The sequence below is a fragment of the Flavobacterium sp. 102 genome (genome assembly GCF_003634615.1).
Taxonomy (GTDB): domain Bacteria; phylum Bacteroidota; class Bacteroidia; order Flavobacteriales; family Flavobacteriaceae; genus Flavobacterium.
Genome location: NZ_RBKX01000001.1, coordinates 1,787,816 through 1,845,486, shown reverse-complemented (window position 1 = coordinate 1,845,486; position 57,671 = coordinate 1,787,816). Strand labels below are relative to the sequence as shown.

Here is a 57,671-nt window from a genome sequence, read left to right as displayed (position 1 = left end):
AATCGTTAAACTTTTTACCGTAAAGCGATTTTGCCACTTTAGGTGACATTGTTTTTTGAATAGTATCCAAATATTTCAAATTGATATCGTAAATGTTTGCCAAAGCCACATAAGGCGCAACTTCATAATCGGAATGATTTACAGCGAAATTTGTGGTGTACAGATATTTTCTTTTTAAAATACTCTTTTGCTCTTCTTCCATTTTGCTTACTTCATCAAGTTTTCCGTCTTTAAAGGCCTTGAATTTTTTTTCAATCAAATCCATATCTTGATTGACATACCTGGCCATTACTTTTCTATAGTCATCATATAACTCCTGATTTTTTGAACCGGTAATTTTAGCATCCGCAGTAAAAAAATCAAGCGTAGTTTCAATATTCATGGTGCCTTTTTCAGCAAAAAAAGAAATATTGTTGTCTAAAGAATTGGTCACACCTCTATCTAAAAACAAGTATAACATCTCTGGAGATTGTAAATCAAATTCACTTACAAAATGGGAATCACCGTCAATTTTAATAGTATCGATTGGCACTAAAAGGGTATCTTTTATTCTTTGAATGTATAGCGTTCCGCTTTTTAAGCCTTTGATATTTCCATTTAGCACAAAATTCTTCTCCGATTTTTTTTCTGAACAAGACTCGAGCGTAAGCGAACCGGCAAAGCAAACTAAAATTAATACTGATAATGAGGTGAGAAATGATTTTTGCATGTTTGATATTAAGAGGAGAATGTCCGACGAACATTCGGTTTATACTGAGTGATACTCTGATATTTTAAATCTGTTACAAATTTTAACTACATTCAATTCGACCTAACGGTCTCGAGTGGCAATAATACTAAAAAATCCTCAATCTGATTCACAAATTGAGGATTTGAATTATAAAATTATTGGTATTATCCTTTCAACCAAGCTTTGTTTAAAGGCTCTTTCGAAGTATCGATAAGTCCGTAACCTTCTACTTCTTCCATAGACAATTTTACTTTGCCTTTGATGGTTTGCTCTTTTCCGTCACGTTTGATTTTTACAGTTATGTCGTCATCTACTTTCCAGCTTTGGCTTTCCATAATCATATCATAAATGTTATCTAAATTGTAAGCTTTATCATTGACAGCTACAATAATATCGCCACCTTGCATGCCTAAACCTTTCATGAATTCATTCAGTTCTGTACTTGGCAATACCATGATTTCCTTAGTTTTCCCATCAACTGTGATATATGGCGTTGATTGGTCTTTCAAAAACGGGTTCATTGGAACACTCATTTTGGCTTTGCCTACGCCAACTTTAGCAAAATAAACATCGTATGGAATCGGTGTTGGACCGGCAACGTAAGTATTTAAAAACTCTCCTACTTCAGGATACGTCAACGACGTAATTTCAGCAAAAAGATCTTCATCATTGAATGGTTTTTCCGCACCGTATTTTTTAGACAATTTTTGCATCAAATCTAAAATGCCTCTTTGTCCATTACTCTTTTCACGAATGATAATATCAATACACATTCCGATTAAAGCTCCTTTTTCATATACATTCAAATATTGGTCTTTGTATGGCGGAACCAATACATTAGCACTCATTTCAGTAAATGGCATAGTATCATTTAAACTCGAAGCGTTGTTGATTTTCCCAACCATTCTTTGATAAAATTCATCCGAATCAATTAACCCTTGATTGATTTGGAACAAATTCGCAAAATATTCGGTTACGCCTTCATACATCCACAAATGTTTTGACATTTTTGGGTTATTGTAATCAAAATACTGAATCTCTTTAGAATGAATACTCAATGGGGTTACGATATGGAAAAACTCATGAGAAACTACATCCTTAATTTGCTCTCCCAATGCTGCAGCCGGCATCATTTCAGGAAAAACTACGGTAGTTGATGTATGGTGTTCTAAAGCGCCAAAACCTTTCGCATCGGCTTTTTGCATATCCGATAAGTACAAAAGAACGGTGTATTTTTTGTTGTTATTGATGGGTCCCAAAAAAGCCTTCTGAGCACGCATGGTTTTTTCTAAATCGGCCAAAAGTGATTTGGCTGTGTGTGATCCATTGGGAGAATATACACTGAATAAAATCTCCATTCCGTCTACCTTAAAAGTAATGTAGTCGGGTTTTGAATACATAATTGGATTGTCTACCAATTCAAAATATCTTTTGGTTACAAAATTATCAACGGTATCACTTTTGTTAAGATCTACCAAAGAAGTGGAGCCAAAAAGTGTTGCCGGATGTGTTATCGTTACATTATAAGGGATTTCTAATTTATCATCAAAATAGCCAATAAATCCATGATTGTTCAACATGAAATTCTTGCCTTCATCGATATTGGTTCCGGCAGGTGAAAAAATTTCATCTTTCCCAAAACCTCTTCCGGTTTCCGTATCATATGTATCATTTACCCAATAAGTAACTTTTGCCAAAGCCTTAGCATTACTGATTTTCCAAGAATTGTCATCGGTTTTAGTTACCGTTAACTCATTCCCGCTTTTGTCCAAAGCTTTTAAATCAACTAGTAATTTCCCATAATTGTCCGAAAAATACGTTCCCGGAACTGTTTTTGGAATATGGAAAACAACCTCAGCAGATGTAAAACTTGGTGGCGTAATGGTTACCATCACTTTATCCTCTTTAACTTGATTTAAATCGATAGCAACTTTTATCTCTTGAACAGTAGTGGATTTCTTTTGTGCAACGGCATTAAAATTGAAAACCGACAAGGTTACAATAGCACTTAGAATTAGTTTTTTCATAGTCAATTTTTTTTTGGATAAGACACCAAATGTAAGTAATAGTTACAATCGATTTTAACATTTTTAGCATTGATTAACTAAAATTAAGTCGGTAATGAAAATAACGACTAGAATAAAGGGAATAGCAGTAAATAAAAAAACTCTTGTTGAACAAGAGTTAAAGTTTTAGTCAAATTTATTTTTGATATAATATTTACCTTCTAAATCATCATCGAAATCGTCAATAATTGGTTTTGGTTTTGGCTTGCTTCCCGCCGCTTTTTTCTTCCAAAGCTCAAAATTATCTTTCGATAAACGTTTACGCATTAATTCGGTTACTTCGTTTTCGGTAAGGCCAAATTCTTCTTTTATTACTTCAAAAGGCTTTTTTTCCTCTTGAGCCATGCTGACAACTCTTTCTATTTGCTCGTTGTCAAAGTCTGCAAGCTTACTTTTTTTCATTTCTGTAAAAGCATTATTTAAAAATAGATTCCAACTGATAAATTTCTAATCAATATTAATAAAAAAAATAATTAGTTTTCAATCTGACTAGTGTTTTTTTTAACTCTCACTATTTGGCGAACGGTGTTTTTGAAAAGGAATCGACAACAAATTCTTTAAATCATTGTGCTCTTCAGGCTTCATGTGTGTATCAACGCCGTAAACTATTTTTTCTCTCTCTAACGTTTTAAATGTGCCAAAAAGTCTGTCCCAAATCGAAAATATATTCCCGTAATTACTATCAGTATAAGGCAAAACGTAATGGTGATGCACTTTATGCATGTCAGGTGAAACCAAAAAATAGCTCATCACTTTATCCAATTGCTTTGGCAAAGCAATATTTGCGTGGGTAAATTGCGTAGCCACAACCGATAAAGTTTGGTACAAAAAAACCATCCACATAGGGCTACCCACAATTAAAACGCCCATAGTCGTAAAAACAAATCGTATCACACTCTCGCCCGGATGATGACGGTTTCCTGAAGTCGTATCAATCCAAGTATCGGTATGATGAATCAAATGAAATCGCCATAAAACCTTGACTTTATGTTCCACCAAATGCGCTAAATAGGCACCAATCAAATCCAAAAGCAACAAACCAACAATCGCAAACAACCAGATATTCATTTCAGGTAGCCAATTCAATAAACCAAACTTGTGCTCGACTGTCCATTGCGCGGTGTTGACTAAAATTACAGCCAAACAAAAATTAACTATAATCGTCGTAACAGTAAAAAAGATATTGATTCCCGCGTGCTGTACTTTGTTGTAACCAAATTTTACAAAGGGAACAGCGCTTTCGATTAACCAAAACAAAGCAATCCCACCGGCTAAAATCAACGCCCTGTGCGAAGACGGAATGCTTTCGAAATATTGAATGATATCGTTCATCGAATTGTTTTTTATCAAATATAATAAAATAGAGAATTACTTGATGATGCGAAAAGTAAGATTGATTCGGGAACCTATTTCTTTAGCCGTTTTCGGAATTTGGTGTTTCCAAAAATGCTGCGTCGTGCCTTTCATAATCAGTAAACTTCCATGCTCCAAATTGATTTTTGTCTTTTGCTCCTTAATCGTATTGTGTTGCAAATGAAAAGGTCGCTCAGCACCAAAACTGACCGAAGCAATAATAGGATTTCTACCCAACTCTTTTTCATTATCGGCGTGCCAACCATTACTGTCTTTCCCATTGCGATAATAATTGAGTAAAACTGTAGTGAAATTTTCTTGGCAAACAGATTCAACTTCGTCCTTAATAAACATCAATAACGGGTTCCAATGATGCGGTTGCATCACAATATTCGAGTAACCATAAGGCTTGCCTTCATTCCCAAAAAGCGCCGTCAATCGCGGTTGTGGATGGGTTTTGCCAAATACCGTAATATTGTCTTGTTGCCAAGGAATCTCTGATTTTAATTTCTCAAAAAGTTCATTGGCACGAGCCGAATCAAAGAAACTTGAATAGTATTCTATTTCAGCATCGGGAAGATTGAAAGCAATTTTTTCTTTTGGGAAAAGCGAGTTCATTCCACAAAAATAAAGAGAAAAGAACAAATAACTTCATCCTTTTCTCTTTACTGATTTTAAACTAAGTTAAAACTATAAATCTTCTTTTTTGTCTAAAAACAATTTATAAATAAATCCTCCAACCAAGGCACCGGCAATTGGTGCAACCCAAAACAACCACAATTGGGATAAAGATTCTCCTTGTGCAAAAACCGCCTGCGAAGTAGAACGCGCAGGATTAACAGAAGTATTGGTGATTGGAATACTGATTAAATGGATTAAAGTTAATGCCAAACCTATAGCAACGCCGGCAAACTTTCCGTTAGCCAATTTGTCTGTAGCGCCAACAATAATGAGTACGAAAAACATCGTCAAAATAAATTCTGCTACAAATGCTGAACCTACGGAATAACCATCAGGAGAAAAAGCCCCATAACCATTGGTGGCAAAAGCACCCGCTTTAGTATTGTCAATAGCGAATCCTTCTTTGCCTGAAAGGATGAATAACAAAGTTCCTGCTGCGGCAATTCCGCCCAAACATTGTGAAACGATATAAGGCAATAAATCTTTACCCGAAAATCGGCCACTAGCCCAAAGCCCGAAAGATACCGCCGGATTAAAATGGCCACCCGATATATGACCTACAGCATAAGCCATCGTCAAAACGGTTAATCCAAAAGCTAATGAAACACCGGCAAAGCCAATCCCCAAATCTGGAAATCCCGCGGCAAACAAAGCACTACCACAACCGCCAAAAACAAGCCAGTAGGTACCAAAAAATTCTGCAAATAGTTTTCTCATAAGTTTAGTTTTTCATCACACAAGTCATGATGGGTTAATTATCCTAAATTTAAGAAAAAGGGAATCCTGATTTTTCGATTCTTTATAAACTTATTAACAGCATGACTGTTAATTACTTAAAACTTATCTTTAAAAAAAGCCTCCCTGATAAATTTCGGCGGTGCGCCAACTTAGGATTGTACAATTCTCGATAAGGATTGTGCGATTCTTGATAAGGATTGCACGATTCTCGATAAGAATTGTGCGATTCTTGATAAGGATTGCACGATTCTCGATAAGAATTGTGCGATTCTTGATAAGGATTGTGCGATTCTTGATAAGGATTGTGCTATTTTAACTTAGGAAAGTGGTGTTCTAATTTGAAGCGCTCATAAACCGGACCGGATTTTAAATCCGATCCGGTGTAGAAAGCTACTTTTTAGCTCGGTTCTCTAAAATCTTCTTGAAAGAACGACCGCGAATTTCTTCTATTGTCAAGCCGGTTACTAAAACTTCTTCTTCCGTTATGGCGCCACTATTCAAGGCTCTGAGAAAATAATTCAATAAACCTTGACCAGTTGCCGCATCGTCAAATACGTCTCCGATTAGAGTGGCACGTGCTGCTTTATCTACAAAAGTTTTCAAGCGGTCGACGGCATCGTCATAACTTTCTAAAAAGAAAGCATAAACAGCCGCATAACGCATAGGAAACTGCGCCGGATTTAAATCCCAACCTTGATAATAGCCGTTCCATAACGAGTGACGAATGTGGTCATATCCTTTTTTCCAAGCTCTGTGAACGACTTGACGGTTCTCTTCTTCTTGTTCGGCAGTCAAATCGCCACGGTGTGGCCCGATGGGCATCGTGTTCGTTGCGCCGTCGCTTAACCAGATTCCGGTATGTGCTAAAGCTACTTTGGTCATATGGTGTGCAAAGTCACAAACAGGATGATCCATTTCTTGGTATTTCGCTGTGATACTACAACTGGCGGTATAATCATAAGTTCCAAAATGCATTGCGACACAACGACCTTGAGCCGCTTTGATGAATCTGTATAACGGATTAGTTCCGTTAATATCCATGATAGCTTGTGTGGTTTCAACCATCATTTCCATTTTCAGGATGCCTTTGGCTAAACCTAATTCTCCTTCTAAAATCGTAAAAAAATTGGCCAAAGTTTCGGGTTGTTCAGGTATGGTCACTTTGGGTAACATGACCACAAAATTCTCCGGTAATTTACCGATGGTTTCCTTTACTAAAGTAGAAACAAAAATATCTAAGGTTCTCAAACCACGTTCTTTCATTTCCTCTGTAAACGGTTTGATTCGGATTCCGATGAATGGCGAAAGAGTTTGGTCTGCCATACCTTTAGCGACTTCTTTTGCTGCGGTTACAGCCGTTGCATCTTCTTCTTCATTGCTGCGATTGCCGTAACCATCTTCAAAATCGATGCGAAAATCTTCTATAGCTTCCGATTTTAATTTGGCCACGACCTTATCATAAATGCGTTTATTAAAATCATTGCCGCCAGTTAAGCCGAAAGCTTTTCCGAACACTTCATGATTTGGCGCATAGGTTTCTAAAATTTCCAAAGCTCGATGTCCTAAGGCAATTGGCGCATCAGATTTGAAAAGATTCGCTCCTCCGTATAAAGTATGAACCGGTTGGCGGTCGCTTCGGTCTCCGGGATATATTTCGTTAAAAGTATTGTTCGCCTGAGATAAATTTTGGAACAATTGTTCTTTTTTATGGGAAGGAATTGTCATTTGAGTTATGAGTTATGAGTTATGAATTATGAGTTTTAGCTACCGCGGTAAGTGCTATATCCAAAAGGATTGACTAACAACGGAACATGATAATGCGTTTCATCAAAAGTATTGAAAAGGATTTCCACTTCGGGATAAAACGTTTTTAGGTTTTGGGTGGCATAATAGCTTCCGGTGTCGAAAACCATTTTGTAAGTATCGGGTTTTAGTGATTTTTCTTGAGGCAATAAATCGGGAATTCTGCCGTCGGCATTGGTGATTCCTTGCGCAATGGTTTGCCAAACATTGTTTCTTTTAGCTTGTAAACGAATAGAAATGTTTTTTCCGGGTAAACCAACAGCGGTGTCTAAAACGTGTGTCGTGATTTGGCTTACTTTCAGAAAACTAAAATCGCCATCGGTCAGTAATTTTTTGAACCGAATGATGGAAATTTTTTGTTGTTCGCCCATCGCAATGTGCAATTCTTCTTCGGGTGTGTTTTTTAATCTATCCAACAGCAGTTGCAGCATTTCATCGGCGGATTTTCCGGTGGCACAAACGATGAAAATAAAACCATTTTTGGCTTCATAATCCCTATTGGCTTTCGCCAAATTTTGAATCGTTTCTTGCGTCGCCACGGCAACTCCGGCTTGTTCTTTGCCGGCAAATTTTTCGGTCAAACTTTTGACATCACCAATTTTCGGATGGTGTGTGAAGGATTCTCTCCAATCGGTTTCACCACAGTCATCATACCAAATGGAAGCCGACAAATCTACCAATTGTTTTTCGGAAGCAAACGGAAAATGCGACATCATGGCGGACGCCCATTTATCGGAACCACAACAAGCAAATAAATGTTGCTTTGCAGTTTCTTTATCTAAAGTATTAAATGCTGCTATTGTCATACGCTAATTTATTTTAGGCTCGCTCCTTGTTCGATCCAACAACGGATGATATTGCGTTCCTCTTCGGTCATGTTGGTTTTATTATTTTGCGGCATTGTTTTGGTCAATATAACCCTTTGCATAATTAACTCTTTTTTCTTTACAATGTCTTCCGGCGTATCATATTTTACACCATTCGGCGCGACTTTATACGTATCGTCAGTCGGTGCCGAAGAATGGCATTGCACGCAACGCTTCTCAATAATGGTTTGCACTTCTGTGATGCTGACTTGGGTTTTACATTCCGTTGGATTCGTACTGGGCGCCGTAATAAAACAAGCCGCTAAAAGTATCACCACCGAAACCGGCAAAATCCAAACATTGAGTTCTTTCTTTTCTTTTAAATTCAAATAGTGCTTCACGCCTGCTGCACCGAGCGAAATAATCGCCAAAACTACCCACGGATATTCATACCCGAAAGTCGATGGAAAGTGATTGCTGACCATGACAAACAACACCGGCAATGTAAAATAGTTATTGTGCAAGGATCGCGCTAAGGCTTTTTTACCCAAACTCGGATCTAATGGAATGCCCAATTTGGCAGAACGCACCATTTCCTTTTGTCCCGGAATAATCACAAAAAACACATTGGCGACCATCAAACTGCCAATCATTGCTCCGAAATGAATATACGCCGCTCTCGCACTAAACACTTGACAATAAAACCAAGCAAACGCAATCAGAAGAATAAAACCAATAATCGAAAACCAGAATTGATTTTTGATTAAACCGGATTTACACATTTGGTCATAAATAATCCATCCAACAACGAACGACCCGATACCGGTTAAGATCCCTTGTGTCGCAGAAATGTCCATTACGTTTTTGTCTATTAAGAAAGCGGAAGCATTAAAATAATACACCACAAACAACAAACAAAAACCCGAAAGCCAAGTAAAATAAGCTTCATATTTGAACCAATGCAAATGTTTTGGAATCGTCTTGGGCGCGACTTTGTATTTCTCCAAATAATAAAATCCGCCACCGTGAACCGCCCAGAGATTTCCCGCCAATTCGTCTCGTACGTCTTCTGTCCTATTTAAGGCATTCTCTAAGAATACAAAATAAAATGATGCGCCAATCCAAGCAATTCCGAAAGTAATGTGCAGCAATCGAATGACAATATTAAGCCATTCCATCAAATGACTTTCCAATGGCGTGCCTTGTACCAAAATATAGGTATTGACCAAAATCCCAACGATCGCTAATAAAATTCCGGTATAAATATAATTTTGACTGGTATTCTTAATTTCTTCGGTTTCTTCGGTTTCTGATTTGGTCACTTTTATTTTCGGCATTTTATACGAAACATAACCCAGCAGGATCAACACGCTGAAGTAAATCACATACAAAACAATTAGTATAAAAGTATTCAAAGCTATTATTTATTGATTTTACCAAAGATTCTTAATCGACTTACGCCACCGTCAGGGAAAATATTTAAACGAATATGTGTTATCGCACCTAAAGTATTTACTTCTGAAATGAACTCATGAATATTATCTGCACTTAACTTTTGTTGCGGCAAAAGTAATTTCCAATCCGAATTCATCACTTCATCAGTATTGGAAACACAAGCTTCAATCGAACAACTATTAGGATAATTGCCTTTAAAATGGCAAGTATCAACAATAATACGGTCTACAATTCCTTTATGCGCTAATTTTAAAATTACCCAATCTCTATTATTAGGTGTTCGGTTTCTTTTGGTTTCCCAACCGTCGCCCATATTGGCGCCGCGATTCGGCATAATCAAATTGCCCATCGCGCTAAAAAACATATCGTTACAAGCAATCGCCTGACCGCCGTTGATTGCTGCTGCCAAATCAATTTCTTGAGAAGCGTCGAAAGTCTCCCAATTTTTAAAAACTTCGCCGTAAACTCTGAAACGTGCTACGCCACCATCAGGATAAATGTGCAAACGCAAATGCGTAAAAATTTCATCGCTTTCGCATTCATAGAAATTTTGTGAACCGGCATCTAAATGGGATTTAGGTAGAATTTCTTTCCATGCTAAATTCTCCCAATCCGTAATATCAGTAGCATTATCTAAATAAATAGCTTCAATCGAAGCATGCGGTGGATGATTGCCTAAAAAGAAATTAGTATCAATGTCAAATCCGGTAATTTTTCCCGAAGTCGCTAATTGGATAATGGCCCAATCATGTCCCGGAGTTCTTTTGCGGCGGCTTTCCCAACCGTCCATCCATTTTCCTCGATCGGTATATTTGTCGGCGATAAATACACCGCGTGTCGGTAAAATTAAGTTTTCTTTTTCGGCAAAAAAATCATCTGTCGCATACAAAACCTTTCCGCCCAAACGTTCTGCCGCTAAGTCGGTTAGTTGTGTAAATGCCGGTGATTCTTTGATTATCTCTGTTACTTTTGCAAAAGCCATTGTCCTTTATTTTTATTTCTTATTGATTTATTTTGGTAAACCGTTTCGCCATTCACGATGGTTTCCGAAACAATTCCGTTTAAGTTTTGTCCGATATACGGACTTATTTTATATTTGAAAAGAATCTCTTCTTCTTTGATGATTTGGCTTGCTGCAGGATTCCAAATCACAAAATCAGCGTCATTTCCTATTGCGATTTTTCCTTTTTTATTGGCTTTAATAAACTCCGCCGGTTTTGAGGTAACCAATGGTATAAATTGTTCCAATGTCATTATATCTTTCAACGCTGTCCAAGAACCGTTTAGTAAAAACTGAATACCGGCAATGCCACCCCAAGCTTTTTTTAAATTGCCGCTTTCCATTTCTTTGATATTCGGTGGCGCAGGCGAATGGTCTGTCGTGATAAAATCTAAAACTCCTGAAAGGAAAGCATGCTTCAATTGGTCATTATTGGCTTTCTCCCGAATTGGTGGCGCACATTTGTATATGCAACTTGCGTCCGGAATGTCTTCTGCGTTGAAGTAAATGTATTGCGTACACGTTTCGGCGGTGATTGGTAAGCCTTCTTTTTTGGCGGCTTCAATTTGGCTCAAAGCTTCCGCAGAAGCGACATGAACAATGTGCACTGGGCAATTGTGCTCACGACACTTGCGAATCATCAATGCTATCGCCTCATTTTCCCATTGCTTTGGTCGGCTGGCTAAATAATGTCGGTAGCTCGTTGGATGATTTTCAAAATCGCATTCTACTTCATTGGCATACAATTCACAATGTGCTAACAAGGGCAAATTGTATTTCGCCATAATCGGCATCGCTTGGTCTAAATCTTTTTCAGTCACATTGGGAAATTCATCGATTCCGGAATGCGTTAAAAAACATTTTACCCCAACAATTCCGGCTTTAATCATCGCTTCTAAATGAGATGCATTTCCCGGAACCAATCCGGCATAAAAACCCACGTTGACATTCATTTTGCCTTTAGTCGATTCTAATTTTTCTTCCAATGCTTTTAAAGTCGTAGTTACCGGACTCGCATTCAAAGGCATGTCGATAATTGAAGTTGTTCCTCCGGCAGCCGCGGCTTGCGTTGCAGTTTCAAATCCTTCCCATTCGGTTCTTCCTGGTTCATTTACATGTACGTGAACGTCGATCACACCTGGCATAATAACCAAATCACCCAAATCTTCCGCGCTATTTTGTTTGTCAAAATGGATGTTGGAAATCGTCCCGTTTTGGAAACAAACCGTTGCAGGTTGTAACTTACCGCCAACCCAAACGTTCTGACTGTATATTTTTCTTTCTTGCAATGTTATAAAATTGAATTTTTCTTATAAGCGAACCTACAAATATAGATTTTATTAAAAAAATTACAAGTTTTATTAAAGAATATTGATTTGAAAATTATCCACCAATAGCAATCATACTTCTGTTCTGAGAAAACAGCTCCGGATTTTGGAATTTGAGATCGTCATCCATACCGGCGCGGACAGCTTTTTTGGATAATAAATTTTGTTGAATCAAAGGTAAAATGGATGCTCCGGCGCGTAACGTTTCCAATAAAGAAGTTTCAGAATTGGAGAACAAACAGTTTTTCAATTTGCCATCAGCGGTTAAACGAATGCGGTTACAAGTGCTGCAAAACGGATTCGTCACCGAACTAATTACGGCAAAACTGCCTAAATAAGATTTAATTTTGAAATTCTTAGCCGTGTCATTGGGCGCATCAACAAGTCTTTCTATTTCGCTAAAAGCATATTCGGATTGAATAATTTCCATGATTTCGGCATAAGAAACCAATTTAGTTTTATCCCATTGGTTACCGCTGAAAGGCATAAATTCGATAAAACGTATTTTGATATTTTTATCTTTAGTCAACTTAATAAAATCATGGATTTCATCATCATTGAATTCTTTGATCAAAACTACATTCAGCCTGACTTTAAAGCCTTCCTGAATCAGTAAATCTATATTGTCAAAAACCGTCTCGAAGTAATTTCTTCGGGTGATTTTGTTGAATTTTTCTTTGACCAAACTATCAATGCTGATGTTGATGGTTTTGATATTGGCTTCTTTAAAAGTTGTGATGAAATTGGGCACTAAAATTCCATTCGTAGTGATACTCAAATCAACGCCGAGTTTTCCTAATTCCTGAATAATCGCTGCTGCATCTTTTCGTACCAAAGGTTCGCCACCGGTCAATCTGATTTTGGTTACACCATAACTGACAAAAGTTTTGGCGATATAAATAATTTCTTCGGCAGTCATCAAATGGGATTTTGGCGTCAGCGAAATGCCTTCTTCGGGCATGCAATAACTGCATCTCAAATTACAGTGTTCCGTAATCGAAATGCGCAAATAGTTGTGTTCGCGTCCAAAGGAATCCTGCAAATCGAAATTATTTTCCATGGTCGAATCCGTTCAATAATTTAAACAAATGCAAAACGGATGGAAACACCGCATCAATCGATTCCGAAGCACCGCCAACCGAACCCGGCAAAGCCATAATCAGCGTATCGCCTTTGAATCCGACCACACTTCGCGATAACATAGCCAATGGCGTTCTTTCTTGCCCGTAAGAGCGAATTGCTTCTTCAATGCCCGGAATTCTTCGGTCCAATAAAGGAATTACCGCTTCAGGTGTTACGTCTTTATGCGATAATCCTGTACCACCGGTTAGGATGATTAAATCTGTTTTTTGGACACAAAGACTTTCGATATTGGTTTGGATTTCGGAAACTTTATCCGGAATGATGTCGTATTGAGAAACTACTAATCCTAGTTTTTCTAATTTTTCCGTAATGACTTTTCCGGATGTATCTTCTTTGGTTCCGGCCGAAACACTATCGGAACAAACGATTACGGCAACGGAAAGGTTGTGGTTTTCATTAGCACCAAAATCAGATTTGCCCCCTTTTTTGTGAAGCAATTTCACGGTAGAAATTTCGACATTTTTGTCAATGGGTTTCAACATATCATACATCGTTAGCGCCACGATTGATGCGCCGTGCATGGCTTCGACCTCAACACCGGTTTTGTAAATCGTTTTGACACAGACTTGAATTTCGATAAAATCTTCGAAACATTCGAAGTGAATTCCGGTATATTCAATCGGCATCGGATGGCAATCGGGAATGACACTTGCAGTGTTTTTTACAGCAAATAATCCGGCGGTTCTGGCCACTTCCAACACATCGCCTTTTGGTACTTTTTTGTCCAAAATGGCTTGTATGGTTTCCGCAGAACCCACTTTTACAATCGCTTGCGCTGTTGCAGTTCTGAGAGTTGTGATTTTGTGAGTGATGTCGACCATTTTAAGTGTTTTTTTTCCAAGTATAAGTTTCGTCCTCGAAGATTTCTTTGCCAAAAACCGGCACTTTCGCTTTTATTTCTTCTACTAAAAATTCTAAAGCTTCAAAAACCACTTTTCGCCTTGGTGCTGAAACGAAAATGAACAAACAAATTTCGCCTGCTTTGACCAATCCTAAACTGTGGTAAATGTGCATACAAGTTACCTCATATTTGGCGAAAGCCGCTTCTCTAATTTCATTAAAAGTGGTTGTAGCCATTTCTTCGTAGGCAGTATAATCAATGGCTACCACTTCTTTTCCTTCGATCTCATCGGCACGAACTTGTCCCAAGAAAATATTGTGTGCGCCAATCGTGGTTTTAGATTGATGTTTCGCAATCGAATTTCCGATGAACGCTGCGGAAATTGATCCATTGATGAAACAAGTTTTTTTATCTTTTTCAGGATTCATTTATATATTCTTTTTGAGCAATGATTCAATGCCGTTTGAAAGATGATGGACATTGGCAAAGCCATTTTTGATTAAATAGTCACCGGTCAGTTTACTTCTATTGCCTTCTTGGCAAAATAGGATTATTTTTTTATTTCGTTCAATACCCTTAAGAAAATCATCTAATTGTGCCAATGGAATATGGTAGATATTTTCGATTTCTAATTTTGGTGCTTCATAACTTTCTCTGATGTCAATCACCACATTGCTTTCATTAGTCAATTCGATTAAGAAATCATTAGCGGAAATAACGCCTAGACCAATATTTAAAATTTGATTTAAAACCGCCAATCCGTTTTGGATTCCTTTTTCTTTTTCGATTTCATTTCCTGAAAAATCGATAGTTTGAAAATAATTATTCAAACCATTGTACAACAACAATTTTCCGTTTAACACTACGCCAATACCGAGAATTATTTTCAGCACTTCATTGGTTTGCATTACACCCAACATATTCGGCAAAACGCCTAAAACGCCGCTGTCATTGCAATTGACACTCTTTTTCAATGCTTCACTTTCGGAAAACAAACAGCGATAAGTTGGCCCGTTTTGGTAATTAAACACCGAAAGTTGGCCTTCAAATTTGTGAATCGACGCATAAACCATCGGAATGTTTTTGACCAAAGCGATGTCGTTTATCAAATAACGAGTTGCATTATCATCGGTGCAATCGACTATGATTTGGTAATCGGAGACAATTTCAAAAGCATTTTGACTGGTGAAATATTTGGGATAAACTACTATGTTTACATCAGGATTTTGTCTAAAAACGACTTCTTTAGCAACAGTAACTTTCTTGCTTCCAACGTCGTTCATAGAATATAAAAACTGTCGATGTAAATTGGTTTCTGCGATTACATCGCCATCTACAATTCCGATATTTCCAACACCGGCAGCGGCTAAATTTTGCAAAACCGGACAACCCAAACCACCGGCGCCAATGACTAAAACTTTAGCCTTGGAGAGTTTTTCCTGACCTGAAACACCGATTTCGGTCAGTTGGATCTGTTTGTCGTATCTTTTACTTTGCATTTATATTTCGAATTAGCCTCCGGAAAATGCCGGTAATAAGGCAATCTCATCATTGTTTTTTAACACCAATGCCATATCCGAAACCAGTGTTTGATTGACAGCGAACAAATAATTCACTTCTTTCATATCGGGAAAGGCATCTTCAAGCGTTACTCTTAAATCGTTCAAGGTTGGAATATCGCCGTTAAACTCAGCAATATCTGCATCCATATCAACAATATCACTGATAATTCCATAATATTTTACCGGACATTTTATTTTCATAGTTAGGTTGTATATAATTTTAAAATCGCGATGCCCAACACAAAAGCCAAGACAGTTCTCAAAGTATGTGTATTGAATTTTTTACTTCCATAATATGCCCCAAGAATTCCGCCAACCAAAACCACAACTATTATCGGCGTTGAAGAAATTGGTAATATTCCGCCTTGAGCTACAAAGCCGAAAAGTCCCGAAATGGAATTGACCAAAATAAACAACGCAGAAACGGCAGCCGTTTGTTTGAAATTGGCCCAACCTAAAAGCAACAAAACCGGACTCAAAATAATACCACCGCCAATGCCAATCAATCCTGATAAAAATCCGATTGTAGCTCCAATAAATAAAGCCAAAGGTATATTCATTGGTTTTCGCACTAGTTTTTCTTTACCATACAATCCTAACAATCTGGCTACCGCGAAGACTAAAACTGTGGCTAAAATGATTTTATACCAATGGGTTTCAATAGTAACCATTCCGCCTAAAAAAGAAAACGGAATTGAGGTGATTGCAAACGGATAAAACAATTTCCATTCAAACTTCTTTTCGCGGTAAAAAAAGTAAAACGAAATCGCGGAGACCAATATATTCAGGACCAAAGCCGTCGGTTTCATAAAAGTCACCGGAAAGGCAAACAAACTCATCAAAGCCAAATATCCGCTTGCGCCGCCATGTCCAACGCTTGCATATAAAAACGCAACGACTGCTAAAAGCACAAGCAATAACGGAGATTGAATTAGATCGCTGACAAACATTTTGGAAAAAAATTAATGTATTGTAAATATACTAAATAGTGTAGACAAGAACCTTATCACTTTGACGAACTTCGTATTTCCCTTCGGGTAAAAAAACCAAAGCATTCGCGTTTGCAAAAGAATTTAACATCGCTGAATCTTGGTGAGACAATATTGCAACCTCTTCATTAGAGACCAAAGCTTTTAGAAACTGCGCTCTCGGATTATCGACGACACAATCGTGAGTGATATTTTTCTCCAATGTTGAACCAAATGAAGCTGAAATCCCTGAATATTTTTGTAATGTTGGCAGCACATAAATATAAAAACAAGTCAGGCTCGCTGCCGGATTCCCAGGTAAAGCAAAGATTATTTTGTTTTCTTTTTTTCCTGCGAATAATGGCTTTCCGGGTTTTTGATTGACTTTGTAAAATAAGGTTTCCACTTCCAAACTTTCTAAAGCTTTGCCCACAAAATCATAATCACCAACAGAAATACCGCCGGAAACTAAGACAACATCGTTTTCAGCAATGGCTTGTTCCAAAATGGTTTTGGTACTTTCAAAATCGTCTCCAACTTGATAGGTTTTAATGCGTTCAAAATTTGCATTCAGCAAAGCCGTTTGGAGCATAATTGTGTTGCTGTTATAGACTTTTCCTTCGGGTAAAGGGTTTCCCATTTCTACCAATTCGTTTCCGGTAACTACGATTGCAATATTTGGTTTTTGGAACACTTTGACTGTAGAAAAACCCAATCCGGCTAAGAAACCTACAGCAGCTGTATTGAGGAAAGTGCCTTTTTTTAAAGCGATATCATTCTCTGAAATCTGTGCGCCTTTTGGGCGAACATTGGTTTCGGGCTTTATATTTTCTTGAAGTTTCAGAGTCAAATTCTCAACGCTTACTTTCTCGATTTGAATGACGGCTTGCGCCGAATGAGGAACTGAAGCACCGGTGAAAATTTTTATGGCTTGTCCGGGTTTCAATACTTGGTTGAAAATATCGCCGGCTTTGACTTCACCTACAATTTCATATTCTAGATTATCCTGTAATGACAACGCAAAACCATCCATCGTCGCTTGCCGAAATGGCGGCATATTGATTGGAGAACACAAGGTTTCCGCCAAAATGTGATTCCGAGATTCCAATAACGAAACTTCAACTACTCGGAGTGAATAATTGAGATTTTCTAGAATGGAAAAGGCTTGGGCTATCGATATCATCGGTTTTGGTTTCTGATTTGGATTAGTTGGGCCGCAATGCTGATGGCGATTTCTTGAGTGGTTTCGCTTTTGATATTCAAGCCAATTGGTGCGTGAACTTTGGCGATTTTTTCTTTAGCAAAACCATCGACTTCAAGGTTTTTGAACAAGGTTTCAATTTTGGTAACGCTTCCTAGCATTCCTATGTATTTGAAGTTTTTGTCAAATAAACGTCTGATTATAACATCATCGGTTCGATAGCCAAAAGACATGATTACAACATAAATATCATCGCCTTCTGGAATATGATTTTCTATCGTTTCAAAATCGATTACTTGTTTGGATTGTACAAAGTCATTGGCTTGCATTGTATTCAAATTCTCGCGATGATCGAGCAAATGCAATTCGAAATCAAGTTTGGATAAAACTTCACTTAGCGCCAAACCAACATGTCCACCGCCAATGATATAGACTTTTTGAGTTAATACATTTTTTTCTTTGAAAAGCCATTCGGGAGTTTCAATCGTTTCTTCATTGACCGAAATATCTAAATTGGAATAAGAAATCCAACAGTTGTCTTCTAAAATGATTTGGGCTACCGTTGGTATAAAATCCGTGTTAATATCATAAAAAGCAATCGTTTGTTGGCCTGAACAAATCATGCCGGATTGGTCTTTGGGTGCGGATTTATCGTGGACTTGGTGTTTGACAAAAGGTTCGAACTTTGGTTTATCCAAAAGACTTTCAGCCAATTCCACCATTTTGTGTTCCATGATGCCGCCACCAATAGTGCCGTACATTTGGTTTTTGGTCACCAACATTTTAAAACCTTTTCGTCCCGGACTACTACCTTCATTGGCAATAACAATCATTAAGACCAATCTGGATTCGTCTTTTAGTACCGTTAAAAGCTTTTTATAGAAATCGACCACCATAAACAAAAGAGTTTTAGTTTATGCTTTTTGATATAAATCCATCAATACCTTTTCAGGCGTATACGGTGCATTAATAGCCAAATCAGCTTCAGGATTGAATGCTTTCACTGCATTTCGAATCGCAAAATACGCTCCGATTCCGTACATCAATGGCGGTTCGCCAACGGCTTTAGATTTCTTTATTGCCAATTCATGACCTTCGGTTTCCAAATGTTGTATGTTAATCACTTTGGGCACCGAATAAATATCGGGAACTTTATAAGTCGATAGCGCGTTTGAAACCAATCGTCCTTGGTCGTTATAAATGATTTCTTCCAATGTCATCCAGCCGATTCCTTGCACCAAACCGCCTTCAATTTGACCATTGTCAATCGTTGGATTCATACTTTGCCCGAAATCGTGAACGATATTCACACTATCAAAATCATAAGTTCCTTTCAAACAATCGACGGTCACTTCATGAATGGCAGTTCCGTAAACGTGATAGGCAAACGGATGGCCTTTTTCTTTGGTTTTATCGTAATGAATTGTTGGGGTTGCGTAATGTGAATTCTCACTCAAAGCGACACGCTGCGTAAATGCTCTCGTAACTAAAGCATTCCAAGTGATTTCCGTTTTAGTTTCATTGGCATAGACCATTTCGTCTTTCAGTTCGATAATTTGGTCTGTATACTCTTTTTGAGCAACTGCTTTTAAGCGTTCCAACAAAGCGTTACAAGCCATTTGCAAAGCTTTCCCGTTTAGGTCTGCTCCAGCGCTGGCCGCTGTTGGAGAAGTATTGGCAACACGCAAAGTATTGGTAGATTCAATGCGAACTTTGGACGGTTGAATGCCAAAAGTTTCTACTACAATTTGCAGCATTTTGGTATTCACTCCTTGACCCATTTCTACTGCACCGGTACTTACGACAACGCTTCCATCGTGGTAAATGTGTACCAAAGCCCGAGCGTGGTTCATCATCGTATTGGTAAACGAAATTCCGAAACAAATCGGTTGGATTGCTAAGCCTTTTTTGAATCTGGTATTATTGTTATTGAATTCTTCTACCCTTTTCTTTTGGCTTTCATAATCATAGTTTTTCATGCAGGTTTCCCAAGCATTGGTCGCTTCGACTTGTTGCAAAATCTGACCATAAGATAACTCATCACCGTCTTTGACCAAATTCGCTCTTTGAATTTCAGCCGGATTGATGTCTAAAGTTTCAGCGGCTTTGACAATCGCAGCTTCAATGACGAATTTTCCTTGTGGTCCGCCAAAGCCACGAAATGCGGTATTTGGTGGTAAATTGGTTTTACAACTGTAAGCCTTTGCCATCACATTCGGAACAAAATACGCATTGGTGGAATGGAACAAAGTTCTTTCCATAACCGCTGGCGATAAATCTGCAGCGGCGCCGGCATTCTGATAATGTGTTACTTCGTAGGCTAATATTTTTAAATCTTTAGTTAGCCCAATTTTAAAATCGGCCGAATAAGGATGACGTTTTCCTGTCATGCGCATATCGTCCATGCGGTGCATTGCCATTTTCACTGGTTTGTGTAAATGTTGCGCCGCCAGAGCAACCATTACAGCCCACGGTGTTGCTTGGTCTTCTTTTCCACCAAAACCGCCGCCTAAACGAACGGTGTCGATTTCAATTTTGTGCATTGGAATACCTAAAACTTGCGCAACCATTCTTTGCACTGCTGTTGGTCCTTGCGTTGAGGATGATATAATGATGCTGCCATCTTCTTTTGGACGAGCGTAAGCACCTTGTGTTTCAATGTATAAATGTTCTTGTCCGTTAACATCGCTTCGGCCTTCGATAATGTGTTCGCATTGTGACCAAGCTTCGGCAGTATTACCGAGTTTGAAACTTCTCGGTGGCATGATTAATTTACCTTTGGCTTGTGCTTCTCTTGGATCAACAATTATGGGTAACTCTTCGTAATCGACTTTGATTAATTTGGCCGCCATTCGGCAATCGTGTTCCGATTTACCTACAATCAAAGCGATAACTTGTCCGCGGAAATGAACTTCATCTTCTGCAAATAAGGGTTCGTCAGGAATAATGCCTCCGATTTGGTTTAAACCAGGAACATCTTTGGCAGTTAAAATCGTGACAATTCCTTTGCGATTCAGTGCTTGTTGCAAATCAACACTATTGATTTTAGCATGAGCTACAGTCGAATCAAACGGCAAAGCATATAGCGTTCCTTGTATTTCCTGAATGTCATCTAAGTAGATTGACTTTCCTTTTACGTGGTTGTGTGCGTCTATATTGATCATACTAAGTCGTCCATTTTAAAGGTTTCCGGAAATAATGTGAGGAAATGCGCGAAGAACAATTGGCGCGCCAATAATCTTTTGTAAGTTTCAGTGCCACGTGCATCGCTGATGGGTGACAATTCGGTTTGTAAAATGGTTTCGACTTCTTTTAACGTAGCGATATTCAACTCTTTTCCGACCAAAAAGGCATTGGTTTTAGCTAAATACTTCGGAATTGGTCCAACGCCGCCAATTGAAATCTGAGCATCATTAATTACATTTCCATTTACAGTAATTGTGATTGCAGTATTTACACTCGCTATATCTAAATACTGACGTTTGCATACTTTTTCAAAATTGAATTTTGTTCCATTTTTTGGAACTTCAAAAGTGATTTCCGTAATGATTTCGTCTGCCTTTTTATCTAAGGTTTTGTAGCCTAAATAAAAATCTTTTAACGCTACTTGACGGCTTACCTTTTCTTTATTGGTCAATGTTAGTTTTGCTTTCATAGCCAAAAGGATAATCGTAAAATCTCCTATCGGCGAACCGTTAGCGATGTTTCCGGAGATGGTGGCAATGTTTCGAATTGGAGTAGATGATAATAATTTTAAGTAATTGTACCAATTTGGAATTGCATTCAACAACGCTTCATTATCCATTAAATCGGTAACCGTTGCTGAAGATTTTAGGGTACAAATATTGCCACTAAAAGTAATGCCGTTTAATTCTTTTTTATCGAATAAGTAATCCAAATCGATGTCGTGTAATTCGTCATGTTTTTGAACATATAAATCAGTTCCGCCACCAATTGCGACTTGTCCATTTGAACTGTATACTTTGTTTTGAATTGCTTCTATTCTTTTTGGGACTTCTAAAAAGTATTCCGGAATAAATTCATTGGCTACCAACCAATGTAAAGGATTTTGTTGGTCTTTATTTTCTAATTTCTCTGTAAACTTTGCGGCGGCTCTTTCAATCGATTTGTAACCCGTGCATCGACAAATGTTTCCGTCAATCGCGCTGATGGCATTTTCCAAAGTTACTTGAGAACAAGTCAGTGCATAACCGCTCATCGAGTTGATAAATCCCGGTGTACAGAAACCACATTGCGTTCCGGAACAATCAACCATGGCTTGTTGCGCTTGATTGAGTTTGTCTATAAGATTAGTTCCTTCCACGGTGACGATGTGTTTTCCGTGAGCGTTTGGCAATGGCGTTAAGCAAGAAGTGGCACTGATGTATTCCATTTTGCCGTTTTTTAGCGAGCCGATTAAAATTGTACAAGCACCGCAATCGCCTTCGCGACAACCGATTTTTGTACCGCGCAGATTTTCATCATAACGAATAAAATCCAACAAGGTTGTACTCGCTGGTTTGTCGGTAGTAATTAATCGTTGATTTAGGAGAAATTGAATCATAAAAGCTCTCGAATTAATATTCTACTTTAGCAACGCTTTTTGACCATAATTGGAAAGCTTCTAAAGCTTCTTCACGCATCATTTGCTCGGTTTGCAGTTTTCGATTTTGGTAAGGTAATTCTAATTCTTCGTAGATAAATTGATCATCGAATTGGATATCTGCAGCATCTTTTTTGGTATTGGCGAAATACATTTTATCAGGTCTCGCCCAATAAATCGCACCCAAACACATTGGACAAGGTTCGCAACTCGTGTAAATTTCGCACCCATCAAGTTGAAAAGTTCCTAATACAGCGCAAGCATTTCTGATGGCCACAACCTCAGCATGGGCTGTAGGATCATTGGTAGAAGTTACGCCATTCGCACCGCGAGCGATTATTTGACCATCTTTTACAATTACGGCACCAAAAGGACCGCCTTTACCTGATTTTACATTTTCGATTGACAGGTTGATGGCTTCCTGCATGAATTCATTATGTTTTGTAGCGCACATAAACTATTTTTTTAAACTATTTTTTAGACTAATTTCTAACTGTCATTCATTTTTTGACAGCCGATAAAGATACGAATAGAAATGATTTACAAAAAAGTTTTTTAAAATATTGATTGACCTAAAAACAAAAAACCACCACTTTTCAGTGATGGTTTTCTTATTGAGCTGGCAAAAGGACTTCCCGAATCTGCGTTCGGGATAAACTTCTCGTCCTAATTTGGATAAAAACAAAAAACCACCACTTTTCAGTGATGGTTTTCCTATTGAGCCGGCAGAGGGACTCGAACCCACGACCTGCTGATTACAAATCAGCTGCTCTAGCCAACTGAGCTATGCTGGCGTCTCAATGTGAGTGCAAATATAGAAGTGAAATTTAATTCTCCAAAATATTTTGGCACTTTTTTATTGTTTTTTTAAACTACAAAGCGTTGATTTTTTCAACCAATTGATTTGCAGTTTGTTCTAATTCAACATTGATTTGTTTGAAATGTGCTTTTTTATTTTCCACTTTCTTAGCATTCACTTTTGTAATCAAACCGTCAAAAGAAGCAATCGCCTCATCGATGATAGCGTTTGATTGATCAGATGGTTTTCCTGAAGTTGTCATTTCGTAGATGTATACTGCTTCAATGATATCTCCTAAAACAAAATTGATGTCTTTTTTTAAATTTTTAACACTTCCCATTTTTCTTGTAAATTTTAAATTTCGGCAAAATTACACTAAATCTTTAGAACACCAACTAAGAAATATAAATTTCTAGTATAGAAGCTTTACCATTTAACTGAAAATCAGTCAATGAAGCCGGAACTAAAACAGTATCACCTTTTTGATAAGAGTATGTTATTCCGTCAAAACTCAATTCAAAACTGTCATCTACACACATGTAGACCGTGAATGAATCTTGATTCTTCTGAACTTTCATATTTCCGTTTAGTGGAATAAAATTGGTCGTAAAGTATTGGCAATAAACCATTTCATTAGCAACATTTTCTGTTTTTAAATAAATTCTTTGCGCTTCTACAGTATCGTAATTAATAGCTTCCAAAGCCAAATCATTGTGCAATTCGCGTTTATTACCATTAGCATCTACCCGATCAAAATCGTAAACACGATAAGTAATATCAGACGTTTGTTGGATTTCGGCGATGACATTTCCGGCTCCGATGGCGTGAATAGTTCCGGTTTCCAGGAGAAAAACATCGCCTTTTTGCACCTTTTTAATATCGAGAATATCTGGTAAAGTTTTGTTATTTAAATGTAATGTATACTCTTCAGGAGAAGATTTCTCTTTGAAACCTATGATTAATTTTGCGGCTGCATCGGCTTGCATGACGTACCACATTTCGGTTTTTCCAAAGGAATTATGGCGTTTTTTGGCCAGTTCATCGTTTGGATGCAATTGAATGGATAAATCTTCACGAGCATCTAAATATTTAAAGAGTAATGGGAATTGTTTGCCAAAAGCCTGATACACTTTGGTTCCCAAGATTTCCATCGGATAATCCGCAATCAATTCGTTTAGTGATTTTCCCTTAAACTTTCCATTGGCGACAATGCTTACATCGTTTTCAACAGTAGAAATTTCCCAGCTTTCTCCAGTGATTTCAGAGGTAATCGGTTTGTTTAAATAGGATTTCAATTTGGTTCCGCCCCAAATTCTTTCTTTTAAAATAGGCTCAAATTTTAGCGGATATAAAGTCATTTTTTAATTTTTGGTAAAATTAAATTCTTTTGAGAATTTCGAGTGCTTTTTCGATGTGAATTTTTCCCGACATGCTATTGAAAACCAATTGAACTATTCCATCTTTATCAATAACATAAGTTACTCTACCCGGAATCAATCCGAGTAAATCATTGGGAACACCAAATAGTTTTCGCAGTTTTTTATCGGCATCCGAAAGCAAAATAAAAGGTAAATTGTGTTGTATTGTAAACTTTTGATGGGATTTCACCGAATCGCTACTCACGCCAATAACTTCCGCACCTAAAGCTTTGAAATCTTCGTATTGGTCGCGAAAAGAACAAGCTTGTTCGGTGCAAACTCGGGTATCATCTTTGGGATAAAAATAAATTACAAAAGTTTTACTCCCAACAATAGTGTCACTTTTAAACACATTACCGTTGGTATCAATTGCTGAAAAATTAGGGATTTTATCTCCGATTTGCAATGCCATTATTCGCCTTTGTAGGTTACAAAATTTCGAGGTGTTTCATATAAAACGACTTCCAAATCTTTATCGGCGTCAATGTGTTTACGAAGTTTGTTCCAAATCACTACTGAAATATTTTCGGCAGTTGGATTCAAATCAGCAAACTCAGGGACATCAAGATTTAAGTTTTTATGGTCGAAAGCATTTTCGATATGCTCTTTGATTAAATCAGACAAAATCTTAACATCAATCACATAACCAGTTTTCTCATTAATCGCTCCGGTAACAGAAACCGTTAATTCATAATTATGTCCGTGGAAATTGGGATTATTACATTTCCCAAAAACGGCATCGTTCATCTCCATTGACCAATCTTTGCGATACAATCGGTGTGCGGCGTTGAAATGGGCTTTTCTGGATACAGTGACTCTCATAGTTTGAGTTGGGAATTAGGAGTTAGAGTTTATGATCTTCTAAGTAGTGGTAGAATTCATCAAAAATGATTTTGAACCAAACAGTGTAAATATCCGGATTTTGAATCATATCTTGGCGAACGGCTTCGATGCACATCCATTTCCAACTTTCGACTTCTTCCGGATTGATATTGGGTTCGTCATTGTAATACCCAATCATGACGTGGTCGAGTTCGTGTTCCGTTAAACCATTGTCAAATGGCGCTTTGTAGATAAAATGAAACAGTTCTTTCAACTCTGTTTTAAAACCCATTTCTTCATACAAACGACGACTTCCGGCTTGGATATTGGTTTCGCCTTCGCGTTGGTGACTGCAACACGTATTGGTCCACAACAAAGGTGAATGGTATTTGTGGTGTGCTCGTTGTTGCAACATGATTTCGTTATTGCTGTTCAACACAAAAACCGAAAAAGCACGGTGCAAAACCGCTTTTTCGTGTGCTTCCAATTTATTCATCAACCCGATTGGTTCATCTTGTTCGTTGACCAAGATTACTTTTTCTTCGACCATAGCTTTTATTAATCGTTCAAAAATACGAAAAAAATTCAGCCTTAATAATTAAGCTTGTCCAACAACCGTTAAACTTTCCTTAAATCACTGCAATTTGTAATCTGTCAGACATTTTACCTCGTAGATGTAGTGTAAATTTGTACTAGATTTTAAATCAATCGCTATGAGAAAATCGATTTGTAACTTTTTAGTTTTGTCCTCACTGTTTATGTTCACCGCTTGTGGCCAAAATAATAATTCAACAACAAAAACCATTGCTATGGAAAACGTCATTTCAAAACCTGAAAACCCTTATTATTCTAATACTGATACTTCTAAATTGGTGCTGTCCGATGACCAATGGAAAAAAGTATTGCAACCCGATTTGTATGCGGTAGCTCGAAAAGCGGATACCGAAAGAGCTTTCACCGGAACGTTATGGAAAAGCGAAACCAAAGGCACTTATTATTGTGCGGCTTGTGGTTTGAAACTATTCAAATCCGACCAAAAGTTTGTCAGCAGCTGCGGTTGGCCAAGTTTTTTTGAGCAAGACAATAAAAACAGCATCACTTTCAAAGACGACAATTCTTACGGCATGCGTCGTATTGAAGCTTTGTGCGGCAGATGCGACAGTCATTTAGGGCATTTGTTTGACGATGGTCCGGAACCAACCGGAAAACGTTATTGTATGAATGCGGTTTCTTTGGATTTTGTTCCCGATGGAACGGTGGCTCAAAACAAAGACAACTTGGAAACTATTATCATCGGTGGCGGTTGTTATTGGTGTGTTGAAGCCGTTTATGAAAACTTGACCGGCGTGGAAAAAGTAGTTTCCGGTTTCGCCGGCGGAAAAGTGGAAAACCCAAGTTATGAAGAAGTTTGTACCGGAACAACCGGCGCGGCTGAAGTAGTTGAAATTACTTATGATAAGACGAAAACCAATTTGGATGAAATTTTTCAAGTGTTTTTTACCGTACACGATCCAACGACTTTAAACCGTCAAGGCGCTGATGTGGGAACACAATACCGTTCGGTGATTTTTTATGCAACCGAAGAACAAAAGAAAGCTGCAGAAAGCATTATAGCCGAATTGAACAAAGAAGTTTTCAATAATAAAATCGTAACCACTTTGGAACCTTTTAAAGCGTTTTACAAAGCCAAAGACTATCACCAAAACTATTACGAAAACAATAAAGAACAACCTTATTGCCAAATGGTTATTCAGCCTAAACTGGAAAAATTTGAAAAGGTTTTTAAAGACAGATTGAAAAAGAAATAGTACTTAAATTCTAAACACAGATTTCACAGATTACCACAAATTTATCTGTGTTAATCTGTGAAATCTGTGTTCATTTTTATGTTTTATAAAATATAATCTGTGTTTATGAAATTAGATTCTTTGCTGTTGAGTAATTCCTGCAGAATCGCATTGTTATAGGCATTGTCTTTCGAAGCTACGAAAGTTCGAATAGAAAACGAACGCAAAGCATCATGTATACTTAATGTTCCTAATGCTGAATCTTTTCTTCCGGTAAACGGATACACATCCGGACCGCGTTGGCAAGAACTGTTTAAATTCACACGGCAAACCAAATTCACTAATGTATCAATCAACGGTGCAATGGTCTTGATGTCTTGTCCAAACAAACTCACTTGTTGTCCATAATTCGATTCCGCCATATCATTCAACGGTTCTTGAATGTCTTTAAAAGTCAAAATCGGAATTACAGGTCCAAATTGCTCTTCGTGATACACTCGCATTTCTTTATTCACCGGAAATAAAACCGCCGGAAATATATAATTCTCGGTTCGTTGACCACCTTTTTGATTGATCACTTTTGCGCCTTTGTCTTGAGCATCATCAATTAACTCTTGAATGTAATTGGGTTTGTCCTTTTCCGGAAGCGGTGTCAAGGCGACGCCTTTCTCCCATGGATTCCCAAAGGATAAAGCATCCACTTTTTCGGAAAATCGTCTATTGAATTTGGCAGCGATGGATTCGTGAACGTATAAAACTTTCAAAGCTGTACAACGTTGTCCGTTAAAAGACAATGTTCCAATAATGCATTCCTGAATGGCCAAATCCAAATCGGCATCAGGTAAAATAATCGCCGGATTTTTGGCTTCCAAACTGAGAATCAAACGCAAACGGTTTTTATTCGGATGTAAATCCTGTAAAGCAATCGCCGATTTACTATTCCCAATTAAGCCCAAAACATCTACTTTTCCTGATTTCATGATTGGTGAAGCGACATCTCTACCTCGACCGTAAACGATATTGATAACGCCTTTCGGAAAACTGGTTTGAAACGCTGTTAATAAAGGAGAAATCAGTAACACACCATGTTTGGCCGGTTTGAAAATCACGGTATTTCCCATGATAATAGCCGGAATCAACAACGAAAAAGTTTCATTCAACGGATAATTATACGGACCAAGACAAAGTACAACGCCTAATGGTCCGCGACGAACCATCGCATTAACGCCTTGGGTTTTGGTAAAACGTGCATTGTCTCGATCTAATTCTTTGTAATCTTCTATGGTGTCGTAAATGTATTCGACCGTTCTGTCAAATTCTTTCTCAGAATCGGGTAAAGATTTCCCTATTTCCCACATTAAGTATTTTACGACTTCTGAACGCGTAGCTTTCATTTGGGTCACAAAATTCTCCATGCATTTGATACGATCGCTAACTTTCATCGTTGGCCACAAACCTTGTCCGTTGTTGTAAGCGGCAACCGCGGCATCGACAACTTCATTGCCTTCGATCTCGCCCATAGCCGGAATCGAACCTAAAATCGTTGGCGCATAATGATCCGTGGAAGATATCGTAGAGAAAACCGGAGTAGTTTCACCTGTCCATTTTTTTAATTCGCCATTGACTAAATAAGTATCTTGATTTAATAAAGAGGTGATTTGAAATTCACTTGGAATAGTACTCATAAAAAATGTTTTTTATAAAGTTACTATTTTGGTTAAAACGCTCGACATCAATTGGCGGAAAGAAATTAACTAAATCGATGTAACTGACAACTTTTAGAAATTGACTCTAAAAAACACATTCGGCATAATCCCTAAAGAATAAAATTCCTGCATTGAATAACGCGGTGTAATAAAGTCGGATACATTGGCATAATTTCGTCCCAATTCCTTACTGATTAAAGCATTCCGGTTGTAGAGATTGTAAATCGATGCGCCAATCTTAAAGGTATTGCCTTTTTTATTTTGGAACTGATAACTGCCGGAAAGGTCTAAGCGATGGTAATTGGGCAATCTTTTGGAGTTATAAGAAGAAATTTCTCCCGAATCATTAATCGTGCTGAATGGTTTTCCGCTGTGCCAAAACCAACCTGCGGTAAACAAAAAGTTGTCCCATTTTTTATTGAAAGCCAAATTAAAACTGTGTTTAATATCGGCATTGGAAGGAAAATAATTCCCTTCATTCAAAGCATCAAATTGATTTTGTGAATCCTGATACGTATAAGTTATCCAGGCGCGCCAAGACGCTGTGCTTTTTTGAAGCAAAATATCAACGCCTTTGGTGAAGCCTTTTCCGTGGTTAATTTCATTACCATTTTGGCCTAAAAAGCCCAAGGTAAATGAAGTAATTCCGGTAATCGTTTTATAATAGGCGTCAACATCTAAAAGCCAATTATTCTTTTTGAAAATGATACCCGAAGTAAACTGATTCACTTTCTGAATTGGGTATTCGTTATCATCGGAAAGCACCCAAACGTAATTTTCTAAACTCAAATCGTTGGCAGCACTTTCGCGTACTTGGCTCAAAATCTGACTTCTTTGCTCATACGACGCTTGCCAAATCAGTGATTCAGAAATTGTTTTTTGAAGCAAAAATCGAGGTTCGAAACTCGAAGCTTTCATTTGGCTGTAAAAATTATAACGCAAACCGGGTTGGATAAGCCAACTGCCAACATCTTTTTTAAAATGGGCATATCCGGCGTGAGTGACATTGTACAAATGTTTCAAACTCAAAACCACGCCAATGTCCTGATTGTAACTGTTGAACAAATGCGAAATATCATTTCCGAACACTTGGTATCCAAAATCGAAATTGGATTGGCCTTTGATTTGGTAACTAAAATTTATTTCCGCACCCGAATCAACTACTCTATTTAATTTTTTAAACGCTTCGAATTTATTGGTGTCATAATCTTGTTTTTTGAGGTAATCAAAGCTATAAAGCGAATAAAAAATTAAAGTTCTCTGAATGAATCTCTGACTGTATTTTTGGGTCCAATTCAGACTAAAACCATAGTTCTCGATGTTCATTTTTTGGTTGTTGATGCTATCGGTTTTGATGATATTTCTATAATCCAAATCATTTTTGATGACCAAGCTTGAAAGTGAAATCTCGGTTTTGTTATTTGGCTTAAAATTTAATTTGGCGGAATAATCATGAAATTTGAATTGGTTGTTATTGTCAAAATCCTCCAAGTTAATATTCTGAAAAACCTTGTTTTCTAATTGATTGAAAGTCGGTGATTGCAGCCATTCCGTATACGATTTTCTACCCGAAAGTTGCAAACCTAATTTTTCTTTAACCAAAGGCATTTGGACATAAACATCCGCATTTAGGGCATTAATTCCTGCATTTATTTTGGTTTTACTCGAAATTTTATCGGTGGATTTGATGTCGATGATGCCGGAAACTCTTTCACCAAACTTTGGATTTACGGCTTTATTATAATAATTCACCGTTTGCTCTACATTCGGATTGATACTCGAAATCATGCCGAATAAATGTCCGGGATGATACAACCGAATGCCATCCATCAGTATCAAATTTTGGTCGGAAGTACCACCGCGAATGTACAAACCTGTGGCGGTTTCGTTTGGACTTTTCACACCGGGTAATTGTTGCAATGACTGTAAAATATCGGCATCGGTAATTCCGGGAAGCGTTTGGACTTTTTGAGGAGAAATGATGTAATGTTGGTTGGTTTTCTGTATGCCTTTCGCCAAAAACTCTTCGACTATGACTTCTTGTAGCGGAATCACTTTCTCTGAATTCACAGCAGTTTCAGCTTGGTTAATCGAATAAAATCGGTCGTTGATTTGGATGACTTTTAAAGTCGATTGCTTTTCAATTTCTGTATTAATTTCGGCTAAAGTGTAAAGCTTTTTTGGAACAGAAAATCGATGAGAAACCACTAACGAATCGACATAAGAATATTTAACCTCAAAAGCTTTCTCGAGATCGGAAAGCACTTTGGTGAGTTTTGCATTGGTATAAATAAAAGACTCTTTTTTTTGTGACCAAGAAAATGACATCCAACACAAAAAGAAGCCCAACAAAACTATTTTTTTCATTCAGAAATGATAATTTTTCCTGTACTGTCTTTGCTAAATTTTAAATGCAACGGCAAACAAATGGTTTGCAACGCCACGGTTGGTTCATTATGGGTAAATGTTCCGGTGAATTTTATATTTTCAATGGTATTCGGGTATTCGACAGCAACATTGTATTGGTTTTTAAATTGCTCAATTACATAACGCATCGGCACATTTTTAAAGGACGATTCGCCGGAAATCCATGACGGTTTTTCCGAATTCAATTCTGCCCAATTTTCAGAAATACCGTTATAAAAACGAACACTTTCGCCATGTGTTAAAATGGTTGATTTTCCTTTTTGGGTAACTTGCACTTTGCCTTCATAGCACTTTACTTCGAAGAAATCTTGGAAAGCAATCACATTAAATTTAGTTCCCAAAACTTTAATATCGCCAAGCGAAGTTTCTACTGTAAAAGCACTTCCTTTTTCGACTTCAAAAAAAGCTTCCCCATCTAATTGCAAAGTTCGGTTGTATTCGAATGTATTACAATAGGTCAGTATTGATTTGGCATTCAATGACACTTTAGAATTGTCGGCTAAAGTTATTATCTCGGTATTTCCAAAATCGGTTGCAATTTTATTTTGGGCAATAAAAAAGTGATAAATCCCAAACATTACCAACAAGCAAGCGGCAATAGAAGCATAACGCCAAAGCGGAATGACTTTAGTTTTAGCTTGCTTTTTATCGACTAATTTTTGTTGGATAGCGCTAAAGTTTTGTTCCAAATCGGGATTGCTGATTTCAAAATCGTTTAGTGTATTTTTGATTTGTTGGAACGCTGCAAAATCATCCGCAGAAACCAATTGTTTTAATTGTTCATCGGTGATTTTGTTGGCTAACCAATCGGATAAATACGTTTCGTTTCTCTCTTCCATCTTATTATTTTTCAAACGTTTTTGACAACTTTCCTAAGGGACAATAAGGCTTGATGCATTCGTTTTTCTACTGCTTTTACCGATAAATCTAAAGATACTGCGATTTCAGTATAGGACTGATTGTCGAAACGGTTCATTAGAAATACGGTTCTTTGCTTTTCGGGCAAATCGTTGATGGCTTTTTCCAATTGGGTTTTCAATTCGGTTTCCTCCATCAAAAACTCCGGTGATTCTTTGTGTGATGATTTGGGTTGGAATTGTATCTCAAAATTGTTCACTACCTGATGGTGCTTTATTTTATTCAGTGAAAGCCTAATCGCTGTGGTGTACAAAAAGCTTTTGGCTTGTTCGGGTTGGATGATGCCGCAATTTTCCCAAAGTTTGACAAAAGCATTTTGGGCTACATCTTCGGCGCTTTCCATATCGCCTCTGAATTTATACACCAAAAAGTTCCGCAACACTTTAAAATTAGTGTCAAATACCGAGCGGAATACCGATTCGGAGCAGAGCTTTGTATTTTGGTTTTCTTCTTTCATAGCTTAAATTACAGACACAACCTTAACAATAAGGTTGTGTCGTAATTAACTTTAATCTTTCCCAATTTTATTTTTAATCAATTTAATTACAACTTAAAACTACATCCCAAAAAGCAGTTTGATTAGCAATTGTAACCACAAACGAACCGGTTGGAGTAGTGCGATTTATTGTCACTGGATAAACAAAAGCAGGAACATCCGATTGGTTTGGAAAATAATACTGTAGCAATTCACCATCATTATTAACTGTTACCAAAGCGCCTTGATGTTGAATCTGAACAGGATAATTCATTGTAAAACAATCACCTAACGTGGTTGCAAAAGTTTCTACCGCTGTAGTATTACAAGTTACAAAATCAGCTTCGGTAAAACCGTCACATAAAGCGAAACAAGCATTCGAATACATTACAGTTCCATTGGTTGTTTCAACGCAAACCGGATTAAAATCCGCAGTACAAATACAAGAGCTTCCTGCACAATCATTATTAATTTCAAAAAACTCATATAAATCATTGACTACTATTGTTAACCCATTTTGTTCAATTGAAATAGGGAATACTATATTTAACTGGTAAGTACTTACTCCTGTAGGTGTTGAAACATATTGCATCAATTCTACTTGGGTTTCAATTACTACTGTTTCGTTATTGGCATTGATAATCGATATCGGATAAACAATATCATAACACGTAAAATCAAAAACAAAATTATTTACCGTTGGAAAATTACAATCTAAAATCAAAGCGAAAAATTCTGCTTCATCATCAATAGTCGTAATCACACCTTCTTGTTGCACTTGAAATGGAAACTGAATGCCTTCAAAATAAAAAGTACTCGTTTCACTAGTTAAAACTGCAATTAATCCTTCGTAAGAAGAAACTGTTACCACCGTTCCATTGTTATAGGAAAGATTGAGCGGAAAAACAAAATTGAAACAAAACGCTTGGTCTTGAGTAGACAATTCATTTTTTCCGTTGATGTTGTTTGCTTTTTTAATTTCGTTTAAAGTGGTTCTTAACGAAATACTTTTAGAAGTAACCACTTCGTTTTCTACCGGATCATTATCGGTACACGAATAGAAACCTGCGACCGAAACGGTCAAAAGCAATAGTAAAATTTTAATCTTTTTCATCTTATTTATAATTTAGTGTTTAAAGGTTAGACAACACAAAATGCCGTCACCCTACTTTTTTCTAAATAAAAATGAAATATAATTTATTTTGAGAGACTTAGTGCAATTTTAAGTGCACATTTTTCACCGTCGATAGCGGCAGAAATGATTCCTCCGGCAAAACCGGCACCTTCGCCACAAGGATATAACCCTTTGATTTGCAAGTGTTCGAGCGTTTCATTGTCACGCGGAATTCTTACCGGAGATGAAGTTCGGCTTTCCGGTGCGTGAAGAATCGCTTCATTGGTCATATAACCACGCATCGATTTTCCGAACTGGATAAAACCTTCGCGCATGATTTGGGTTAAAAATCCGGGGAAAACTTGTCCCATCTCTACAGAAGTCGTTCCGGGAACATAAGAAGTTTTCGGAATGGATGCGGAAACTTTATTTTGGGTAAAATCGACCATGCGCTGTGCCGGCACTTTTTGTGTCTGACCAGCCAGATGCCACGCTTTTTGCTCGATGCTTTTTTGGAATTCCATTCCGGCTAAAGCTCCGAATTTGGCGTAAGGCTTGAAATCTTCGAGTTTTAATTCGACTACAATGCCTGAATTTGCGGTAGCTTGATCGCGTTTGGATGGCGACCAACCATTGGTTACCACTTCCCCCGGACTGGTAGCACATGGCGCAATTACGCCACCCGGACACATACAAAACGAATACATGCCGCGACCGTTGACTTGCTTTACAATAGAATAAGGCGCCGGTGGCAAATGTTTGCCTCGGAAATCGCAACTGTATTGGATTTTATCGATTAATTCTTGCGGATGTTCGGCGCGAACGCCTAATGCAAAAGGTTTGGCTTCGATGAAAATCTTTTTTCTATCGAGCAATTCAAAAATATCACGAGCCGAATGTCCAGTGGCCAAAATGACTTTGTTAGCCGAAATCGTATCACCCTTTTGGGTTATGATTCCTTGCATTTCATTATTCTTGACTACAAAATCGGTGACACGGGTTTCAAATAAAACTTGTCCACCGCACTCGATTATTTTCTCACGAATGTCTTGAATGATTTGCGGTAACTTATTGGTACCGATATGCGGATGCGCTTCGACAAGAATATCAGATGTAGCCCCAAAACCTACTAATAATTGTAGAATTCTGTCGACATCACCACGTTTTTTGGAACGCGTATATAATTTTCCGTCAGAATACGTTCCCGCACCACCTTCGCCAAAACAATAATTAGAATCTTCGTTGACAATATGGTCGACATTAATCGCTTTTAAATCGCGGCGGCGACCTCGAACGTCTTTGCCTCGCTCAATTACTATTGGTTTCAAACCCAATTCAATCAACTGTAAGGCTGCAAAAAGTCCGGCCGGACCTGCGCCTACGATAATTACCTCTTGAGCATTGGAAACGTTTTTGTATTCGGGAAGTTCGATTTTTTGTTCGGTATATTTTTCATCAATCAGATAGACCAAAACTTTAAGATTGATTTTTATTGCTTTTTGACGCGCGTCAATTGAACGCTTTAGAATTACCACTTTATGAACCAATTTAGTAGAAACTCTAACTAATTGAGCTACATTCTCATAGAGTAATGTTTCGTTATTGGCAGTCTCGGGAGAAACTTGTATGAGTAATTCTTGTGGCATTGGATAATTTTTGGCAAAAGTAAGAATTTGAAAATTGTTATCGTAATTTTGCCAAAACTACATTGAAACTAAAATGTCAAGACAAATTAAACTCATTTGGGATTTCCGTGGTCCGTCTTCTGCAAAAACAGCCGAACATCATGAAATTCATTTAAAGGAATATATTGCTATTGAAAAACTTCCTATCAATATTACCGGATTTGAAATTAAAAACGAAATGTATGCTATTGCTTTTATGGTCGTGACGGATGAAAATATGATAACTGTTCGGGATACTTTGAAGCCTCATCGTGGCGAAATATATCAGTAATCAGATTGCAGAAAACATAAAGAAGATTTAATAGTTCTATTATTGTAAACCCTAGTAAAACAAAGGAAAAAAGCTTTAAAAAAGCTTTAAAAATTCTGCCATTTTGAAAGTGTAACGTATATTATATAGGATATAAGTAATTAGATTTGGGTAATTAACTAAATCATCTAATCCTATGTTTTTAAACTACATTTTTAAAAATCTTTTGAACCGAGATAACAATCGGGCTAAAAAAAGTTTTTTTTCAGTTGTGATGTTATTGCTTGTCCTATCAAGCGGGCATTCTCAGACGACTTTTACTTCAGTACAGTCGGGTAATTTTACCGACCCTACTACTTGGGGCACTGCTACTGCACCAACTTCAACAGACAATATTATTATCGCTTCAGGAACAACAGTGCTCCTTGATGATTTGATAACGATTAACAACGCCACCATTGGTGGAATATTAGAAAGCGGTTCTAACTCTGCTGATTTTATCATAACGGGCAATTTGACTGTTAACTCAGGTGGTTTGTTTGATGGCGTTTTCTATTATGATGCAGGTGGTTGGGGTTATGACAAAGCAACACAACTTACAGTAGCAGGAAATATCACAAACAATGGTAGGATTGATTTGTCCATTGGCTCAAATTATACCCCTGAAGGTGCTTTGAATTTGAATGGCTCAACAGTGCAAACCGTTAGTGGTTTGGGTACTTTTGGTGGTACTTTGTATTTAACAGACAATTTAAATACCGGAGCCGTTATTAATCAGTTGATTGTTAATAATACAAGCACAGCTACTCCAAATATAATTTGGGGATTTAACAATATCAAAATTAGAAGTGTACTATCACTTACCAATACCCGAGTTAACTTGGGCACAAATAAAATGACCATTGGAAATTACGCTACAGCTACTACAACTATTGCTGTTGGCAGTGGTTTTTTAAGCGGTACAATCGGAAGATGGTATAGTATTTATGACAACCCTACTGCTATAACACCAGGTACTGATTATTACAGCAGTAATACAGTATTTCCTTTTATCAGTGCAAACGGTAAAAATAGATCCGCATTTATTTCAAGACCAAGTGACCCAAATGCTTCAGGAACATCAGGAGAACTTTCGGTGACTTATTATGATGAACCGGGAGTAGCTTCTGGATTTTCTGTTGCTGATGGTTCTTATACGGTAACTGATATTTATGAAGGTGCATGGACTATCGCTAAAGATGGCACTTATGCTTTTCCTATCGGGAATCATGCTATAGCTTTTGTAGCTCAGGACGCTTATTTAATCAAAAATGGTAATTCAAGAATTATTAAAGTAGACGGTACAACAATTGGCAACCATCAAACGGGAACCGTTACACCATTTGCTTCAAGACTAAATCTTTCTGATTCCGATTTAAACAACACTTTTCAAGTGGGTTATAATGCCGCTTTAGATACTCCGGTAACATCAGTACAAACCGGTGATTGGAATACTGCTTCAACATGGAGTAGTAACAGTATACCATCTTGCTCAGATACTGTAACTATACTTTCAGGACATACCATAACAGTAAACGCAGCTGGTTCTGCAGCGGGTGTAAATATATCTGTCGGTGCTTCTTTGGTGAGTGATTTAAATACTTTGACTGTTGGTTGTACTAATAATAACGCTACCTTTTTCAATGCAGGAACTTATACCATGAACGGCGGTTCTCTTATAGTAAACGGTAATGTTCTACATGCTAATGGCAGTACATTCAACCAAATTGCCGGTGATATTATTGTTGATGGTAATCACAATGGTGACGCAGCTACCAGTACTGTCCAAACACTTTTCAAAATTGGAAATTCGACTTTAAACTTAACGGGAGGTTCAATAACTATTGTTGATCCTGCGGTTTCAAGTACGACTTTAGCAACGACTCATACTGCCACGGAGATTGTTCCTTGTACTGGATGGTTGTGTTGGTATCCTTCAAGTGTGACTTTAGATTCTGTTGATGGATTGTCTGTGGGGCAAATTATAGTTGGTGCTGGTATTCCAGCAGGAACTACCATTGCTAATATCAATTTTGATGGTTCAATCAATACCAATCCAAGTTTACCGTTAACAGGGTTGACTTTACCTTTGACTTTAACTTTCTATGACGTATCCTATTCTCCTTCAGCTTTTGTGTATGAATCAAACAATCATTATGCTGTCGGAGCTAATCATACTTTGAAAATCGGAGATGGAATATCAATCGAAAAAAGCACTGTAACTACTAATGGATTCAACTGTAATTTCAGAGCCGGAGAAGGAACGCTTTCATTAAACAACTTAATTGTGAATGCTCCAGACGCTACTAATCGTTTTGTTAATTTAGATTCCAGCAATCCTAATAACATTTCAATAATGAATGTTCAAAATGATTTTACCATCACACAAGGAAAAGTAAAAGGGCAAGGCGTTGATACTTATTTTGGTGGAAACATTACCAACAACGGAGCTTTAAATTTATACAACAATACTTATTTTGGGAACTACATAGAGGGAACTTCTGTAGCTACCACTAAAGCTCAAACCATTTCCGGTACAGGTACATTTAATGCACAAACGGAAACAATGTTGAATACACCAGATAATACTGGTTCTGTTTCTCAACTTAGAGTTAATAATACTAGTACAGAAGGTGTCACTTTCATGGTGCCTTTTAATGTAGTTTCTTCTTTGACAATGACTGAAGGAATTATCCATACGTCATCAACCAGTGTTTTAACCGTTGGAGCTCCGGCAATGTCATATACAGCTTCTTTAACAGGTAACTTTGGTGAAACTTGTTATGTAGATGGTCCATTTGCTAAAGATATTGGTGGTGGTCAAAATGCCAATGATTTAACCAATGGTTCAGGTTTTATAGATAAATTCTTTTTCCCTGTTGGAAAATCATCTTATGCTCCTATCTGGGTTGCTGTTACTACTCCTTCGGGAGGATTTGGAAGTCCAGGAACTAATTTAAAAGTGGAAGCTTTTGACACAAACACCGGTACAGCTTCTGCAAACATTGCACACTTGAGTCAAAACAGATGGGAAGTTTCAAAAACTGCTGGTACAGTAATCGATTTCAATATTAAAGTCGCCGATGCAAACGCAATTGAAAGCAGCATTATTGTTCAAGCACCTTCAGCTGCCGGAATTTATGACAATGATTTTGGAATTACGGCAACTTTTGAATCAGGAACACCAAATATGTTAACGTCTAATACTAATCCATTGCCTTTTGCTGATTTTGACGGATTCTTTTCTACCGCAAGACAAGCAGAATGTTCTACAGTGACTCCGGGCAATACCTTATCCACAGAAACAAATATTTGTGGTGGTAAATCGGTTACTTTACGTTTAGAAAATGTTGTGGTAGGAGAAGGAATAACTTACCAATGGCAAAGTTCTACCACAGATTCAAACTATGTTGACATTGACGGCGCTACAGCTACAACAGCTTCAGTGGCTCCGGTAGAAAATACTTATTATCGTTGTAATGTTACTTGTTCGTTTAGTACAACAACCGTAGCTTCTACACCAATTCAAATTACATTAAACAATACTATTACCGCTACTACACCGGCAACAATTTGTCAACCAATAGATACAGCTACTTTATCGGCAACCTCTTCAGCAGGTGATGTAAAATGGTATACTGAACAAACCGGTGGCGCTGCATTAGCAACAGGAAACTCGTTTACAACTCCTGTAATCACAACAACTACAACTTACTTTGCAGGAACAGAATCAACCACTGCAGGTACAGCCGGTTTAGCTTATACCAATGATGGTTACGGTTCAGGAACTCTTGACAGAGGTTTGGCCTTTAATTTATCGAATTCCATTATTTTAAATTCGGTTAAAGTTTATCCGCAACAAAACCCTGGTGGAACGGGAGTGGCACCAATAACAATAAAAGTGTTCCAAAATGGTATTCAAGTACCGGGAACTGGTGATGTTATTTTTACACCGGATACTGCTTCCGGATGGTCTCCAACTAATACGGCTCAAACCGTTACCCTAAATTATTCGTTACCAGCAGGAGATAATTATACGCTTCTAATTACCGATGGCGCTTCTTATGATAATGCTTTGGCTTATACTAGTCCGTTCCCAAATCCTTACCCGGTTAACAATGGTGCTGTATCTATTGTAGGAGGATTTGCTTATGGTGATATTGATACTTATAGCTATTACTTCTTCTTTGATTGGAATGTGACCGAAATATGTTCTTCAGCGAGAGTTGCGGTTACAGCCACTGTACAAACTGCAGAAGAGTGTGATCTAGGAAATCCAACTTCCCAATTATTATCCAGAGTGGTGGCGTATCCAAATCCATATACCTCAACCTTCAAATTAGACATTCAAACCAATAATGCTGCAGATGTTGCAATCAAGGTATACGATATGGTGGGAAGATTAATTGAGTACAGAACTGTTGGTCATAATGAATTATCTAATGTAGAAATCGGCAATGGTTATCCATCCGGAATTTACAATGTATCAGTTACCCAAGAAGGAAAAGCAAAAACCCTTCAAGTGATTAAAAGATAAAACTAAAGTTATTGCAATAAAAAACCGTCTCCTACCGAGGCGGTTTTTTTTTATTCTAGTTATAGATTACACCTGTAAATTATTATTTTAGTTCTGCGCTCAATTATGCTTTATTACAGTATGATTCAGAGGTAATTTATTAGATTTGTTTTAGCACATATTGCAAATTCGTGCATTGTATATATTGACAATCATAAAGCAACTAAACCTAAAAAAAATAATATGAATTGGTATAATTTAGTTTTCTATCATATTTTTAAAAGATACTATAAAGATGGTAAATATAAAAATGACATTCCTTCGTTAACAGCTTCGGTTATTGTTGGCGTATCATCGTATTTTTATATTATATGCGGATTGATTTTAGGTTACTATTTTTTTGTAAGCAACAATGTTCCTTTTCTATATAAACATCCAATAATTGTATTAGGATTTACTTTTACTTTAATAAACTATTTATGGTTTACTAATAAAAAGCGATATCTAAGTATTTACGAGCATTATAAAAGATCTTCAGCTAATAATAAAATAACCGAAATTCTATCTTGGTTATACATTATCTTAGGTTTTGCTTCTGTGCCATTAGTAGCCCTTCTTATCAGACAATAAACAAAGAAGAGTAATGTTTCAAAATTAGTGACGAAACATTTTTCAATCGTTTAATACTTTATAAAACAAGTAATATTAAAAAACGGCTACTTTCACAAGTAGCCTTTTTTGTTTATAATATTTAAATGAAATCTGCTTTCTAACTTCTAATTCGCCACTTCACTAATAAACTTAATTCTCATCAAGCGTAATTCTTCGATATCATAATCGCCATCAAATTCTTTTAACGCGTCTTCAATCTTATCAGATTCAGAATCCATAAAATACTCATGAATTTCTTCTTGCTGCTCTTCGTCCAAAATTTCGTTTATCCAATAGCTGATATTCAATTTGGTTCCCGAATAAACAATTTGCTCCATTTCTTTGAGCAAATTATCCATCGTAAAGCCTTTCGCTTTGGCGATATCTTCTAAAGACAATTTTCTGTCAATGTTCTGAATGATGTATAATTTATTGGCCGAATTGGCTCCGGTAGATTTTACCACCAAATCATCCGGACGAATGATATCGTTGTCTTCTACGTATCTTTCAATAAGTTCAACGAATGCTGCACCGTACTTTTTGGCTTTGCCTTCACCTACTCCATGAACATTACTCAATTCATCAATGGTGATTGGGTATTTCAAAGCCATATCTTCCAAAGAAGGATCTTGGAACACTACAAATGGTGGAACACCCAATTTCTTAGCGACTTTTTTACGCAATTCACGCAACATGCTCATCAAAACTTCGTCAGCTGTACCGCTTGATTTGGCTGCGGTTACGATGGCTTCATCTTCGCTTTCGCTGTATTCATGGTCTTCAGACATCAGGAAAGAAACCGGATTTTTAATAAAGGCATGTCCTTTGTCAGAGACTTTTAAAATTCCGTAGGTTTCAATGTCTTTGGTTAACAATCCATCTACTAAAACCTGACGAATCAATGCCATCCAATAGCGTTCATCAAAGGCTGAACCACAACCAAAAAAGGTTTGGGCATCAGTTCTATGGGCCTTTATGGTAGCATTTACTCTTCCAATAAGCGTAAATACAATTTCTTTTGATTTGTATAAATATTTGGTATCGCGAACGACTTCCAATACCATTTTGACTTGGTCTTTGGCTTCGACTTTCGATTTTGGGTTGCGAACATTGTCATCCATATCGGCACCATCACCCGTTTCGCTGTCAAATTCTTCTCCGAAATAATGCAACAAAAACTTACGTCTCGACATCGAAGTTTCAGCATAAGCCACAACTTCCTGAAGTAATGCAAAACCAATCTCTTGCTCAGCAACCGGTTTGCCCGACATGAATTTTTCTAGTTTTTCAACGTCTTTATAAGAGTAATAAGCCAAACAATGACCTTCGCCTCCATCGCGACCGGCACGACCGGTTTCTTGGTAATAACTTTCTAAGGATTTTGGAATGTCATGGTGAATTACAAAACGAACATCCGGTTTGTCAATTCCCATTCCGAAAGCAATAGTCGCCACCACCACATCAACATCTTCCATCAGAAACATATCTTGGTGTTTGGCACGAGTTTTAGCATCCAAACCGGCATGATATGGAACGGCTGAAATTCCGTTTACTTGAAGTACTTCGGCAATTTCTTCTACCTTTTTACGGCTCAAGCAATAAATGATGCCCGATTTGCCTTTGTGTTGCTTAATAAAACGAATGATATCCGCTTCTATATTTTTGGTTTTGGTTCGTACTTCGTAAAATAAATTCGGACGGTTAAAAGACGCTTTAAAAGTCGTTGCGTCAGACATATCCAAATTCTTCAGAATATCTTCCTGTACTTTTGGCGTAGCCGTAGCTGTTAAACCGATTACAGGCACGTCGCCTAATTGCTTGATAATGTGTCTAAGATTTCGGTATTCAGGTCTGAAATCATGTCCCCATTCTGAAATACAGTGCGCTTCATCTATCGCAACGAAAGATATGGTCACACTTTGCAGAAATTCTACATATTCTTCTTTGGTCAAAGATTCCGGTGCCACATAAAGCAACTTGGTAATTCCTGAAGTAATATCTTTTTTTACCTGATTGATTTCGGTTTTCGTCAGTGACGAATTTAACACATGCGCAATCCCATTTTCAGAAGACAAACTTCTAATGGCATCGACTTGATTTTTCATTAAGGCAATTAGTGGTGAAACCACAATCGCTGTTCCGTTTTGTATTAAGGCCGGTAATTGATAACAAAGTGATTTTCCACCGCCGGTTGGCATTATAACGAATGTATTATGTTTAGTAATAATACTTTTGATGACTTGTTCCTGTAAACCTTTAAATTGGCTAAAACCAAAATACTTTTTTAATTCTTTGTGGATGTCAATTTCGTCTAAATTCATTCTGTGTTAATGGTATTTTTACATAAATTTGCAAACATAAAGATACGACTTTCTTTCATACATACAAATTTTATATTATTTCAATTTTGATACCTAAAGAAACCATTTTAGCCTCTGCCAAGAAGACCATATTATCAGAAAGTGAAGCCATTGCAAAGCTGGTAGATTTTGTAAATGACGATTTTGTCAAAACTGTTGAAATCATATACAATGCTTCCGGAAGATTAGTAGTGACAGGAATTGGCAAAAGTGCCATCATCGCACAGAAAATTGTCGCCACACTAAATTCGACCGGAACGCCATCCTTATTCCTCCACGCTTCCGAAGCGATTCATGGTGATTTAGGTATGGTTCAACCCGGTGATGTGGTGATTTGTATTTCTAAAAGCGGTAACAGTCCTGAAATTAAAGTTTTGGTTCCGTTATTGAAGCGTTTTGGCAACAAATTAATTGCCATTACCGGAAACACGACTTCGTTTTTGGGCAAAGAAGCTGATTATGTTTTGAATACGTATGTTGAAAGCGAAGCTTGTCCGATTAACTTGGCACCAACCAACAGCACAACCGCACAATTAGTCATTGGCGATGCGATTGCGGTTTGTCTAATGGAAATGAGAAACTTTACCGCAGAAGATTTTGCCAAATACCATCCCGGTGGTGCTTTGGGTAAAAAATTATTATTACGTGTCGGCGATATGCTTGACACTACTCATAAACCGATTGTGGCTCCCGATTCTAATATCAAAACCGTAATTATAGAAATCTCTGAAAAACGTTTAGGCGTTACCGCTGTAGTTGACAATCATAAAGTTATCGGAATCATCACTGATGGTGACATCCGAAGAATGCTGAATAAAACCGAAAACATTTCAGGTTTGGTTGCACAAGATATTATGACCGTGAATCCGAAAATGATTAAATCAACCGATATGGTTAGCGATGCTTTAAATATTTTAGAAGATTTCTCGATAACGCAATTAGTGGTGGTAGACAATGGCGAATACAAAGGCGTTTTACATTTACATGACATTTTAAAAGAAGGGATTGTATAATGGCTAGAAAACCTATGGGCGAGATGTCATTCTTAGACCATCTTGAAGAATTAAGGTGGTTATTGGTAAGAAGTACTTTGGCGATAGTAATTATTGCCTGCGCTTGTTATTTTATTGATGACTACATTTTCGACCAAATCATTTTTGGACCAAAAGACCCCAACTTTATCACGTACCGATTTTTTTGTCAATTAACGCGTTTTTTTGGTGTAGATGATACTTATGCCTGTGCTACAGAATATTCGTTTATCATACAAAACACCGAAGTTGGCGGACAGTTTTCCATTTACTTGTGGATATTAATCACAGCCGGTTTTATACTTGGTTTTCCTTATATCCTGTATGAATTTTGGCGATTTATCAGTCCGGCACTCTATGAAAAAGAACGCAAAAACGCCGCGCTTTTCATCATCATCTCTTCTTTGTTATTTTTCATTGGTGTGCTGTTCGGTTACTTTGTAATTGTGCCTTTATCGATTAACTTTTTTGCCACCTTTAATGTGAGCAACGCCATCGTCAATCAGTTTACTATTGATTCCTATATCAGTATGATAAAGACATCAGTAGTAGCGAGTGGATTGGTTTTTGAATTACCGATTATCATTTATTTCTTAACCAAATTAGGACTGGTAACACCGGCTTTTTTGAGAAAATACAGGAGAGCGGCCATCGTGATTATTTTGATTGTAGCCGCGATAGTAACTCCTCCGGACATCCCTAGTCAGGTTGTGGTTTCGATTCCGATATTGATTTTATATGAAGTGAGTATTTTAATTTCCGCAGTAGTGGTAAAAAAAGAAAAAGAAAATGTCTGATTTAGTAAAAGAATTTAACGACTATCGTTCTAAGATGAACGAAAAGTTATTGGCTGACAATAACAAAATTGTAAAACGAATTTTCAACTTGGACACCAACGCCTATGCCGAAGGTGCTTTGGATGTTAAAACCAAAGAACTTTTGGGTTTAGTAGCTTCGACAGTTTTACGCTGTGATGATTGTGTGAAATACCATTTAGAAACCAGTTATAAAGAAGGCGTAACCAAAGAAGAAATGATGGAAGCCATGGGCATTGCCACACTAGTTGGCGGAACCATTGTTGTACCTCATTTAAGAAGAGCTTACGAGTTTTGGGAAGCGTTGGAAGAATCGAAGCTGTAAGCCGAAGAGCATAAACTAGTCTAAATAATTGTTAAAGAGTAGCCTGCTGATTTGTTAATTTGTTTTATTTGCCAACAAATTATCATCCATGAAACTACCTTTTTTTCTATTACTATTGATTTCTCCTTTATGCCATAGCCAAACCTTATTTGAACACGAAAAAGAAATCCCCAATAAGGACCATTACATTTGGGAAGAAATAAATTTTAAAGTACAGGATCAAAAGGACGATATTCAGCTTTCCGGAACACTTATCTGTCCGAAAACCAATTGGGATATAGCCTTAATTATTGTCCCGGGTTCAGGAGCAGATACAAGAAACAGCCATTTTCATCTCACCGAAGCACTACTAAAGAACAATATTGCCGTTTACCGATACGATGAAAGAGGCATTGGAAAATCTACCGGAAAATTCAATAAAGCCAATTACACCATCTCAATGATGTCGGAAGAATTAGCGGCTTGCATCCAAACTTTAAGACAAAACAAAACACTCTCCGAAAAAAAAATTGGCCTTTTAGGACACAGTCAAGGCGGAATGGTTACCATACAAACCTATGAAAATGGGCTACCGATAGACTTCATGGTTCAATGGGCAACTCCTGTTCAAAAGCATGGAGAATTTATCAAATTCCAAATAAAAACAGGTCAGAATACTTTCAAAGAAGACATAAAATTCGATGAAATTGATAAAAAGCTCGAAATTGTGGAAGCATTGCATCAAGTAGTTGAAGCCAATAAAGAGGACGACAATTGGACTTTAAGCAAAAAACTGGATAAAACTGCCAAAAAAATTGGGTATACAAAAGACCATTACACAAGATTCCCTTATCTTACGTTTGCGTGCGAAAAGGATATCGTGCGGAAAAACTTTGAACCCGTTTATAAAAATATCAAAATCCCGGTTTTATACATCATTGGAACAAAAGATACTTATGTAGATTCCAATTCTGAAACAAAATTGCTGGAAAGTTTTGAAAACAATAATATTACGATTAAAAAAATGGATGGACTTAACCATTATTTAACCTCAACAAAATTGACCCTAAACAATTTATATGAAATCGATGAAAACGCTTTGTCTGAAATTATAAATTGGATAAAAATAAGATAACATCACTCGATTTTGTTCCTTACCTTTGCAAAGTTCGAGTCGGCAGCCAAACAAATAACCAGTTAAGAATGAAGTTACGCGCAGAAAATTTAGTCAAAACCTACAAAGGCAGAAGTGTTGTAAAAGGCATCTCGGTAGAAGTGAATCAAGGAGAAATTGTTGGGCTTTTGGGACCAAATGGTGCCGGAAAAACAACTTCTTTCTACATGATTGTAGGCTTGGTAAAACCCAATTCGGGAAATATTTATTTGGACGACATGAACATCACCGATTTCCCGATGTACAAACGCGCTCAAAACGGCATTGGTTATTTAGCACAAGAAGCATCGGTATTTCGAAAGTTGAGTATTGAAGATAATATTTTAAGTGTTTTACAACTGACCAAACTAAGCAAAGAAGAACAAGTGGCCAAAATGGAAAGTCTGATTGCCGAATTCAGTTTGGAACACATCCGAACCAACCGTGGAGACTTACTTTCCGGTGGTGAACGAAGAAGAACCGAAATTGCACGCGCTTTGGCAACCGATCCAAAATTCATTTTGTTAGATGAACCCTTTGCCGGAGTTGATCCTGTAGCGGTAGAAGACATTCAAAGAATTGTAGCCCAATTAAAAAATAAAAACATCGGAATTTTAATCACTGACCACAATGTTCAGGAAACTTTGGCAATTACTGATAAAACCTATCTAATGTTCGAAGGTGGCATCCTAAAAGCCGGAAACCCTGAAGAATTGGCTGCTGACGAAATGGTACGAAAAGTCTATCTTGGACAAAACTTTGAACTTCGTAAAAAGAAATTACATTTCTAAAATAAAAGAATAATAAATAAATCTTTTGATTATGGAAAAGATTTCTGAAGAAACACTAAAGAATTGGCACAAAAATCCAAAGTATTGGAAGCTCGGTCTTTTTTACTACAACAAAGAAGATAAAAGACTTTTAGTAGATAAACGCAATCCAAATTACGGAGCTACTCTTAATTTTGCTCACAAAAAATCATACTGGTTCCTATTAATAATATTTTCGTTTTTCGGATTTATAGTGTATATGATAACTCGAAACCAATAAAAAAGCTTCCTAAACGGAAGCTTTTTTGTTTACTATATTATTGAAAACCGACAGTAGAACATACAGAAGAATAATCAACGGAACTGCCAGTATCTTGAGGAAAATCAGCATCAAAACTGAGATTACCAAAAAGAAAATCTGCAACTTATATTTGGCAAAGCTAAAATCCTTAATCTTCAAGGAAAATAATGGGATTTCGGCATTCATAACGTAAGCGCTTAAAAATGTTATCCCCAATAAGAACCATTGATTTAATAAAACTTCTGCTAATATATGATTTGGATAAGCCGCGATTACCAAAGGTAGACTTGTGATAAACAAAGAGTTAGCCGGTGTTGGCAAACCTATAAAAGAATCCGATTGTCTGGTATCAATATTAAACTTGGCCAAACGATAACAAGCACCCAATGCAATTATAAAACCCAGATAAGGCATATAACCTTGAATCGGAGCATGAACATAGTTCCCAGCCAACAAATATACCATCACTAAACCCGGAACAACACCACTCGTCACCATATCAGCCAACGAATCTAATTGCACGCCAAGCGGTCCGGCCACGCCAAACTTTCGGGCAAAAAAACCATCAAAAAAGTCGAAGAAAATCCCTAGAGCTACAAAATAAAAAGCCAAGTCAAATCTGAAATCTGAAACAAAAACCAACGCCACGCAACCACTAAACAAATTAAGCATCGTAAACAAGTTGGGAATCTGGGCTTTGATATTCATTAGTGATGATTGTTATTTTTAAAGAAATACAAATTTAATACAATAAGTTGCAGACTTCTGCGTTTTATATTCAAGATTTTTATGTGATATTTGTAAAAAGAAAAATTGCCTTGAAAAAAACGATTGCTATTCTGCTACTTTTCATTAGCCTAATTACTCATGCTCAAGCCGTTAGAAAATATTCCAATGAGTTTATGAACATAGGCGTAGATGCAGCAGCTTTGGGTATGTCCAATGCTGTAACTGCTTTTACAGGTGATGTCAATTCGGGTTATTGGAATCCGGCCGGAATTTTGAAAATTGAAGACAGCGAAGCCTCTTTAATGCACGCCAGTTATTTTGCCAATATTGCCCAATATGATTATGCGGCTTACGCCAAAAAAATAGACGACCAAAGCGCTTGGGGTGTTTCCTTGATTCGTTTTGGGGTCGATGACATTCTAAATACTACCCAATTAATAGACAGCGAAGGCAATATCGATTACAACCGAATCAGTTTGTTTTCTACAGCCGATTATGGCTTGACTTTTTCTTACGCCCGAAAAATGAAACTCGAAGGGTTCCAATATGGGATTAACGCCAAAGTTATCCGAAGAATCATCGGGGATTTTGCCAATTCTTGGGGATTTGGTTTTGATGCCGGTTTGCAATTCGACAGAAACGATTGGCATTTTGGCTTAATGTTGCGAGACATTACAACAACCTATAACGTTTGGGCCATCGACGAAGACAAATATGAAGAAATCAGAGATGCAGTCGAAGGTCAAAATCAGGAATTGCCGGAAAGTACCGAAATTACATTGCCAAAAGCCCAATTGGGAATCGCCAAAAAATTTGAATTCCACTACGATTATACTTTATTGGCGGCTGTTAATTTGAACATGCAATTTGCCCGAACCAACGATGTTATTTCGACTGATGCTGTAAGTGTTGATCCTGCGATTGGATTTGAATTTGGTTACACCGACTTGGTTTTTCTTCGCGCCGGTGTTGGGAATTTCCAAAATGTCGAACAAATCGACGGCTCTAAAAAAGTAAATTTCCAACCGAATATTGGCTTAGGCTTTAAATACAAAGGCATACAAGTTGATTACGCTTTGACCGATTTGGGTGACCAAAGTGCGGCTTTGTATTCCAATATCTTTTCGGTTAAAGTAGATTTGAGTATTTTTAGATAAAAATTTATGTTGAAAAAAGCGCTTTTCCTTCTACTACTTACTTTCAGTCTAAACACTTTTTCACAAACACCAAAGCTTTCTGAGAATACCCAAGTGAGCATTTTTACTTGTGGTCGTGGTGAACAATTGTATTCTACTTTCGGACACACAGCCTTGAGAATTAAGGATGAAGTTAACCAACTCGATGTCGTTTTCAACTATGGTGCTTTCGATTTCAGGACTGAGAATTTCTACTTAAAATTTGTCAAAGGCGACTTACAGTATTTTATGAATGTGACTTCGGTGGAGGATTTTATTTTGGAATACCAAATCGATGAAAGAGAAGTCATTGAGCAAACCATCAACTTATCATTACCACAAAAACAAAAGCTTCTTGACGAATTAAGTGCGGCTCTTTCCACTTCCGAAAGATATTATACTTATAAATTCATCGATCGAAATTGCACCACTATGGTCAATGAAAAAATCAATGGTTTATTGGGTCAAGCCCAAATTCAGAAAGTGGATGACAAGACCATCAGTTACAGAACATTGCTTTATCCTTATTTTGAGAATTACTTTTGGTACAAACTCGGCATCAATATTGTTTTTGGAGCCAAAACTGATGCCAAGGCGGAAAAGTTATTTCTTCCGATAGAATTGATGCATGGTTTAGACAAAGCTACAATAAACGGAAAACCCTTGGTAACGGCAAAGAAAACTTTGGTAACAGGAAGTACAATCGAACCTCAATTTTCCTTTTTCAACAGTATTTATGTCATTATTGCTTTCTTGGTTTTGGTCATTGTTATCAACAAACGTTGGTTGTTTGTAAGCTATCTTTTCATTTGCGGAATGCTGGGTGTTATTCTTTGCTTGATTGGATTGTATTCCCAACACCAAGAATTGTTATGGAATTACAACGCGCTCTTATTTAGTCCGCTATTTTTGGCCTTACCTTTCTTGAAAGAAGAAAAGCTTAAAAGAATTTGTAATCTTTCTATAGCGCTTTTATTCGTTTACACGATTTTTATGATCAACAAACCTCATTTGTCTATAATGTTGCCATTTATATTGGCTGCTTTCTATATGCTTTTGAAAATCAAAGGAAGAAACCCTTTGAAACTATTGACCTCGGTAAAATAAAACCGTACTAAAGGTTTTAAACATAATGTTAAAGTCAAGGAACAAACTTCGGTGTTTGATATAATACAAGTCGTATTGCAATTTGATCAAACTATCATCAATCGTGGCACCATAGGAATAATTGACTTGAGCCCAACCTGTTAATCCGGGTTTAATCACATGTCGCGTTTCATAAAAAGGCATTACTTCGGCAATTTCACTAACAAAAACAGGTCGTTCAGGTCTTGGTCCAATGACTGCCATATCGCCTTTTAGGATATTTAAAAATTGAGGAAATTCATCAATCCTTGACTTGCGCATGATTTTCCCAAAAGGTGTAATCCTTGAATCATTGGAAGTAGCAAAAACGGCGCCGTCACTTTCGGCATTTTTAATCATTGTGCGAAATTTTACAATATTAAAAACCTCTCCGTTTTTCCCAACTCTTTCTTGTGTATAAAATAGTTTTCCTTTGTTCCCAAAAAGATTACCAACAATCACCAAAGGAATTAAAAAGGCTCCGATGGCTAAACCAGTAATGGAAATTACAATTTCTAAAAATCTAACCACAATGAGGTACAAATGATTTTGATTGCTTCGGCTGAAAGGGAAATACCTGTAAAAGTCGCGCGATACATATTGAACCGGAATCCTTTGCGTTATTGCCTCATAAACTTGAGTATACTCTCTAATGATATAACCGTTTTCGAGCAAATGAATGAGTTGATTATACAGTTTCACCGTGATTCCGTCTGTTTTTTGTGAAGCTATCACCACTTCCGAAATTGAATTCTTCTTTGCAAATGACTTTAAATCATTAATCTCAACATTTTTAATGTTTGGAAAAATATCATTATTGATATTGGCACTATCTGAATTTACAAAACCTAACACGCGGTAGTGCGGATCAGCGTTTTCCAAACCATCAACTAATTCTTTCAATTGTTCTTGATCACAAATTAGGATTACTTTTTTTTGAAATCGATTAGAGGCAAAAAAACGCACATATACCATGCGCCAGGTAAACAAAGCCAAAAAAATCGCGATAAAAAAGAAAAAGATTTGGATACGATTAGATGGTAAAACCGGCGTATAAATTGGGGTTAACAAGTACAATAAAACCGTAGTAGAAGAAGTCAGTATGATACTTTTTATTACCTGATATTGGTTACTCGCTACTTGCAAATTGTACATTTCAAACACAGAACCAATAAAATTCAAGTAAATACCTAAAACAATGGTCCAATAAAAGTTACTAGTGGAAATATTAAAATAATTAAATTGAAAAACTATTCCTACCAAGTACAATGAAACGAGTACAGAGATAACGTCGAAAAGTCTCAAAAGAATTTTTCTTTCTGAAACTTCAAAATGTATGTCCTTGTATTTGTTCATGTTATGGGTAACCAAATATTTTTGAAGTCGCAAGTTAGTAAAATATCCTTTTTATTTAAGTAAATCTATCCATTGCTTTTTTACCACTTCCCAATCAAATTCGGTCACCGTGTCTTTTGCCTTTTTGGAAATATTGACTGCCAAATTAGAATCTGTTATCAATCGATCAATCTGCAATGTCATTCCTTTAGTATCATTATCGGAAACCAGTAACGCATTGACATCGTGCTCCAGCAAAAAAGGAATACCTCCAACATCGGTAGAAACTACCGGCAACCCAAGAGCCATTGCCTCGATAACACTAATAGGCGTATTGTCAAAATGTGTAGTATTTATAAAAATATTGTATTCTTTAGAAACCTCAATCCAAGCTTCTTTGGATAATTTACCGGTAAACGTTACTTCTACATTGTTTTTCTGGGCAAAGCGAACCGTTTTTTCATAGCTGTCATCTTTCTTCGGACCAATCATACACAATTGGGCATCGGGATATATTTTCTTTATATTGATAAATACCTTGACGGCCATTAGCGGGTTGTATATTTTGGCAAACGACCTAACCCATAGTAATTTTGGCACCTTAAATTCTTTTAGGCTTTGAGGATAAATTTGGAGTTCAATAGTATTGGGAATGTACTTTAAATTAGTATAACCATTCTTTTTAAAAGCTTCATATAAATAATAGGAAGGAGCGATATTGACAAAAGCATTTTTAAAAATTAGATTGGAAAAAAATCTTGTCCTCACAATTCTGCTTGGCAAATCACCACCATGCAATTTTGGAATGTATTTTACGCCTAAAACTCTACACAATTGGGAAATAAAAAAAGCATACCAAAAGTTTATAGTACTGTAAGTGTCAATTAAAACATAGTCCACTTTTTTAGCATACTTAAAAGTCATTCCTATCATTTCCAACATCCTAAAAAACTTATTCCTTTTAGAAGAAGCATAGTAAACCGTATATCCTTCAGCTTCTAAAAACGAACCAAGCGTTTCAATTGAGGTTGAAGTGAAACCATGATTGGACAACTTATTCCCTATGTAAAGTAGGCTACTCATCCATATATACCTTTAATAGTGAAAACGAATATACGAAAGCCGGTGCAGCTATTCTCATAGCAGCGTGATTAATTGTAAGTATCCAAAATACTAAAAAACAAAAAATATAAATATTTTGCTTGTTGTCAAGGTATAAAAACATTGGGGTAGTAAAAACAATCATCAGGGCAATAATTCCCAAAGTACCATGTTCAGCAATTGTTCTTGTTAGCTCGTTATGTGAGGCAACAATCAAACCTCCTGTTTCTTGTTCTCTGACTTCAAGCCCTTTTCCAACACCTATTCCAAATACCGGGTTATCTTTAAAAGAGTCAATTTCATTATTCCAAATTTCTTCTCTTCCGGTAAACTGGCTTTCTTTTACTCTTCCGGTTGCATCTTGATTGGCATAACGCTTATCAATTAAGCCACCGGTTTGATTTGAAGTATAAATCCAAGTAAAGGCAAATCCTAACACAAAAAAGAGCAAGAACATATTCAACCTATACCTACCTTCACTTCGAGTATTTACATACAAAAAGAAAATTAAAATAAGAATCATAAATAAACCTGTAATCATTCCTCCTCTTGAAAAGGTAACCAATCCTCTATAACTGATATTGAAAAGAACAATTAAATTAACTACAAAAATTAGTTTGGATTTTGACTCTAAAACCAACCTCGAAAAAAACACAAACATTCCAAGTCCTAATACAGTAGCCACCTGATTAGGACCAAATCCTCCTGATGTTTCAAGGTTAGAACCTGTACTTACTAAGATGGTTTTTAATTCCGGTGTGTAAAAAATAAGATATACAGTTGTTGCTATAATAGGCAGACCCATTGACAATAGGATATTGTTCAATTGAGAAAACTTAATTTTTCTATTATAAGTATAAATGGCTGCTATACCAAGACAAGCCGGTCCTGATATATTAAATGACAATGAGTTACGAAGATCTGATTTTAAATTTAAAGTCTCAGTGGCGACAATCACACCCGGAAATAACAATACTAAGTATATCCAAAAAGGAATGGCATTCTTTGAAAAACCACTATAATACATTCCTAACAACATGAAAATCATTATACTGTATTTAGAAAACTCATAGAGTATATTGCCTCCTGTCATCCTGAGAAAAACCTCACTACCAACGATATAGGCCGAAACAAAAAGAACTTCATTGTTTACATTTCTATTTTTAATAATAAAATATAATCCAACAAAAAATATTAATATGGCATAAATTTTAGAAAAGGCAGGAAACGAATAGATTAGCAAACCTAAAAGGGCATGTGCTACAACTAATAGTATATAATTTTTGTCTTTCATTGGTTAAAACCCTTTTATCCAATTTAAATATTGGGTAATGACGCCTTCTTCTGAATGATTTTTTAGTATGGTTTGATGCAGCGCTTCTCCATATTGTTCTCTCAGAACTTCACTATTTATAAGCTCTAATAGACTTTCATAAAAAGCATCTACTTCATTTACACCAACAATAAAACCGTTAATTCTATTTTTAATAATCAAGGGAATCTCACCCACATTAGTAGAAACAACCGGCTTTTTGCACAAGCCATATTCTATTAAGGCTACCGGCAACCCTTCTGATTTTGAGGTCAAGATAGCTATTTCAACCTGATTAATGATGGGAACCACATCATTTTTAGAGCCATAAATAAAAACGGTATTCTCTAATCCTTTATTGGCAATAGTTTCAAAAATATGTTTAGAATAATCATCTTCGAAATCTTTTCCAACCAAATGGAATGTCCAGTCGGAATGTGACTCTTTTACTTTTTCTGCTACATTCAACAGTAAAAAATGATTTTTCTGATCTCTTAAATTGGCCAAACACAATATGCGTTTGCCCTCAATTCCCTTTAATAAGGTCTCGACTTTTACCGTTGAATCTTCATTGGTAAAGTTAGGAAAATAAACGACTTTTTTGCAATTAAGCTCTTTTTCGGCCCAATCTTTAAGCTTGTAATTCACGACTATAATGCCTTTGAAAAAAAAGGAAGCTATTTTGAGCACCAATGATTTTTGCGTACTGATAAATTCACTCAAACCGTTGTGATCGTGCCAAATGATTTTAATTTTCGGATAAATTATTTTTACCAATAAGGCTGTAAAATAAGAGCTACTGTGCGGTTGTAAAAACTCAACTTTATTGGTTTTACAGTATTTTTTCAAATGAAAAGCCGCTTTAAAATCAAGGGTTTTTGTCTTTTTCAGAAAAAGATAAGATACCGAATCACTCAACTGCCTTTTCAAATGACCTTCAGCTCTGGTCGCCACTAATCCGGAAAATTCTATTTTCTTCGAAAGCGCATTGGCATAATTAATCGCCATTTTTTCGGCGCCGCCCACTTCTAAAGAATCTATGATTTGAACTACTCTCATGACTGTAAAAGTTGTTTGATTTCAGTCTCAAAAACATCTAAAGTATAACGTCTCGACCATTGGATGGCATTATTCACTTTCTCTTGGTACAACTTATTGTCTTTCAAAATTGATTCTATTTTAGTGACATCATGTTCTAATTTTAGCTCTAAAAGCAGTCCGCGATTTCCATTTTCTAACATATTTGGAACACAAGATACTTTGGAAGCGATTGGCAAACAACCCCAAAACATGCCTTCTGCCACCACTTTGGGCCAACCTTCACTCAACGAAGGTAAGACCACAAAATGATTTTCGAGGTAAGCTTGCTTAATGGTTTCCTGACTTTGATTACCTTTCAGAAAAACTATATTTTCAAGCGAATGACTAACGATGTAATTTTCGATTTCTTTACGTTCAATTCCTTCGCCAAAAATAGTCAACTGAACGTCATATCCTTTCTTATAAAGTTGTTCCACCAATTCAATGGCATACAAAGGTTGCTTTCCGTTTGATAAAGTTCCAACAAAAACAAAATATATTTTTCCTTCTAAAGTTCTTGGTCTAACATCAATCTTGTCTTTTTCAAAATAACTTGCCGTGAAAAACGGTTTGATATTTTTAGTGCTGTTTTCCCATTCACCATATACCAAAACCTGCATTTTCTTGGTCAAAAAAGTATTGCTCAACAACCATTTTTGCAAGCGATAACTCAACGGTTGTTTCGCTTTTACATCCCAATTTCCGGCATATTTGGCGGTTTTGGGTTTCCCCGGAAACAAAATTTGAACCAAACAACCCAACAAACCCATATTTCCCGGACATCTTAGGTGAATATGATCGGATTGTTTCATGGCTTTGTAAATTTCAAAAACGATTTGGGGTAATTTGAACAGCGTTTGAAAAGTTGATTTTAAAGATAAAAAATGATACGAAGCCACTTTTCTGAATTCGATATTTTGATGATTGTATCCAATATCAATGGCAGTTTTATCTTTTAAATTCAAAGGCGCAACCAAGATGACTTTATCGACATATTTCGACCAAATATTCATCTCTCTCACATAGGGCGAATACGCGAAGTATGCTCCATTTTGAAAGCCGTGAGCAACATGTGTAATGATACAAAAAGTCATGCCGGTTTAAGATTCTGTTTTGGGTTGGTCAAAAAGCAAACTTACCAAACCTATGGTTCTTCCCAAAGATTCGGTCAACGCTTCCTGACGTTTGTTAGTGGTAAAGATATTGCTAAATCTGATGATTATCAATAATAATGAAATGGCGGTCCATTTTAACTTGGCTTTCAATGATGGTTTTGGATATTTTACACGCCATACAAACCAACCGTTTCTGGTTACCATTTTGCCATATTGGTATTTATTAGGCCTACCCGATTGGTCGTGGTAATGCGATAATTGGGCTTTGGTTGTAATGACATTTTTACCCAATCGCTGTGCTCTGATGCTAAAATCGGCATCTTCATACAAACCATAACCTTCAAAATAATGCGAGAATTTAATCGAATCAAAAACCACCTTTCTGAACGAGAATGACATACCAATCAACAAATCAACTTCATAAATTTTATCTGTTAAAGGAAATCCACACGTTCGTCCATGAGAGAACTCGGGCATTCGTCCCGGACCTAAATCAGATTGCAATCCGAAATAATTTCTCAGAATATTTCTTGAACCTTCAGGATAAACATGACCTTCAAATTCAAAATATTGGTATTTATTATAAACCTTATTTGACTCTTTTTTGATCCATCGGTTTTCATTGATGGCAATTCCGGCAACGCCTACAATGGCATCGTCGCTTTGATAAGCTTTAATAATTTCCTCAAAATATTTTGGTTCCAAAACCGTATCATCATCCAAAAAGCAAATTACTTCGGCTTCCGGCGACACTTTGGAAACCCCAAAATTACGTTGCTTGGTCAAACCTCTGTGTTCTTTGGGCACTTGGAAATAAGTCAAATTTTGAAAAGAATGTTGTTCAATAATCGCTTTGGTTTCCTCATTTACAGAACCATCAACAATCAGAATTTCATTGGGATAAAGTGTTTGTTCCTTTACCGAAGTCAACAACTTCAATAAAGGATTCGGTCGCATATAAGTACAGATTACCAGCGTAAAATTCATCTTATTCCTTCTTTAATTTTGTTGCCCAAAAAACACTAACATTCCATTTTTTTCTAAACAATTTGATATAGCCAAAAGGATTCAGGAAAAAAC

The 57,671-nt window shown here is 36.9% G+C and carries 54 protein-coding genes and 1 tRNA gene (2 of these 55 running past the window's edge); 12 read left to right on the top strand and 43 right to left on the bottom strand.

The window, feature by feature from the left end; genetic code table 11:
* The 28 genes from C8C84_RS07975 to idi form a co-directional block, all read right to left on the bottom strand.
* Positions 1 to 709 carry the 5' portion of a DUF4369 domain-containing protein gene (locus tag C8C84_RS07975; protein WP_121313027.1) on the bottom strand. 32 nt of this gene lie to the left of the window's left edge, so 709 of the gene's 741 nt are visible here — the first part of the coding sequence; the start codon lies at positions 707 to 709; the stop codon falls past the left edge of the window.
* Between the two features lie 185 nt (positions 710 to 894).
* Positions 895 to 2,757 carry a peptidase M61 gene (locus tag C8C84_RS07970; RefSeq protein WP_121313026.1) on the bottom strand — a complete coding sequence of 621 codons (1,863 nt, stop codon included), beginning with the start codon at positions 2,755 to 2,757 and terminating at the stop codon, positions 895 to 897.
* A 165-nt stretch (positions 2,758 to 2,922) separates the two neighbouring features.
* Positions 2,923 to 3,198 carry a TIGR03643 family protein gene (locus C8C84_RS07965; RefSeq protein ID WP_121313025.1) on the bottom strand — a complete coding sequence of 92 codons (276 nt, stop codon included), beginning with the start codon at positions 3,196 to 3,198 and terminating at the stop codon, positions 2,923 to 2,925.
* A gap of 99 nt (positions 3,199 to 3,297) precedes the next feature.
* The gene (locus tag C8C84_RS07960; RefSeq protein ID WP_121313024.1) at positions 3,298 to 4,128 is read right to left on the bottom strand and encodes a sterol desaturase family protein; all 831 of its coding nucleotides are present in this window, start codon (positions 4,126 to 4,128) and stop codon (positions 3,298 to 3,300) included.
* 36 nt (positions 4,129 to 4,164) lie between these two features.
* Positions 4,165 to 4,767: an alpha-ketoglutarate-dependent dioxygenase AlkB gene (locus tag C8C84_RS07955; RefSeq protein WP_121313023.1), complete on the bottom strand. Its 603-nt coding sequence runs from the start codon at positions 4,765 to 4,767 to the stop codon at positions 4,165 to 4,167.
* A 72-nt stretch (positions 4,768 to 4,839) separates the two neighbouring features.
* A complete protein-coding gene (aqpZ, locus tag C8C84_RS07950; protein WP_121313022.1) occupies positions 4,840 to 5,547 on the bottom strand; it encodes an aquaporin Z in 708 nt (235 codons plus the stop codon).
* 411 nt (positions 5,548 to 5,958) lie between these two features.
* Positions 5,959 to 7,293 (bottom strand): aldolase/citrate lyase family protein, encoded by a 1,335-nt coding sequence (locus C8C84_RS07945; RefSeq protein WP_121313021.1) that lies wholly within the window; start codon positions 7,291 to 7,293, stop codon positions 5,959 to 5,961.
* 35 nt (positions 7,294 to 7,328) lie between these two features.
* The gene (gene uraD, locus C8C84_RS17125; RefSeq protein ID WP_199717120.1) at positions 7,329 to 8,177 is read right to left on the bottom strand and encodes a 2-oxo-4-hydroxy-4-carboxy-5-ureidoimidazoline decarboxylase; all 849 of its coding nucleotides are present in this window, start codon (positions 8,175 to 8,177) and stop codon (positions 7,329 to 7,331) included.
* Positions 8,178 to 8,185: 8 nt separating this feature from the next.
* On the bottom strand, positions 8,186 to 9,592 hold the full coding sequence (locus C8C84_RS07935; RefSeq protein WP_233549760.1) for a urate hydroxylase PuuD: 1,407 nt from the start codon (positions 9,590 to 9,592) through the stop codon (positions 8,186 to 8,188).
* Between the two features lie 5 nt (positions 9,593 to 9,597).
* Complete coding sequence (gene alc, locus C8C84_RS07930) at positions 9,598 to 10,614, bottom strand: allantoicase (RefSeq protein ID WP_121313020.1); 1,017 nt, start codon at positions 10,612 to 10,614, stop codon at positions 9,598 to 9,600.
* Entirely contained in the window at positions 10,596 to 11,921 is a 1,326-nt protein-coding gene (gene allB / locus C8C84_RS07925; RefSeq protein WP_158592554.1) for an allantoinase AllB, read from the bottom strand. The genes alc and allB overlap by 19 nt, the downstream gene beginning before the upstream one ends.
* Positions 11,922 to 12,015: 94 nt before the next feature.
* Positions 12,016 to 13,020, bottom strand: a complete 1,005-nt coding sequence (moaA, locus tag C8C84_RS07920) for a GTP 3',8-cyclase MoaA (protein WP_121313018.1) — start codon at positions 13,018 to 13,020, stop codon at positions 12,016 to 12,018.
* Positions 13,010 to 13,924: a bifunctional molybdenum cofactor biosynthesis protein MoaC/MoaB gene (gene moaCB, locus C8C84_RS07915; protein ID WP_121313017.1), complete on the bottom strand. Its 915-nt coding sequence runs from the start codon at positions 13,922 to 13,924 to the stop codon at positions 13,010 to 13,012. Before moaCB ends, moaA begins: the two co-directional genes overlap by 11 nt.
* Before the next feature lies 1 nt (position 13,925).
* Entirely contained in the window at positions 13,926 to 14,372 is a 447-nt protein-coding gene (locus tag C8C84_RS07910; RefSeq protein ID WP_121313016.1) for a molybdenum cofactor biosynthesis protein MoaE, read from the bottom strand.
* On the bottom strand, positions 14,373 to 15,443 hold the full coding sequence (locus C8C84_RS07905; RefSeq protein ID WP_121313015.1) for a HesA/MoeB/ThiF family protein: 1,071 nt from the start codon (positions 15,441 to 15,443) through the stop codon (positions 14,373 to 14,375).
* Between the two features lie 12 nt (positions 15,444 to 15,455).
* Positions 15,456 to 15,707, bottom strand: a complete 252-nt coding sequence (locus C8C84_RS07900) for a MoaD/ThiS family protein (protein ID WP_121313014.1) — start codon at positions 15,705 to 15,707, stop codon at positions 15,456 to 15,458.
* A gap of 2 nt (positions 15,708 to 15,709) precedes the next feature.
* Positions 15,710 to 16,456 (bottom strand): sulfite exporter TauE/SafE family protein, encoded by a 747-nt coding sequence (locus C8C84_RS07895; protein WP_121313013.1) that lies wholly within the window; start codon positions 16,454 to 16,456, stop codon positions 15,710 to 15,712.
* A gap of 31 nt (positions 16,457 to 16,487) precedes the next feature.
* The gene (locus tag C8C84_RS07890; protein WP_121313012.1) at positions 16,488 to 17,657 is read right to left on the bottom strand and encodes a molybdopterin molybdotransferase MoeA; all 1,170 of its coding nucleotides are present in this window, start codon (positions 17,655 to 17,657) and stop codon (positions 16,488 to 16,490) included.
* Positions 17,654 to 18,571: an XdhC family protein gene (locus C8C84_RS07885; protein WP_121313011.1), complete on the bottom strand. Its 918-nt coding sequence runs from the start codon at positions 18,569 to 18,571 to the stop codon at positions 17,654 to 17,656. Before C8C84_RS07885 ends, C8C84_RS07890 begins: the two co-directional genes overlap by 4 nt.
* A gap of 18 nt (positions 18,572 to 18,589) precedes the next feature.
* A complete protein-coding gene (locus C8C84_RS07880) occupies positions 18,590 to 20,839 on the bottom strand; it encodes a xanthine dehydrogenase molybdopterin binding subunit (RefSeq protein WP_121313010.1) in 2,250 nt (749 codons plus the stop codon).
* Entirely contained in the window at positions 20,836 to 22,239 is a 1,404-nt protein-coding gene (locus C8C84_RS07875) for an FAD binding domain-containing protein (RefSeq protein WP_121313009.1), read from the bottom strand. Before C8C84_RS07875 ends, C8C84_RS07880 begins: the two co-directional genes overlap by 4 nt.
* 13 nt (positions 22,240 to 22,252) lie before the next feature.
* A complete protein-coding gene (locus C8C84_RS07870; protein ID WP_199717115.1) occupies positions 22,253 to 22,732 on the bottom strand; it encodes a nucleoside deaminase in 480 nt (159 codons plus the stop codon).
* Between the two features lie 266 nt (positions 22,733 to 22,998).
* Positions 22,999 to 23,072 (bottom strand) — tRNA-Thr (locus C8C84_RS07865).
* Between the two features lie 78 nt (positions 23,073 to 23,150).
* Entirely contained in the window at positions 23,151 to 23,417 is a 267-nt protein-coding gene (locus C8C84_RS07860) for a hypothetical protein (protein WP_121313007.1), read from the bottom strand.
* 55 nt (positions 23,418 to 23,472) lie between these two features.
* Positions 23,473 to 24,435 (bottom strand): type I phosphomannose isomerase catalytic subunit, encoded by a 963-nt coding sequence (locus C8C84_RS07855; protein WP_121313006.1) that lies wholly within the window; start codon positions 24,433 to 24,435, stop codon positions 23,473 to 23,475.
* 19 nt (positions 24,436 to 24,454) lie between these two features.
* Complete coding sequence (locus C8C84_RS07850) at positions 24,455 to 24,907, bottom strand: peroxiredoxin (RefSeq protein WP_121313005.1); 453 nt, start codon at positions 24,905 to 24,907, stop codon at positions 24,455 to 24,457.
* Positions 24,907 to 25,317, bottom strand: coding sequence for a 6-carboxytetrahydropterin synthase (locus tag C8C84_RS07845; RefSeq protein WP_121313004.1), 411 nt, complete (start codon positions 25,315 to 25,317; stop codon positions 24,907 to 24,909). The genes C8C84_RS07850 and C8C84_RS07845 overlap by 1 nt, the downstream gene beginning before the upstream one ends.
* A gap of 22 nt (positions 25,318 to 25,339) precedes the next feature.
* Positions 25,340 to 25,867, bottom strand: coding sequence for an isopentenyl-diphosphate Delta-isomerase (gene idi, locus C8C84_RS07840; RefSeq protein WP_121313003.1), 528 nt, complete (start codon positions 25,865 to 25,867; stop codon positions 25,340 to 25,342).
* A 163-nt stretch (positions 25,868 to 26,030) separates the two neighbouring features.
* Here idi and C8C84_RS07835 point away from each other — a divergent pair, with 163 nt between their 5' ends.
* Positions 26,031 to 27,125, top strand: coding sequence for a bifunctional methionine sulfoxide reductase B/A protein (locus tag C8C84_RS07835; protein WP_121313002.1), 1,095 nt, complete (start codon positions 26,031 to 26,033; stop codon positions 27,123 to 27,125).
* 83 nt (positions 27,126 to 27,208) lie between these two features.
* On the opposite strand, the gene C8C84_RS07830 is transcribed toward C8C84_RS07835, so the two are convergent.
* The 6 genes from C8C84_RS07830 to C8C84_RS07805 form a co-directional block, all read right to left on the bottom strand.
* Positions 27,209 to 28,789, bottom strand: a complete 1,581-nt coding sequence (locus C8C84_RS07830) for an NADP-dependent glyceraldehyde-3-phosphate dehydrogenase (protein ID WP_121313001.1) — start codon at positions 28,787 to 28,789, stop codon at positions 27,209 to 27,211.
* Positions 28,790 to 28,882: 93 nt separating this feature from the next.
* Positions 28,883 to 31,177: a TonB-dependent siderophore receptor gene (locus C8C84_RS07825; protein ID WP_121313000.1), complete on the bottom strand. Its 2,295-nt coding sequence runs from the start codon at positions 31,175 to 31,177 to the stop codon at positions 28,883 to 28,885.
* Positions 31,174 to 32,076, bottom strand: a complete 903-nt coding sequence (locus tag C8C84_RS07820) for a FecR family protein (RefSeq protein ID WP_121312999.1) — start codon at positions 32,074 to 32,076, stop codon at positions 31,174 to 31,176. The genes C8C84_RS07825 and C8C84_RS07820 overlap by 4 nt, the downstream gene beginning before the upstream one ends.
* A gap of 11 nt (positions 32,077 to 32,087) precedes the next feature.
* A complete protein-coding gene (locus tag C8C84_RS07815; protein ID WP_121312998.1) occupies positions 32,088 to 32,612 on the bottom strand; it encodes a sigma-70 family RNA polymerase sigma factor in 525 nt (174 codons plus the stop codon).
* 82 nt (positions 32,613 to 32,694) lie between these two features.
* Entirely contained in the window at positions 32,695 to 33,744 is a 1,050-nt protein-coding gene (locus C8C84_RS07810) for a hypothetical protein (RefSeq protein ID WP_121312997.1), read from the bottom strand.
* An 83-nt stretch (positions 33,745 to 33,827) separates the two neighbouring features.
* Positions 33,828 to 35,390, bottom strand: coding sequence for an NAD(P)/FAD-dependent oxidoreductase (locus tag C8C84_RS07805; RefSeq protein WP_121312996.1), 1,563 nt, complete (start codon positions 35,388 to 35,390; stop codon positions 33,828 to 33,830).
* A 73-nt stretch (positions 35,391 to 35,463) separates the two neighbouring features.
* On the opposite strand from C8C84_RS07805, the gene C8C84_RS07800 reads away from it, so the two are divergent.
* The 3 genes from C8C84_RS07800 to C8C84_RS07790 all read left to right on the top strand — a co-directional run bounded on the left by C8C84_RS07800 (position 35,464) and on the right by C8C84_RS07790 (position 40,864).
* Positions 35,464 to 35,700, top strand: coding sequence for a hypothetical protein (locus C8C84_RS07800; RefSeq protein WP_121312995.1), 237 nt, complete (start codon positions 35,464 to 35,466; stop codon positions 35,698 to 35,700).
* A 175-nt stretch (positions 35,701 to 35,875) separates the two neighbouring features.
* Positions 35,876 to 40,255 (top strand): T9SS type A sorting domain-containing protein, encoded by a 4,380-nt coding sequence (locus C8C84_RS07795; RefSeq protein ID WP_121312994.1) that lies wholly within the window; start codon positions 35,876 to 35,878, stop codon positions 40,253 to 40,255.
* A gap of 222 nt (positions 40,256 to 40,477) precedes the next feature.
* Positions 40,478 to 40,864, top strand: a complete 387-nt coding sequence (locus C8C84_RS07790; protein ID WP_121312993.1) for a hypothetical protein — start codon at positions 40,478 to 40,480, stop codon at positions 40,862 to 40,864.
* 146 nt (positions 40,865 to 41,010) lie between these two features.
* On the opposite strand, the gene recQ is transcribed toward C8C84_RS07790, so the two are convergent.
* On the bottom strand, positions 41,011 to 43,206 hold the full coding sequence (recQ, locus tag C8C84_RS07785; RefSeq protein ID WP_121312992.1) for a DNA helicase RecQ: 2,196 nt from the start codon (positions 43,204 to 43,206) through the stop codon (positions 41,011 to 41,013).
* A gap of 86 nt (positions 43,207 to 43,292) precedes the next feature.
* Here recQ and C8C84_RS07780 point away from each other — a divergent pair, with 86 nt between their 5' ends.
* The 6 genes from C8C84_RS07780 to C8C84_RS07755 all read left to right on the top strand — a co-directional run bounded on the left by C8C84_RS07780 (position 43,293) and on the right by C8C84_RS07755 (position 47,598).
* Positions 43,293 to 44,258 (top strand): SIS domain-containing protein, encoded by a 966-nt coding sequence (locus C8C84_RS07780; RefSeq protein WP_199717113.1) that lies wholly within the window; start codon positions 43,293 to 43,295, stop codon positions 44,256 to 44,258.
* Positions 44,258 to 45,073, top strand: coding sequence for a twin-arginine translocase subunit TatC (gene tatC / locus C8C84_RS07775; RefSeq protein WP_121312991.1), 816 nt, complete (start codon positions 44,258 to 44,260; stop codon positions 45,071 to 45,073). The genes C8C84_RS07780 and tatC overlap by 1 nt, the downstream gene beginning before the upstream one ends.
* Complete coding sequence (locus C8C84_RS07770) at positions 45,066 to 45,416, top strand: carboxymuconolactone decarboxylase family protein (RefSeq protein WP_121312990.1); 351 nt, start codon at positions 45,066 to 45,068, stop codon at positions 45,414 to 45,416. Before tatC ends, C8C84_RS07770 begins: the two co-directional genes overlap by 8 nt.
* Before the next feature lie 88 nt (positions 45,417 to 45,504).
* Positions 45,505 to 46,530 carry an alpha/beta fold hydrolase gene (locus C8C84_RS07765; protein ID WP_121312989.1) on the top strand — a complete coding sequence of 342 codons (1,026 nt, stop codon included), beginning with the start codon at positions 45,505 to 45,507 and terminating at the stop codon, positions 46,528 to 46,530.
* A 68-nt stretch (positions 46,531 to 46,598) separates the two neighbouring features.
* Positions 46,599 to 47,339 carry an LPS export ABC transporter ATP-binding protein gene (gene lptB, locus C8C84_RS07760; RefSeq protein ID WP_121315008.1) on the top strand — a complete coding sequence of 247 codons (741 nt, stop codon included), beginning with the start codon at positions 46,599 to 46,601 and terminating at the stop codon, positions 47,337 to 47,339.
* A 31-nt stretch (positions 47,340 to 47,370) separates the two neighbouring features.
* On the top strand, positions 47,371 to 47,598 hold the full coding sequence (locus C8C84_RS07755; RefSeq protein WP_121312988.1) for a DUF5808 domain-containing protein: 228 nt from the start codon (positions 47,371 to 47,373) through the stop codon (positions 47,596 to 47,598).
* 9 nt (positions 47,599 to 47,607) lie between these two features.
* Here the strand turns inward: C8C84_RS07755 and C8C84_RS07750 are convergent, their stop codons facing one another.
* Positions 47,608 to 48,327, bottom strand: a complete 720-nt coding sequence (locus tag C8C84_RS07750; protein WP_121312987.1) for a phosphatidylcholine/phosphatidylserine synthase — start codon at positions 48,325 to 48,327, stop codon at positions 47,608 to 47,610.
* Positions 48,328 to 48,521: 194 nt separating this feature from the next.
* Here C8C84_RS07750 and C8C84_RS07745 point away from each other — a divergent pair, with 194 nt between their 5' ends.
* On the top strand, positions 48,522 to 49,505 hold the full coding sequence (locus C8C84_RS07745; RefSeq protein WP_121315007.1) for a PorV/PorQ family protein: 984 nt from the start codon (positions 48,522 to 48,524) through the stop codon (positions 49,503 to 49,505).
* 6 nt (positions 49,506 to 49,511) lie between these two features.
* Positions 49,512 to 50,630, top strand: a complete 1,119-nt coding sequence (locus tag C8C84_RS07740; protein ID WP_121312986.1) for a DUF4105 domain-containing protein — start codon at positions 49,512 to 49,514, stop codon at positions 50,628 to 50,630.
* Here C8C84_RS07740 and C8C84_RS07735 read toward each other — a convergent pair.
* The 7 genes in view from C8C84_RS07735 to C8C84_RS07705 are tightly spaced (at most 51 nt apart) and all read right to left on the bottom strand, a layout consistent with a single transcriptional unit that may run on beyond the window.
* The gene (locus C8C84_RS07735) at positions 50,610 to 52,004 is read right to left on the bottom strand and encodes an exopolysaccharide biosynthesis polyprenyl glycosylphosphotransferase (protein WP_121312985.1); all 1,395 of its coding nucleotides are present in this window, start codon (positions 52,002 to 52,004) and stop codon (positions 50,610 to 50,612) included. The two genes, C8C84_RS07740 and C8C84_RS07735, sit on opposite strands and share 21 nt — an antisense overlap.
* A 51-nt stretch (positions 52,005 to 52,055) precedes the next feature.
* The gene (locus C8C84_RS07730) at positions 52,056 to 53,066 is read right to left on the bottom strand and encodes a glycosyltransferase family 4 protein (protein ID WP_121312984.1); all 1,011 of its coding nucleotides are present in this window, start codon (positions 53,064 to 53,066) and stop codon (positions 52,056 to 52,058) included.
* Positions 53,059 to 54,378, bottom strand: coding sequence for an O-antigen ligase (locus tag C8C84_RS07725; RefSeq protein ID WP_121312983.1), 1,320 nt, complete (start codon positions 54,376 to 54,378; stop codon positions 53,059 to 53,061). Before C8C84_RS07725 ends, C8C84_RS07730 begins: the two co-directional genes overlap by 8 nt.
* Before the next feature lie 3 nt (positions 54,379 to 54,381).
* Complete coding sequence (locus tag C8C84_RS07720) at positions 54,382 to 55,455, bottom strand: glycosyltransferase (protein WP_121312982.1); 1,074 nt, start codon at positions 55,453 to 55,455, stop codon at positions 54,382 to 54,384.
* A complete protein-coding gene (locus C8C84_RS07715; RefSeq protein ID WP_121312981.1) occupies positions 55,452 to 56,570 on the bottom strand; it encodes a glycosyltransferase family 4 protein in 1,119 nt (372 codons plus the stop codon). Before C8C84_RS07715 ends, C8C84_RS07720 begins: the two co-directional genes overlap by 4 nt.
* 6 nt (positions 56,571 to 56,576) lie before the next feature.
* Positions 56,577 to 57,578, bottom strand: coding sequence for a glycosyltransferase family 2 protein (locus C8C84_RS07710; RefSeq protein WP_121312980.1), 1,002 nt, complete (start codon positions 57,576 to 57,578; stop codon positions 56,577 to 56,579).
* A 1-nt stretch (position 57,579) separates the two neighbouring features.
* Positions 57,580 to 57,671: the end of a glycosyltransferase family 2 protein gene (locus C8C84_RS07705; protein ID WP_121312979.1), read on the bottom strand. Its footprint extends 1,450 nt past the window's final position; only the last 92 of its 1,542 coding nucleotides appear in the window; the start codon falls outside the window, past its right edge — the gene reads right to left on this strand; its stop codon occupies positions 57,580 to 57,582.

Bases quoted from the DNA above. Each gene is read 5' to 3' on its own strand.
- C8C84_RS07895 (WP_121313013.1), bottom strand. From the start codon at position 16,456: ATGTTTGTCAGCGATCTAATTCAATCTCCGTTATTGCTTGTGCTTTTA.
- C8C84_RS07960 (WP_121313024.1), bottom strand. From the start codon at position 4,128: ATGAACGATATCATTCAATATTTCGAAAGCATTCCGTCTTCGCACAGG.
- lptB (WP_121315008.1), top strand. From the start codon at position 46,599: ATGAAGTTACGCGCAGAAAATTTAGTCAAAACCTACAAAGGCAGAAGT.
- alc (WP_121313020.1), bottom strand. From the start codon at position 10,614: ATGGCTTTTGCAAAAGTAACAGAGATAATCAAAGAATCACCGGCATTT.
- C8C84_RS07955 (WP_121313023.1), bottom strand. From the start codon at position 4,767: ATGAACTCGCTTTTCCCAAAAGAAAAAATTGCTTTCAATCTTCCCGAT.
- C8C84_RS07885 (WP_121313011.1), bottom strand. From the start codon at position 18,571: ATGGTGGTCGATTTCTATAAAAAGCTTTTAACGGTACTAAAAGACGAA.
- C8C84_RS07835 (WP_121313002.1), top strand. From the start codon at position 26,031: ATGAGAAAATCGATTTGTAACTTTTTAGTTTTGTCCTCACTGTTTATG.
- C8C84_RS07735 (WP_121312985.1), bottom strand. From the start codon at position 52,004: ATGAACAAATACAAGGACATACATTTTGAAGTTTCAGAAAGAAAAATT.
- C8C84_RS07830 (WP_121313001.1), bottom strand. From the start codon at position 28,789: ATGAGTACTATTCCAAGTGAATTTCAAATCACCTCTTTATTAAATCAA.
- C8C84_RS07855 (WP_121313006.1), bottom strand. From the start codon at position 24,435: ATGACTTTATATCCGCTAAAATTTGAGCCTATTTTAAAAGAAAGAATT.
- C8C84_RS07710 (WP_121312980.1), bottom strand. From the start codon at position 57,578: ATGAATTTTACGCTGGTAATCTGTACTTATATGCGACCGAATCCTTTA.
- C8C84_RS07820 (WP_121312999.1), bottom strand. From the start codon at position 32,076: ATGGAAGAGAGAAACGAAACGTATTTATCCGATTGGTTAGCCAACAAA.
- C8C84_RS07825 (WP_121313000.1), bottom strand. From the start codon at position 31,177: ATGAAAAAAATAGTTTTGTTGGGCTTCTTTTTGTGTTGGATGTCATTT.
- C8C84_RS07850 (WP_121313005.1), bottom strand. From the start codon at position 24,907: ATGGCATTGCAAATCGGAGATAAAATCCCTAATTTTTCAGCAATTGAT.
- C8C84_RS07870 (WP_199717115.1), bottom strand. From the start codon at position 22,732: ATGTGCGCTACAAAACATAATGAATTCATGCAGGAAGCCATCAACCTG.
- C8C84_RS07750 (WP_121312987.1), bottom strand. From the start codon at position 48,327: ATGAATATCAAAGCCCAGATTCCCAACTTGTTTACGATGCTTAATTTG.
- idi (WP_121313003.1), bottom strand. From the start codon at position 25,867: ATGGTCGAAGAAAAAGTAATCTTGGTCAACGAACAAGATGAACCAATC.
- C8C84_RS07945 (WP_121313021.1), bottom strand. From the start codon at position 7,293: ATGACAATTCCTTCCCATAAAAAAGAACAATTGTTCCAAAATTTATCT.
- C8C84_RS07970 (WP_121313026.1), bottom strand. From the start codon at position 2,757: ATGAAAAAACTAATTCTAAGTGCTATTGTAACCTTGTCGGTTTTCAAT.
- C8C84_RS07860 (WP_121313007.1), bottom strand. From the start codon at position 23,417: ATGGGAAGTGTTAAAAATTTAAAAAAAGACATCAATTTTGTTTTAGGA.
- C8C84_RS07910 (WP_121313016.1), bottom strand. From the start codon at position 14,372: ATGAATCCTGAAAAAGATAAAAAAACTTGTTTCATCAATGGATCAATT.
- C8C84_RS07810 (WP_121312997.1), bottom strand. From the start codon at position 33,744: ATGAAAAAGATTAAAATTTTACTATTGCTTTTGACCGTTTCGGTCGCA.
- C8C84_RS07880 (WP_121313010.1), bottom strand. From the start codon at position 20,839: ATGATCAATATAGACGCACACAACCACGTAAAAGGAAAGTCAATCTAC.
- C8C84_RS07715 (WP_121312981.1), bottom strand. From the start codon at position 56,570: ATGACTTTTTGTATCATTACACATGTTGCTCACGGCTTTCAAAATGGA.
- C8C84_RS07800 (WP_121312995.1), top strand. From the start codon at position 35,464: ATGTCAAGACAAATTAAACTCATTTGGGATTTCCGTGGTCCGTCTTCT.
- C8C84_RS07720 (WP_121312982.1), bottom strand. From the start codon at position 55,455: ATGAGAGTAGTTCAAATCATAGATTCTTTAGAAGTGGGCGGCGCCGAA.
- aqpZ (WP_121313022.1), bottom strand. From the start codon at position 5,547: ATGAGAAAACTATTTGCAGAATTTTTTGGTACCTACTGGCTTGTTTTT.
- C8C84_RS07740 (WP_121312986.1), top strand. From the start codon at position 49,512: ATGTTGAAAAAAGCGCTTTTCCTTCTACTACTTACTTTCAGTCTAAAC.
- C8C84_RS07725 (WP_121312983.1), bottom strand. From the start codon at position 54,378: ATGAAAGACAAAAATTATATACTATTAGTTGTAGCACATGCCCTTTTA.
- C8C84_RS07965 (WP_121313025.1), bottom strand. From the start codon at position 3,198: ATGAAAAAAAGTAAGCTTGCAGACTTTGACAACGAGCAAATAGAAAGA.
- uraD (WP_199717120.1), bottom strand. From the start codon at position 8,177: ATGACAATAGCAGCATTTAATACTTTAGATAAAGAAACTGCAAAGCAA.
- C8C84_RS07845 (WP_121313004.1), bottom strand. From the start codon at position 25,317: ATGAGAGTCACTGTATCCAGAAAAGCCCATTTCAACGCCGCACACCGA.
- C8C84_RS07755 (WP_121312988.1), top strand. From the start codon at position 47,371: ATGGAAAAGATTTCTGAAGAAACACTAAAGAATTGGCACAAAAATCCA.
- C8C84_RS07765 (WP_121312989.1), top strand. From the start codon at position 45,505: ATGAAACTACCTTTTTTTCTATTACTATTGATTTCTCCTTTATGCCAT.
- C8C84_RS07790 (WP_121312993.1), top strand. From the start codon at position 40,478: ATGAATTGGTATAATTTAGTTTTCTATCATATTTTTAAAAGATACTAT.
- recQ (WP_121312992.1), bottom strand. From the start codon at position 43,206: ATGAATTTAGACGAAATTGACATCCACAAAGAATTAAAAAAGTATTTT.
- C8C84_RS07745 (WP_121315007.1), top strand. From the start codon at position 48,522: ATGAACATAGGCGTAGATGCAGCAGCTTTGGGTATGTCCAATGCTGTA.
- tatC (WP_121312991.1), top strand. From the start codon at position 44,258: ATGGCTAGAAAACCTATGGGCGAGATGTCATTCTTAGACCATCTTGAA.
- C8C84_RS07875 (WP_121313009.1), bottom strand. From the start codon at position 22,239: ATGATTCAATTTCTCCTAAATCAACGATTAATTACTACCGACAAACCA.
- C8C84_RS07805 (WP_121312996.1), bottom strand. From the start codon at position 35,390: ATGCCACAAGAATTACTCATACAAGTTTCTCCCGAGACTGCCAATAAC.
- C8C84_RS07815 (WP_121312998.1), bottom strand. From the start codon at position 32,612: ATGAAAGAAGAAAACCAAAATACAAAGCTCTGCTCCGAATCGGTATTC.
- C8C84_RS07890 (WP_121313012.1), bottom strand. From the start codon at position 17,657: ATGATATCGATAGCCCAAGCCTTTTCCATTCTAGAAAATCTCAATTAT.
- moaCB (WP_121313017.1), bottom strand. From the start codon at position 13,924: ATGGTCGACATCACTCACAAAATCACAACTCTCAGAACTGCAACAGCG.
- moaA (WP_121313018.1), bottom strand. From the start codon at position 13,020: ATGGAAAATAATTTCGATTTGCAGGATTCCTTTGGACGCGAACACAAC.
- C8C84_RS07770 (WP_121312990.1), top strand. From the start codon at position 45,066: ATGTCTGATTTAGTAAAAGAATTTAACGACTATCGTTCTAAGATGAAC.
- C8C84_RS07905 (WP_121313015.1), bottom strand. From the start codon at position 15,443: ATGCAAAGTAAAAGATACGACAAACAGATCCAACTGACCGAAATCGGT.
- C8C84_RS07900 (WP_121313014.1), bottom strand. From the start codon at position 15,707: ATGAAAATAAAATGTCCGGTAAAATATTATGGAATTATCAGTGATATT.
- C8C84_RS07795 (WP_121312994.1), top strand. From the start codon at position 35,876: ATGTTTTTAAACTACATTTTTAAAAATCTTTTGAACCGAGATAACAAT.
- C8C84_RS07730 (WP_121312984.1), bottom strand. From the start codon at position 53,066: ATGAGTAGCCTACTTTACATAGGGAATAAGTTGTCCAATCATGGTTTC.